The sequence below is a fragment of the Kineosporia babensis genome, from assembly GCF_021129305.1.
Classification (GTDB): Bacteria; Actinomycetota; Actinomycetes; order Actinomycetales; family Kineosporiaceae; genus Kineosporia; species Kineosporia babensis.
The window spans coordinates 344358-401184 of record NZ_JAJOMB010000005.1 but is presented as its reverse complement, the minus strand read 5'-3'; the positions used below and the strand labels follow the sequence as shown (position 1 = coordinate 401184).

The 56827-nt window shown below is 69.2% G+C and carries 55 protein-coding genes and 1 pseudogene (2 of these 56 only partly in view); 35 read left to right on the top strand and 21 right to left on the bottom strand.

Features of this window, described 5'->3' with window-relative positions; all coding sequences use genetic code 11:
• The 8 genes from LR394_RS12815 to LR394_RS12775 all read left to right on the top strand — a co-directional run.
• On the top strand, nt 1-765 hold the 3' portion of the coding sequence (locus LR394_RS12815) for an ABC transporter substrate-binding protein (protein WP_231441325.1). The gene continues 498 nt to the left of window position 1, outside the view; the window shows 765 of its 1263 coding nt (coding positions 499-1263); the start codon falls outside the window, past its left edge; it ends in the stop codon at nt 763-765.
• Nucleotides 766-771: 6 nt separating this feature from the next.
• Nucleotides 772-1608 carry a carbohydrate ABC transporter permease gene (locus LR394_RS12810; RefSeq protein WP_231441324.1) on the top strand — a complete coding sequence of 279 codons (837 nt, stop codon included), beginning with the start codon at nt 772-774 and terminating at the stop codon, nt 1606-1608.
• Nucleotides 1609-1633: 25 nt separating this feature from the next.
• On the top strand, nt 1634-2977 hold the full coding sequence (locus LR394_RS12805) for an MBL fold metallo-hydrolase (protein ID WP_231441322.1): 1344 nt from the start codon (nt 1634-1636) through the stop codon (nt 2975-2977).
• Nucleotides 2978-2981: 4 nt separating this feature from the next.
• On the top strand, nt 2982-3836 hold the full coding sequence (locus LR394_RS41525; RefSeq protein ID WP_331283060.1) for a MurR/RpiR family transcriptional regulator: 855 nt from the start codon (nt 2982-2984) through the stop codon (nt 3834-3836).
• Nucleotides 3837-3974: 138 nt separating this feature from the next.
• Nucleotides 3975-4670 carry a nucleotidyltransferase domain-containing protein gene (locus LR394_RS12790; RefSeq protein WP_231441320.1) on the top strand — a complete coding sequence of 232 codons (696 nt, stop codon included), beginning with the start codon at nt 3975-3977 and terminating at the stop codon, nt 4668-4670.
• Nucleotides 4671-4818: 148 nt separating this feature from the next.
• On the top strand, nt 4819-5163 hold the full coding sequence (locus LR394_RS12785) for a BP74-related protein (protein WP_231441318.1): 345 nt from the start codon (nt 4819-4821) through the stop codon (nt 5161-5163).
• A 51-nt stretch (nt 5164-5214) separates the two neighbouring features.
• Nucleotides 5215-5763 (top strand): GNAT family N-acetyltransferase, encoded by a 549-nt coding sequence (locus LR394_RS12780; protein ID WP_231441315.1) that lies wholly within the window; start codon nt 5215-5217, stop codon nt 5761-5763.
• A 72-nt stretch (nt 5764-5835) separates the two neighbouring features.
• Entirely contained in the window at nt 5836-6318 is a 483-nt protein-coding gene (locus LR394_RS12775; protein ID WP_231441313.1) for a hypothetical protein, read from the top strand.
• Nucleotides 6319-6370: 52 nt separating this feature from the next.
• Here LR394_RS12775 and LR394_RS12770 read toward each other — a convergent pair whose 3' ends face one another.
• Both LR394_RS12770 and LR394_RS12765 read right to left on the bottom strand, forming a co-directional pair.
• Nucleotides 6371-7408, bottom strand: coding sequence for a DUF1996 domain-containing protein (locus LR394_RS12770; RefSeq protein WP_231441311.1), 1038 nt, complete (start codon nt 7406-7408; stop codon nt 6371-6373).
• 90 nt (nt 7409-7498) lie between these two features.
• The gene (locus tag LR394_RS12765) at nt 7499-8548 is read right to left on the bottom strand and encodes an ROK family protein (RefSeq protein ID WP_231441309.1); all 1050 of its coding nucleotides are present in this window, start codon (nt 8546-8548) and stop codon (nt 7499-7501) included.
• Nucleotides 8549-8677: 129 nt separating this feature from the next.
• On the opposite strand from LR394_RS12765, the gene LR394_RS12760 reads away from it, so the two are divergent.
• Nucleotides 8678-9775 (top strand): patatin family protein, encoded by a 1098-nt coding sequence (locus tag LR394_RS12760; RefSeq protein WP_231441307.1) that lies wholly within the window; start codon nt 8678-8680, stop codon nt 9773-9775.
• Here LR394_RS12760 and LR394_RS12755 read toward each other — a convergent pair.
• Nucleotides 9718-10461, bottom strand: a complete 744-nt coding sequence (locus tag LR394_RS12755) for a hypothetical protein (protein ID WP_231441305.1) — start codon at nt 10459-10461, stop codon at nt 9718-9720. The genes LR394_RS12760 and LR394_RS12755 overlap by 58 nt on opposite strands.
• Nucleotides 10462-10547: 86 nt before the next feature.
• Between LR394_RS12755 and LR394_RS12750 the strand changes: the two genes are divergently transcribed.
• Complete coding sequence (locus LR394_RS12750) at nt 10548-10997, top strand: MarR family winged helix-turn-helix transcriptional regulator (protein WP_231441303.1); 450 nt, start codon at nt 10548-10550, stop codon at nt 10995-10997.
• On the opposite strand, the gene LR394_RS12745 is transcribed toward LR394_RS12750, so the two are convergent.
• The 3 genes from LR394_RS12745 to LR394_RS12735 form a co-directional block, all read right to left on the bottom strand.
• Nucleotides 10998-11822 carry a methyltransferase domain-containing protein gene (locus tag LR394_RS12745; RefSeq protein ID WP_407937026.1) on the bottom strand — a complete coding sequence of 275 codons (825 nt, stop codon included), beginning with the start codon at nt 11820-11822 and terminating at the stop codon, nt 10998-11000.
• Between the two features lie 89 nt (nt 11823-11911).
• A complete protein-coding gene (locus tag LR394_RS12740; RefSeq protein ID WP_231441299.1) occupies nt 11912-12859 on the bottom strand; it encodes a hypothetical protein in 948 nt (315 codons plus the stop codon).
• 99 nt (nt 12860-12958) lie between these two features.
• Nucleotides 12959-13159, bottom strand: coding sequence for a hypothetical protein (locus LR394_RS12735; RefSeq protein WP_231441297.1), 201 nt, complete (start codon nt 13157-13159; stop codon nt 12959-12961).
• 115 nt (nt 13160-13274) lie between these two features.
• Here LR394_RS12735 and LR394_RS12730 point away from each other — a divergent pair, with 115 nt between their 5' ends.
• A complete protein-coding gene (locus LR394_RS12730) occupies nt 13275-13442 on the top strand; it encodes a hypothetical protein (protein WP_231441295.1) in 168 nt (55 codons plus the stop codon).
• The gene (locus LR394_RS12725) at nt 13439-14152 is read left to right on the top strand and encodes a phosphoribosyltransferase (RefSeq protein WP_231441293.1); all 714 of its coding nucleotides are present in this window, start codon (nt 13439-13441) and stop codon (nt 14150-14152) included. Before LR394_RS12730 ends, LR394_RS12725 begins: the two co-directional genes overlap by 4 nt.
• On the opposite strand, the gene LR394_RS12720 is transcribed toward LR394_RS12725, so the two are convergent.
• Nucleotides 14149-15810 (bottom strand): hypothetical protein, encoded by a 1662-nt coding sequence (locus LR394_RS12720; protein ID WP_231441291.1) that lies wholly within the window; start codon nt 15808-15810, stop codon nt 14149-14151. The two genes, LR394_RS12725 and LR394_RS12720, sit on opposite strands and share 4 nt — an antisense overlap.
• Nucleotides 15811-15821: 11 nt before the next feature.
• Nucleotides 15822-17201 (bottom strand): ATP-binding protein, encoded by a 1380-nt coding sequence (locus tag LR394_RS12715; RefSeq protein ID WP_231441289.1) that lies wholly within the window; start codon nt 17199-17201, stop codon nt 15822-15824.
• A 266-nt stretch (nt 17202-17467) separates the two neighbouring features.
• On the opposite strand from LR394_RS12715, the gene LR394_RS12710 reads away from it, so the two are divergent.
• Nucleotides 17468-18973 carry a mannitol dehydrogenase family protein gene (locus tag LR394_RS12710; protein ID WP_231441287.1) on the top strand — a complete coding sequence of 502 codons (1506 nt, stop codon included), beginning with the start codon at nt 17468-17470 and terminating at the stop codon, nt 18971-18973.
• A gap of 70 nt (nt 18974-19043) precedes the next feature.
• On the opposite strand, the gene xylB is transcribed toward LR394_RS12710, so the two are convergent.
• Nucleotides 19044-20450 carry a xylulokinase gene (xylB, locus tag LR394_RS12705; RefSeq protein WP_231441286.1) on the bottom strand — a complete coding sequence of 469 codons (1407 nt, stop codon included), beginning with the start codon at nt 20448-20450 and terminating at the stop codon, nt 19044-19046.
• Nucleotides 20451-20633: 183 nt separating this feature from the next.
• On the opposite strand from xylB, the gene LR394_RS12700 reads away from it, so the two are divergent.
• The 3 genes from LR394_RS12700 (at nt 20634) to LR394_RS12690 (ending at nt 24042) form a co-directional block, all read left to right on the top strand.
• Entirely contained in the window at nt 20634-21230 is a 597-nt protein-coding gene (locus LR394_RS12700; RefSeq protein WP_231441284.1) for a hypothetical protein, read from the top strand.
• Between the two features lie 430 nt (nt 21231-21660).
• Nucleotides 21661-22641 (top strand): dihydrodipicolinate synthase family protein, encoded by a 981-nt coding sequence (locus tag LR394_RS12695; RefSeq protein WP_231441283.1) that lies wholly within the window; start codon nt 21661-21663, stop codon nt 22639-22641.
• Between the two features lie 285 nt (nt 22642-22926).
• Nucleotides 22927-24042 (top strand): acyltransferase family protein, encoded by a 1116-nt coding sequence (locus tag LR394_RS12690; protein WP_231441281.1) that lies wholly within the window; start codon nt 22927-22929, stop codon nt 24040-24042.
• Nucleotides 24043-24046: 4 nt separating this feature from the next.
• Here LR394_RS12690 and LR394_RS12685 read toward each other — a convergent pair whose 3' ends face one another.
• Both LR394_RS12685 and LR394_RS12680 read right to left on the bottom strand, forming a co-directional pair.
• Entirely contained in the window at nt 24047-24964 is a 918-nt protein-coding gene (locus LR394_RS12685) for a threonine/serine dehydratase (protein ID WP_231441279.1), read from the bottom strand.
• A gap of 4 nt (nt 24965-24968) precedes the next feature.
• Nucleotides 24969-25589, bottom strand: coding sequence for a TetR/AcrR family transcriptional regulator (locus LR394_RS12680; RefSeq protein WP_231441276.1), 621 nt, complete (start codon nt 25587-25589; stop codon nt 24969-24971).
• Between the two features lie 129 nt (nt 25590-25718).
• Here LR394_RS12680 and LR394_RS12675 point away from each other — a divergent pair, with 129 nt between their 5' ends.
• Complete coding sequence (locus tag LR394_RS12675) at nt 25719-27230, top strand: MFS transporter (protein ID WP_231441274.1); 1512 nt, start codon at nt 25719-25721, stop codon at nt 27228-27230.
• Between the two features lie 71 nt (nt 27231-27301).
• On the opposite strand, the gene LR394_RS12670 is transcribed toward LR394_RS12675, so the two are convergent.
• The 4 genes from LR394_RS12670 to LR394_RS12655 are packed head-to-tail and all read right to left on the bottom strand — an operon-like array spanning nt 27302 to nt 30352.
• Nucleotides 27302-27985, bottom strand: coding sequence for a type II toxin-antitoxin system PemK/MazF family toxin (locus LR394_RS12670; protein WP_231441272.1), 684 nt, complete (start codon nt 27983-27985; stop codon nt 27302-27304).
• Between the two features lie 44 nt (nt 27986-28029).
• Nucleotides 28030-29076 (bottom strand): ABC transporter permease, encoded by a 1047-nt coding sequence (locus LR394_RS12665; RefSeq protein WP_231441270.1) that lies wholly within the window; start codon nt 29074-29076, stop codon nt 28030-28032.
• Complete coding sequence (locus tag LR394_RS12660; protein ID WP_231441268.1) at nt 29073-29963, bottom strand: ABC transporter ATP-binding protein; 891 nt, start codon at nt 29961-29963, stop codon at nt 29073-29075. The genes LR394_RS12665 and LR394_RS12660 overlap by 4 nt, the downstream gene beginning before the upstream one ends.
• Nucleotides 29960-30352 (bottom strand): GntR family transcriptional regulator, encoded by a 393-nt coding sequence (locus tag LR394_RS12655; protein ID WP_231441266.1) that lies wholly within the window; start codon nt 30350-30352, stop codon nt 29960-29962. The genes LR394_RS12660 and LR394_RS12655 overlap by 4 nt, the downstream gene beginning before the upstream one ends.
• A 152-nt stretch (nt 30353-30504) precedes the next feature.
• Between LR394_RS12655 and LR394_RS12650 the strand changes: the two genes are divergently transcribed.
• The 8 genes from LR394_RS12650 (at nt 30505) to LR394_RS12615 (ending at nt 39641) form a co-directional block, all read left to right on the top strand.
• Nucleotides 30505-31035, top strand: a complete 531-nt coding sequence (locus tag LR394_RS12650; RefSeq protein WP_231441264.1) for a GNAT family N-acetyltransferase — start codon at nt 30505-30507, stop codon at nt 31033-31035.
• Between the two features lie 111 nt (nt 31036-31146).
• Nucleotides 31147-31896, top strand: a complete 750-nt coding sequence (locus LR394_RS12645; RefSeq protein ID WP_231441262.1) for a DedA family protein — start codon at nt 31147-31149, stop codon at nt 31894-31896.
• Nucleotides 31897-32151: 255 nt separating this feature from the next.
• Nucleotides 32152-33462 carry an MATE family efflux transporter gene (locus tag LR394_RS12640; RefSeq protein ID WP_231441260.1) on the top strand — a complete coding sequence of 437 codons (1311 nt, stop codon included), beginning with the start codon at nt 32152-32154 and terminating at the stop codon, nt 33460-33462.
• Between the two features lie 216 nt (nt 33463-33678).
• A complete protein-coding gene (locus tag LR394_RS12635) occupies nt 33679-35094 on the top strand; it encodes a SulP family inorganic anion transporter (RefSeq protein ID WP_407937042.1) in 1416 nt (471 codons plus the stop codon).
• A gap of 77 nt (nt 35095-35171) precedes the next feature.
• Complete coding sequence (locus tag LR394_RS12630; protein WP_231441257.1) at nt 35172-35993, top strand: SDR family oxidoreductase; 822 nt, start codon at nt 35172-35174, stop codon at nt 35991-35993.
• A gap of 132 nt (nt 35994-36125) precedes the next feature.
• Nucleotides 36126-37565, top strand: coding sequence for a glycoside hydrolase family 15 protein (locus tag LR394_RS12625; RefSeq protein ID WP_231441255.1), 1440 nt, complete (start codon nt 36126-36128; stop codon nt 37563-37565).
• Nucleotides 37566-37742: 177 nt separating this feature from the next.
• Nucleotides 37743-38729 carry a glycoside hydrolase family 26 protein gene (locus LR394_RS12620; protein ID WP_231441253.1) on the top strand — a complete coding sequence of 329 codons (987 nt, stop codon included), beginning with the start codon at nt 37743-37745 and terminating at the stop codon, nt 38727-38729.
• Nucleotides 38730-38909: 180 nt separating this feature from the next.
• A complete protein-coding gene (locus LR394_RS12615; protein WP_231441251.1) occupies nt 38910-39641 on the top strand; it encodes a SprT-like domain-containing protein in 732 nt (243 codons plus the stop codon).
• An 18-nt stretch (nt 39642-39659) separates the two neighbouring features.
• Here the strand turns inward: LR394_RS12615 and LR394_RS12610 are convergent, their stop codons facing one another.
• Together LR394_RS12610 and yaaA are read right to left on the bottom strand one after the other, a co-directional pair.
• On the bottom strand, nt 39660-41966 hold the full coding sequence (locus LR394_RS12610) for a putative bifunctional diguanylate cyclase/phosphodiesterase (RefSeq protein WP_231441250.1): 2307 nt from the start codon (nt 41964-41966) through the stop codon (nt 39660-39662).
• Nucleotides 41967-42070: 104 nt separating this feature from the next.
• Entirely contained in the window at nt 42071-42283 is a 213-nt protein-coding gene (gene yaaA, locus LR394_RS12605; RefSeq protein WP_231441248.1) for a S4 domain-containing protein YaaA, read from the bottom strand.
• Between the two features lie 9 nt (nt 42284-42292).
• On the opposite strand from yaaA, the pseudogene LR394_RS43625 reads away from it, so the two are divergent.
• The 3 genes and pseudogenes from LR394_RS43625 to def form a co-directional block, all read left to right on the top strand.
• Nucleotides 42293-42682 (top strand): annotated as a pseudogene (locus LR394_RS43625) (DNA polymerase ligase N-terminal domain-containing protein); the annotation flags it as partial.
• 39 nt (nt 42683-42721) lie between these two features.
• Nucleotides 42722-42931, top strand: coding sequence for a hypervirulence associated TUDOR domain-containing protein (locus tag LR394_RS43620; protein ID WP_407937041.1), 210 nt, complete (start codon nt 42722-42724; stop codon nt 42929-42931).
• A gap of 13 nt (nt 42932-42944) precedes the next feature.
• Nucleotides 42945-43454, top strand: coding sequence for a peptide deformylase (gene def, locus LR394_RS12595; protein WP_231441244.1), 510 nt, complete (start codon nt 42945-42947; stop codon nt 43452-43454).
• A 247-nt stretch (nt 43455-43701) separates the two neighbouring features.
• Here the strand turns inward: def and LR394_RS12590 are convergent, their stop codons facing one another.
• Both LR394_RS12590 and LR394_RS12585 read right to left on the bottom strand, forming a co-directional pair.
• Entirely contained in the window at nt 43702-43911 is a 210-nt protein-coding gene (locus LR394_RS12590; RefSeq protein ID WP_231441242.1) for a DUF397 domain-containing protein, read from the bottom strand.
• Nucleotides 43862-44818 (bottom strand): helix-turn-helix domain-containing protein, encoded by a 957-nt coding sequence (locus LR394_RS12585; RefSeq protein WP_231441240.1) that lies wholly within the window; start codon nt 44816-44818, stop codon nt 43862-43864. The genes LR394_RS12590 and LR394_RS12585 overlap by 50 nt, the downstream gene beginning before the upstream one ends.
• Nucleotides 44819-45122: 304 nt before the next feature.
• Between LR394_RS12585 and LR394_RS12580 the strand changes: the two genes are divergently transcribed.
• On the top strand, nt 45123-45557 hold the full coding sequence (locus LR394_RS12580) for a hypothetical protein (protein ID WP_231441238.1): 435 nt from the start codon (nt 45123-45125) through the stop codon (nt 45555-45557).
• A 570-nt stretch (nt 45558-46127) separates the two neighbouring features.
• Here the strand turns inward: LR394_RS12580 and LR394_RS12575 are convergent.
• Complete coding sequence (locus LR394_RS12575; protein WP_231441236.1) at nt 46128-48269, bottom strand: RecQ family ATP-dependent DNA helicase; 2142 nt, start codon at nt 48267-48269, stop codon at nt 46128-46130.
• 126 nt (nt 48270-48395) lie between these two features.
• On the opposite strand from LR394_RS12575, the gene LR394_RS42900 reads away from it, so the two are divergent.
• The 5 genes from LR394_RS42900 (at nt 48396) to holA (ending at nt 55909) form a co-directional block, all read left to right on the top strand.
• Nucleotides 48396-49538, top strand: a complete 1143-nt coding sequence (locus tag LR394_RS42900; protein ID WP_231441234.1) for a GGDEF domain-containing protein — start codon at nt 48396-48398, stop codon at nt 49536-49538.
• A gap of 61 nt (nt 49539-49599) precedes the next feature.
• Nucleotides 49600-50496: a DegV family protein gene (locus LR394_RS12565; RefSeq protein ID WP_231441232.1), complete on the top strand. Its 897-nt coding sequence runs from the start codon at nt 49600-49602 to the stop codon at nt 50494-50496.
• A gap of 97 nt (nt 50497-50593) precedes the next feature.
• Complete coding sequence (locus tag LR394_RS12560; RefSeq protein WP_231441230.1) at nt 50594-51463, top strand: ComEA family DNA-binding protein; 870 nt, start codon at nt 50594-50596, stop codon at nt 51461-51463.
• 635 nt (nt 51464-52098) lie between these two features.
• On the top strand, nt 52099-54279 hold the full coding sequence (locus LR394_RS12555) for a ComEC/Rec2 family competence protein (RefSeq protein WP_231441228.1): 2181 nt from the start codon (nt 52099-52101) through the stop codon (nt 54277-54279).
• A 568-nt stretch (nt 54280-54847) separates the two neighbouring features.
• Complete coding sequence (gene holA, locus LR394_RS12550; RefSeq protein ID WP_231441226.1) at nt 54848-55909, top strand: DNA polymerase III subunit delta; 1062 nt, start codon at nt 54848-54850, stop codon at nt 55907-55909.
• A 180-nt stretch (nt 55910-56089) separates the two neighbouring features.
• On the opposite strand, the gene rpsT is transcribed toward holA, so the two are convergent.
• A complete protein-coding gene (gene rpsT / locus LR394_RS12545) occupies nt 56090-56356 on the bottom strand; it encodes a 30S ribosomal protein S20 (RefSeq protein WP_231441224.1) in 267 nt (88 codons plus the stop codon).
• 216 nt (nt 56357-56572) lie between these two features.
• On the opposite strand from rpsT, the gene lepA reads away from it, so the two are divergent.
• Nucleotides 56573-56827 carry the 5' portion of a translation elongation factor 4 gene (gene lepA / locus LR394_RS12540; protein ID WP_231441222.1) on the top strand. 1590 nt of this gene lie beyond the right edge of the window, so the window shows 255 of its 1845 coding nt (coding positions 1-255); the start codon lies at nt 56573-56575; its stop codon lies beyond the right edge, outside the window.

Genomic DNA, 56827 nt, shown 5'->3' with positions numbered 1-56827 from the left:
ACCTGGGACGACCTCGAGTCCACCCTGGTCGACGTGTCCAAGGACGGGGTGGTCGGGCTTTCGACGGACGTCGGCGGAGCGACCGGGATCGCCGGCGGCAGCGAGATGGTCGGCATCATCGCCAACTCCAACGGCGGCAGCCTGTTCGACGCCGAGGGCAAGCCCACCTTCGACGACCCGAAGGTCGTGGAGGCGCTGAACTCGTTCGTCGAGCTGCAGGAGAAGGGCGCGCTGGCGGTCGGCAAGAACTACCCCGGGCAGCAGGCTCTGGGCGCGGAGAAGGGCGCTTTCGACCTGAGCACCGTGGCCGCGCTGGAGTACAACCTGGCCGCGATCGACGGCAAGTTCGAGATGGGCGTGGCGCCGCTGCCGGAAGGCACCGAGGGCGCGTCGAACCTGATCTCCGGCACCAACATCGCGATGTTCGCCGACACCACCGAGGCCGAGCAGGACGCGGCCTGGCAGTACCTGGAGTTCCTGGCCTCGCCGGAGGAGATGGCCGAATGGGCCTCCGCCACCGGCTACCTGCCGATCTCGTCCGAGGCCACCGAGCAGCCGGCCTACCAAGAGTTCGTGAAGGAGAACGCCTGGGCCACCGACGTGGTCGCGCAGCTGGACACCGCCACCCGGCCGACCCCGCGGGAGTGGACGCAGGACTCGCTGAACATCTTCGCGACCGCTGTGTCGAACGCGCTCTCCGGCTCGGCGAACGCGGCGGACGCCCTGGCCGAGGCCCAGAAGAACGCCACTGCGCTGGTCAAGTAGGTGACGGTGTCCTGGCGGACCAGGCGGCTGGCCGGCCGCCTGGTTCACTCCGCCCTGATCCTCGCTCTGGCCACGGTGTTCCTGTTCCCGCTGCTGTGGGTGCTGAACACCAGCCTGGCGCACGAGGGTGACGTGTATCAGGTTCCGCCGTCGTTCATCCCGGGCTGGGACTGGGAGAACTACACCCGGGCCTGGGAAGCCGCGCCCTGGCCGCGCTACTTCGGCAACACCTTCTTCATCGCCGGCTGTGTGTCGGCGCTGAGCATGCTCACCTCGCTGATGGCCGGATTCGCCTTCGCCGTGATGCGTTTCCGGGGCAAGGCCCCGGCCTTCGGCTTGGTGCTGTCGGTGCTGATGATCCCGCAGACGGTGCTGCTGATCCCGAACTTCCTGCTGGCCAGCAACCTCGGTCTGCTCGACACCTACACCATCCAGATCCTGCCCTGGATCGCCACCGCCTTCGGGATCTACCTGGTGCGGCAGGCCTTCGAGAAGGTGCCGGGTGAGCTGTTCGAGGCCGCCGAGATCGACGGGGCCGGGCCGGTGCGGATGCTCTTCTCGATCGGTGCGCCGCTGGTCGTGCCGAGCCTGGCGATCGTCGGCCTGAACTCGTTCCTGGGTTCGTGGAACTCGCTGATCTGGCCGTACATCTTCACGTCTTCGGACGAAAAGCGGCCGATCGAGGTGGGTCTGCAGCTGTTCTACGGTGCCGAGGGCACCGACTGGACCGGGCTGAGCGCGGCCGTGGTCTTCACCACCGTCCCGCTGATCCTGATCTACCTTTTCGCCCAGCGCTATTTCATCAGCGACGACTTCGGCGTGCACGGCGCCGTTCGGGGCTAGACCTACTTTCAGACTAAGGACGTTCGTGAGCACTTTCGCTGAAACCAGAGTTGAGATCCTGGGTGGGATCGGGATGATCGGCGGCAGCGTCATCCTGGTCAGCACCCCCAAGGCCCGCGTTCTGCTGGACTTCGGGATGCGCGGCCTGAACCAGGGGCTGCTGCGTTCCCCCAGCGGCCCGCGGCCGGGTTACGAGCTCGTCGATCTGCTGCGCGCCCAGGAACTTCCGGACGCGCCGGGGATCTACGACCCCGCCCAGCTGACCCTCGACCCCACCCTGGCGGCGGCTCGGGCGGCAGCCGCGGACCCCCGTCCCACTGCTGTTTTCCTCAGCCACGCGCACATCGACCACGAGGGCGCACTCGGGTTCCTCGACCCGTCCATTGCTGTGTACGCCTCGGTGGACACGGTGAAGATGCTCGACGCGCTGAACGACACCGGTCAGCCGCGTCCGGGCCGTACCCTGCGCCCGATTCCGGTGGCCGAGGGTGAGCGGATCCAGCTCGAGGACATCACGGTCGAGGTCGTCCTGGTCGAGCACGACGTGCCGGGCGCCAGCGGCATCATCGTCACCACCCCCGAGGGCACGCTGGTCTACACCGGCGACATCAACTTCCACCGCAACGAGGGCCGGCGCTCGCACGCCTTCGCCGAGCGGATCCGCGGCGTGGAGATGCTGGTCACCGAGACCACGATGCTCTCGCACGGCAAGGGCAACGACCGTCCGGTACGCAGCGAGGCGGAGATCGACGAGATCTTCACGGCCACCCTGCAGCGGGTGCCCGGTCTGGTGCTGCTGTCGGCCTACTCCCGCGACGTCGAGCGGGCCGTGCGGCTGATCGAGCTGGCCCGCCGCAACGGTCGCGAAGTGATCTGGCCCAGCCGCGATGCCGCGCTGCTGCACGCAATGGGGGCCACGAACGTCTCCAGTTGGGCTCCTGGACGTCCCGAGCAGGACCCGCGCCCGCTGCCCGAGAGCGTGAACCGGGTGAGCATGGAGCAGGTGGTGGCCGAACCCGGTCGTTACGTCGTGCAACCGGACGGCCATGACGCCCCGGCCCTGGCCGATCTGCCGGTGGTGGCCGCCAGCACGGTCTGGGTGCACTCACAGGGTGAGCCGCTCGGCCCGTTCATGCCCAACTGGCACGTGTTCCAGGACTGGCTGGGCAAGCTCGGCATCGACGTGGTCGCGGCCGGCTCGAGCGGTCACGCCACCCGCGCTGACCTGCTGAAGTTCATCGAGTTCGTGGCTCCCGGTTGTGTGGTGCCGATCCACGGCACGCGGCCCGAGGACGTCGAGGTCTCGGTGGCCCGGCTGCTGCCCGAGTACGGCGCGGTCTACCGGCTCGACGGCAGTGTGGTTGAGTAGGCCTGTGTCAGCCGACATTCCGGACGCGCCGACCACCGTGCGGGCGGCCTCGTTGCGTAACACACTGCAGCCGACCGAGCGCCGGGTGGCCGACTTCATCGTCGCCGAACCCGAGACGGTGGTGGAGCTGACCGCGCAGCAACTGGCCGACCGGACGGGGGTGGCCCGCTCGTCGGTGGTGCGCGCCTGCCAGTCGCTGGGCTATCGCGGCTACCCCCAGCTGCGGGTGGCCCTGGCGGCGGAACTGGGTGCGCAGAAACCGGTCGAGCACGGAGACGGCGCGTTGGGGCGCCTGCGTACGGCGATCGACCGCACGGCGCAGGCGCTGCAGACCACCACCAGTCTGCTGGACGCGGTGGAGCTGGATCTGGCGGTGCAGGACATTGCTGCGGCGCGGCGGGTGCTGGCGGTGGCCAACGGGCTCTCGGCCACGGTGGCCACGGATCTGGCCATGCGGCTGACCTCGGTGGGGCGGCCGGCTGAGGTGGTGGCCGACGCGCTGTCACAGCAGATCGCCGCCCGCCAGCTCGGCCCGGAAGACGTCTGCGTGGTGCTCAGTGGTACCGGGGTGAACGAGTCGAGCCTGCGAACCGCCTCTGCCGCAGCGCATGCCGGGGCCAAGGTGATCGCCCTGACCTCGTTCCAGGACTCACCTCTGACCCGGCTGGCCACTCGGGTGCTGGTGATCGCCCCGGCCAGCTTCCGCAGCGAGCTGGAGAACTACTCCCGGGTGGCGCATGCGGCCTTCGTCGAGGCGCTGGTGCACGAGGTGAGCGATGCCCTGGGCGAGCGCTCGCAGGCGGCTCGGGGGCTGGTTCTGGAGATCCTGTCCGATCACCTCGGCGAAGGCCCCTCGTAAAGCTGGACTTGGGGACAACGTCGCCGTGGCAGTGGGAGAGGCGGTGTTGTGCTTCATGCTTTGTTTACGCACTGAGGCTTTCGGTGGCCCGGCGGGAAAAGTGATGTGGTCAAAGCGGGCATCTGACAGGGTGGCGGCATGGTCATCGACGACGTTGCGGAGAGGCTGGCAGGGCTACCCGGAGTGGAGGGTGTGACGCTGGGTGGCTCCCGGGCGCAGGGCACGGCTCGTCCGGATAGCGACTGGGATCTGGGTCTGTACTACCGCGATGGTTTCTCCCCGCAGCATCTGCGCGATCTGGGCTGGGAGGGAACGGTTTCCGAGATCGGCGACTGGGGCGGCGGGGTCTTCAACGGTGGAGCCTGGCTGAAGATCGGGGGTGTGCCGGTGGATGTGCACTTCCGGGATCTGGGCTCGGTGGAGAGCGAGATCGCGCGGGCCGAGAAGGGAGAGTTCGGGATCGAGCCGTTGATGTTCCATCTGGCCGGTATCCCGACCTACCTGGTGGTGGCCGAACTGGCGATCAACCAGCAGTTGCGCGGCAGGGTTCCGATGATCGGTGAGTATCCGCCGGCTCTGCGGAAGGCGGCGGCCGAGCAGTGGAAGGGCCGGGCCGAGTTGCATTTGGGGTACGCCGAGGGGCGGTCAGGTCTGCAGGCCCGGGGATTGGTGGCGGTGGCGGCCCACGAGTTCGCCCATGCGGTGATGGCCTCCCGCGGGCGATGGGCCACGAACGAGAAGCGGCTTCTGGAACAGGCCGGGCTGTCGGACCTGAACACCGCCAGTGAACCGGCCCTGATGCTGCGGGACATCGTTAGCAGCACGCCGGTGTGACCGGAGCGGCCCGGCCCGGCGCGTTGGTATTTGATCAAGAAACAAACGAGTACCCGAGTTTCGCTCCCCCTCTTCGGCGCATGGTCCCGGCCGGGCGCCCTGCCTAGAGTTCTGGGCGTTTGGGAAGGCACTACCTGAGGGGGATTCCATGGCATTTTTCGCGTTCAAGCAGGCTAGCGGCGGGGACCGCGAGTTCGTCTTCGAGCTCAAGGACGAGGGGCGGATCGCCAAGGCCCGCAAGATCCTCTCCGGCGAGGAGACGAGCGAGGTCCATGTGATGGGCCGGTTCCGTAAGGAGTCGAAGGAGTACAACCCCGGCTTCAGCTACCACCTCGACCCCGACACGGTCTATTTCTTCTCGTACGCCATCGAGGTGTGCGATGCCAACATGAACTACTTGGAGGAGCACCTCGACGAGGCCGGTGGCGCCTTCCTGCCCGGCGCCTACTGGTGCCCGTGGGACTCGAGGCTCAGCCGGGAGATCGAAGCCTGATCGCTTTCGGTGCCGGGGTAATTCGATTGCCCCGGCACCGACAATGGGTGGATGACGTTCGCCTGGCGTCGGCTCACCGAGGCCGACTTCCCGATGATCCGCGGCTGGCTGGAAGAGCCGCTGGTCAAGCGCTGGTGGAACCACGAGACCACGCCCGAGGCGGTGCAGAACGACTTCGGCGCCTCGGCCCGCGGCGAGGAGCCCGGCCAGGACTGGCTGGCGCTGTTCGAGGGCGAGCCGTTCGGGCTGGTGCAGCGCTCGGTCTACGCCGACTACGCCGAATATCTGGAGCCGCTTTCCCGGCTGACCGAAATGCCTGCGGGGGCGATCAGTCTCGACTATCTGGTGGCCTCACCCGAACATCGCGGTAAAGGCCTGGGTGTCCTGATGATTCAGTCGATGCTGGCCAAGACCTGGATCGATGCGCCGGCTGCGCCCTGCGTAGTGATTCCTATTGCTGCGGGCAACCAGAGGTCCTGGCGGGCCTTGGAGAAGGCCGGCTTCCGGCGGGTGGCCGAGGGCGATCTGGAGCCGGACAACCCGATCGATCCGCCGCTGCACTTCGTGTACCGGATCGACCGGCCGCGGCTTTCGTTCTGACCTGCTCGAAAAGTTTGTTTTAATGTGCTTTTCGCAGGGTGAACCAGGAACGACGGATGAGGAACGGTTGCAGTGAGCCGACGAGGTAAGTTCAGGCCTCCATCGGACAAGCTGTCCGACGCAGAGCTGGGGCAGCTCATCGCCGGTGTCCACGATCTGAGCGGCGAGGAGGTCTGGAGCCGGATTCTCTCGGTGCCCGCCGACCACTGGGATGGCGGCGCGAACTGGGAGTTCAAGAGCGAGCACGAGGCCGAGTTCGATGCCTTTCTGCAGAAGGCGTTCTCGGCGATCCCGGTACCGCCGCCGATGGCCTACATCGACTCGCTGGCCTGGAACTACATGTTCGCCATGCTCGGGTCGCCGGACTCCGAGCACAAGGGCCTGCGGGCCTACGAGGCGGCGTACCGGAAGATGATCGAGGCGATCACGGTCTCGATCGAGCAGAACCTGGTCTTCATGGCCGAGGATCCCTGCTGCGAGGTCCGGCCGGAGCAGATCCGGGCCGAGCTCGAGCGGTTCCGGAGCGAGACGAAACCGCCGCAGTTCTTCAGGTGACCGAACGAGAACGGGACCCGGGCGCGCTGCCCGGGTCCAGCGTCCGTTGCTCTTAGAACTTGCCGTTGCTCTGGCAGGTGACCAGCTGGCGCACGCAGCTTTTCACCCGGTCGGCCATGGTTTTCGTGTCCCAGGCGATGAAGACGTCACCGTGCATGGAGGACGCCATCCCGGACGAGAGCGTGTAGCCCTCCTTGACGCCGTGGGTCGGGTAGTAGATCGACTTGGTGATCGCGGGGATGCGCACCGGGTGGCTCTTCGGGCAGTCGCCCATCGAACCGTAGGCCACGTGCGACTTGTGGTCCGGGCTGTCCAGGTGCTTGCCGTCCCAGCAGTCGGGGTAGCGCATCATGAAGTGCACGGTGCCGCCGTCGCCGCAGACCGGCCAGTTGCCGTCCTTGCTACGGCTTTTGCCCTCGACCGGGCCGCCGGAGCAGTAGAACGCGTCGCGGGAGCCGGCCGGGGTCTTCTTCTGCTTCGACGCGTCGCCCCAGATCATCCGCATGCCGTTGGGCATCGGCATGGTCTTCTTCTTGTTCTTGTCGTCGAGCAGGCTGCCGTAGTAGACGATGAACTCGCTCGGCTGGACCGCCTTGCCGGTCTTGTTGTTGGTCAGGGTGGGCACCCAGTACGAGGAGAAGTCCTTCTTGGGGACGCAGCTGGTCGCCTTGAACTCCATCAGGCTCGCGGTGGTGGTGGCGTGGTTCGTCTTCTTGTTGCCCATGAACGAGTGCATGTGCGACTTGCCCTTTTGGCCGGGGAAGACGATCGGGTCGTTCTTGCCCGAGTGGCTGTACTTGCAGGTGGCGTTGAACTCGGGGTTGCGTTTCGCGGTGGCCGGCACCTTGCGCGCCTTGACCTTCTTGAACTCGGCCTTCTGGGCGTTCCAGGCCTTCTTGTCCACCTTGATCCACTTGCCCTTGGGCGCGGCGGCGTGGTGCACCGTCTTGCTGTCCGCCGCAGCCGACAGCTCAGCCGCGTTACCGGGCCCGATCCGCAGCGCCACCGCCCCGACCGTTGCAATGACCAGCGCGACCAGCGCCGCGATGAGTGCGCGCGCGGGGCGCAGCCGCCTGCGTCGTTCTGCCACGAGCCTGTACTCCTGTCCTGACCGGATGCTGAGGACAGGAGTTTCGTGCTGGTTGGCGGCTTGGCCGTAGTCCTAAAGTCCCAGCGGTGTTCAGCCCTCGGCCACCACGGAGTCGAAGGCGGCGACTGCGGCCCCCCGGGCCCCGGCCATGTCGAGGTCCGGCACCAGGGCGAACGAGGCCGCGGCGACCTGCTCCTGCCGCAGCTGGGTGTAGTCGCGGACCATGTTCAGGAACCACTGGCGGAAGCTCGGGGCGGCCTCGACCACACCGCCGCCGATGAAGTAGACGTCCGGGTCGGTGAAGTTGGCGGCGATCGTGAAGAGCTTGCCGATCGCCTTGGCCTGCTGCCCGAACACGGCCAGGGCCAGCGGGTCCTCCCGCTCGGCGTACCCGCGCAACTGCTTGGCCGCGCTGGGGATGCTCTCGCCGGCCAGCGGGTGGTCGGGGAACCGGGGCAGCCAGTACGGCAGCAGGTTGTTCTTGATCCCGGTGAGTGAGGCGATGCTCTCCACGTCGCCCAGGAAACCGCAGTTGCAGCGCGGCACCGGCTGACCCGGCTCGATCACGTCCTGCAGCGGGATCTGCACGTGGCCGAGCTCGCCGGCCATCCCGGCGGCGCCCTTGATCACCCGGCCGTCGTGCACCACGCCGCCGCCGAACCCGGTGCCGACGATGCCCGCGACCGACGACTTCTGCATCGCCTGCTCGGGCCCGAAGTAGCGGTGATGGGCGTAGAGCGAGGCGGCGTTGGCGTCGTTGTTGTAGACGACGGGCAGGCCCAGCCGGCGTTCCAGGGCGGCCCGGATGTCGAAGCCGTGCCAGCTCACCGCCGAGAAGTTGGTGGCCCCCTTGGACGAGATCACGCCGGTGGCGCTGGCCGGGCCGGGCGTGTCCAGCCCGATCGCCTTGACCAGGGTCAGGGGCGTGTTCGTGATCCGGATGATGTTCTCGAACGAGTCCGCCAGTGCTTCGACGGCCAGCTCGGGCCCGTCGAGCACGCGGCTCGGGATCTCGACCAGCTGATCGACCAGGAACTGCCCGGTCGCGTCCAGCACAGTCGCGTTGTCGGTGGTGCCCCCGTTGTCGAGACCGACGACGACCCATGAGGCCGGTGTGCGGATCCCCTCCGTCTGCGTCACCCCTCGAGCTTAGGGTCCGGGCTGCGCGGACGGCCCGGTCAGCGGTTCACGCGTGTTCCCGACGCGGTGCTCCGCCGGGGCGCGTCTTGCCCGGGTTTAGGGTGACCAAGATCCTTGTCCGTGCCCCTGATGAGCCTCTGGAGGCCCGCCCTGAAACTCGGCGAACACCTGGCACATCTTACCCGTTCGGCCGAATCCGCGCAGAAGCCGGCCCTGGTGGTCCAAGGAGGTGGGATGCGTGGCGTGTACTCGATCGGGGCCCTGGCGGCGCTGGAGGACGCGGGGCTACGGGAAGCCTTCTCGGTGGTGGTGGGCAGCAGCGCGGGAGCGATCAACGGTGCCTACTTCCTGGCCGGGCAGGCGAACGAGGGCCTGCGGATCTACGTGGAGGAGCTGAGCCACCGGGCCTTCATCAACCCGCGCCGGCTGTGGCGGGTGGTCGATGTGGACCATCTGATCGACGGCGTGCTGAAGGGCGCGCGCCCGCTGGACGTGGCCGCCCTGCACGCCGCGCCGATCCCGCTGCTGACCGTGCTCACCGACGCCGCGACCGGCGCAGCCTGCACGGTTTCCAGCCGGGATTCGCAGTACGACCTGTACGAGGTGCTGCGGGCGACGGCGGCCCTGCCCGCGCTGTACAACAAGCGGATCCGGCTGGGCGGCGATCTGGGCGAGCGCCGCTTCATCGACGGCGGCATCGTCGCCCCGGTGCCGGTGGAGCAGGCCCTGGCGCTGGACGGGGTGAGCGAGGCCGTGGTGGTGATGACCCGGTCGTTCGACTTCAAGCAGGACGACCTGAGCACCCCGATGCGGATGCTCGGCCGGATGCTGGCGCGGGGCCAGAAACCGTTCGTCAAGGACAACATCTCCCGCCCGAGCGAGCCCTACGCCGAGCTGCTGGCCCGGCTGAAGGTGGAGAACTCGCTGGAGCGGCGCTCGACCTGGACGATGGCACCGAGCAGCATCGTCACCGACCGCACGACGATCGACGCCAGCGTGCTGGAGGCCACGGCCGAACGGGGCCGTCAGGACCTTTTGGCCCTGCTCGAGCAGGAGTACCGGCCGATCTCCGCCGAGGCGGGTTCTGGGCGACAGGCCGTCCAGGTCTCGACTGGGCCACCGAGCTCCTCAGCGGTCCAAGCTTCGCCGCAGCCGATCTCTTCGTCGGTTCAGGTCTCGGCTTCCGACGTCTCCCTGCCCTCGTCGACCACCCCGCTCACCGAATAGTCCGGCAGCACCGGCCGTTCGAACGTTTCCCAGGCCGTGCCTTCCGGAACCTCGGCCTCGGCCCGGATGCGCCCGGCGGCGACCTCGGTGGCGCCGACCCGGACGTGCCAGGCCCCGTCCGGCGACGCGCCGACCACCACGAACACCCAGGACGGGGTACGGCCGGTGGCCTGATCGACCTGCAACGCCCGCTGCCAGTCGTAGTTCTTGTGCCGGCGCAGCTCCAGGCGCAGCTGCTCGGCCCGCCGGGAACGCGACCAGTCCACCGTCTTCTCGGTGAGCACCAGCATTCTCGCGGCCTGGGCGACGATCGCGCCCTTGGTGCGCTCGTGCTCGTTGGCGATCTCCTGCCAGGTGTTCTGGCCCCGCAGTTCGGCGACCAGGCGCTCGACCTCCCGCACGCCCCAGCGCTCGCCGTTGCGGGGCGGGCGCATCAGCCGTTCCTCCAGGGTCTTGCGCCAGTCGTGCCCGTGGCGAAGCTGCACCCGCAGCCAGCCGATGACCTCACCCGTGCCCAGGCCCAGATCGGCCGGCGCCATCTTCACCGCCTGACTGCGAATGGCCCCAGCGCTGCGCCCGGTTCGCGCGGCGATCTCGCCGATGCTGAGGCCCTGCATGAGCCGCGCGGCCAGCAGTTCGTTCTCTTCGGCCGTCCAGGCCGGTGCGGAATCGTCTGTTTCCCCCATAACGGCACGATAGCCGCCCGGACCGGTCGCCGACGGACGCCTGTGGATAGTGCTTCGCGGTACGAACCAACAGCTACGCTCGTCGGATGGAGGCATCGGCCGGCCTGGTTGCGGCACTGGTGCGCGGCTCGTTCCTGATCGAGCGTACGTACGCGGAAACCGCCAGGGCGCAAGGGATAACACCGCAGCAGGGAGTTCTGATCTGTGCTCTCATGCCCGGGGCGCTGGGCATGGGTGAACTCAGTGAGGTCCTGGGGTTGGCCAAGTCCAGCCTGACCGGTCTGGTCAGCCGCACCGAGGCGAACGGCCTGGTGATTCGCTCGGCCGACCCGGACGACACCAGGGCCGTGAACGTGGCGCTGACGTCGACCGGGGCGGCCGTGGCCGAGGAGTTCCACACCGCTGTGAGCAGCCGGATATCGGCTCTGGTGCAGGAACTTTCCATCGCGGAGCGCGATGCTCTGGGCGTGTTGCTGCACCGGATGCTCGGGCACAACGCGGTGCCGGTGGTGTTCACGGACCAGCGCCGCTGGTGATCAGACGTGGATCAGGACCTCGCCGTGCAGGATGCTGATCCAGCCGTCCGGATGCGCGGCCCATTCGCTCCAGGCCGACGAGATCGACTTGAGGTCGTCCTCGGTAGCCAGCCCGCTCGTCAATAGTTGTTGCGTGATAGCCGAATTGACGATCCGGTCGGCCCACATGCCACCCCAGCCCGCACGGGCGTCGGGGTCTGCGTGGCACCAGGTGGCCGAGGACACGGTGACGTTCTCTGCCCCGGCCGCCCGCGCCCAGGCCAGCAGACGCCGTCCGGCATCGGGTTCGCCGCCGTTCGCCCGGGCGGCCGCGTAGTACAGCTCCAGCCAGTGGTCCAGCGCGGGCAGTTGCGGGTACCAGACGAATCCGCCGTAGTCGGAGTCGCGCACGGCCACCACGCCGCCCGGACGGCAGACCCGGATCATCTCACGCAGCGCCTGCACCGGGTCGGCCACGTGCTGCAGCACCTGGTGCGCGTGCACCACGTCGAAAGAGTCCGTCTCGAACTGCAGTTCATGGACGTCGGCCACGACCGGATCGACGTTCGGCACACCCCGACGCTCGGCCTCGGCTCGGGTGATCGCTGCTGCATCCGGGTTGATCTCCGTGGCTGTAACCCGCCCCGGTGCAACCAGTTCAGCAAGGTCGACGGTGATCGTGCCCGGCCCACTGCCCACGTCGAGCACCTGGTGCCCGGGCTTCAGATGAGGCAGCAGGTAGGCGGCGGAATTCTGCGCGGTGCGGCTGCGATGCGATCGCAGCACGCTCTCGGCGTGGCCGTGCGTGTACTTGGGCATGCCTAGGACGGTACGCCTGCTTCTCATTATTTGAGAGTGGCGTCTTGAATAATGAGACTCCGTGAAGATCGGGGCAACAAAATCTGCGGGGGGCAAACTTTGTTGCCCCGATCTGGTCAGCGCTCCGTGCAGCCGGGACCACATGGGCGAGGACGCCCGTTCCAGCCGCGCGCGGTGAGCACCGTCGAGACCTGGGCCGCGACGGAGCACGGCCGGCCGCTGACATCGCGCCAGCCGTAACGCAGCACGGCTTCGCCCTCGACCACAGCCACGTTGTCTCTCCGTAGATCGCGAAATGCCTCCTGGGGTGGGTGCGCGGTCCGGCCATCGAGCTCCACCACCAGTAGGAATTCCTCGTAACGGATATCGCGGTAGCGGCGACGGCCGTCCGTATCTTTCCTGGGCAGGTTTCGTTGACCGCGGGGCAGGCCGTGCGCGCGCTCAACGACATGCGCGTAACGCCGTTCCAGCATGGAATGCACACCGTCGGCGGCATCGGTGAGCACCTCGGTGAGCAGGGTGCGCCAGCGATGCCGGGTTCTGGTGGCAAGGCAGGCGCGGACCCGGTCGGCGGTGGTCAGTCGTTGCTGGAGGATTCTGAGCACCACGTCGCAGACGGCGTCGGGAGTGGTCTTTCGTTCGGCGGCGTCTATCAGCGCATGCTCAATCTGCAGGCGAGGTGGACCTTTCCGGGCATCGCGACGAGGGTCCAGATTACGGACGCGATGAATGACGACGCCAGGTGGTGCGCGGACCCGGCGCGGCCAGGGTACGCAGATCTCGATCGGGCTCGGGCACTCAGTAAGTGCTCCATGTAGCCATAAAGCGGTGCTGTCTCCGGCAAGAGCTCCGGCACCTGAATACAGCACGGCGGCCCAGACTCGGGGCAACGGTGTGATCGGCCCTGAATGGGTGAGATAGGCACCAGGCAGGAGGGTTTGCCAGCGGGCGTTGTCGAGATTGGTGCGGGTCTGCTGCGGAGTGAGGCCCATTTCCAGGAGTTGCCAGCGGGACAGGACTCCGGCCTGATCGTCGGCGACGCGATGCCAGGCCTCTCTTCGCATCCCACCAGGATGGCGGCTTTTCGACTGGTCGGAGTCCCCCTGTGGATAAGCCGGATCGGGGCAAGAAAGTTTGTCCCCGGCAAACTTTCTTGCCCCGATCTAGTGATCGCCCTGGCGGGAGAGATGCAGCCGCATCCGCACGGCCTGCTCGATCTGGTTGGCGGAGTCGCCGGGTGCCTGCCGAGCCTCGCTGTGCACTGCTTCGTCCAGGGTGGAGCGCTGGGCCTGCGGAAAGTCGATCAGCAGCTCGGCGATGACGTCGTCCAGTTCCTGCTCGGTGAGTGGCTCGGTGAGGGACATGCCTGCAACGGTCCCGCCGCCCCGGCCTGATCACAAGTCGCCCGACGGGTGGATGCGCTCGTGCGGGATCGGTGGCAAGCTGGACCGGAACCCGACGTGGAGGAGGGTTTTTCCGATGGGTCGCTACGGGAACGAGGTGGCCGGCCCGGCCACCCCACTCAAAAACGCCGACGATCCGGGCATTCTGCCGGCCCGGATCGGCAACATCGACGAGTCGCACGCCCTCCGGCCTCGACTCGGCATCGTCACTGGCCTCGCTCCGACGACGCTCGTAGCCGGATGATCGTCTTCGCCGATCGGGACGAGGCCGGCCACGAGCTGGGCAAGTACCTGATCGGCAGGCTCGGTTTCCTGGTGCCGGATGCGCCCGGCGAGCCGGAAGGCGGAAAGTTCGGCCGGAGAACGGAACGTACACACGGAACTCATCGGCCGCTGGTGCTGGCCCTGCCCCGAGGTGGGGTGCCGGTGGCCACGCACGTGGCCGCGGCGCTGGACGGTGAACTCGATCTGGTGGTCGCGCGCAAGATCGCGGCGCCGTCACGGCCGGAGTACGGCATCGGGGCGCTGGCCGAGGACGGGCCGCCGGTCTTCGACGGTAAAGCCTTGCAGTACCTGGGTTTATCGGAGGACGATCTCTCCGGGGCGGTGGAACGCGAGCGCGCCGAGGTGAGGCGTCGGGTTGAACGGTATCGCCACGGCCGGGATGCTGCGCCGGCGCAGGGCCGGATGGTGATCGTGGTGGACGACGGTCTCGCGACCGGGGTCACCGCCAAGGCAACCTTGCGGTGGCTGCACGACCACCAGCCGGCCTATCTGGTGATGGCGGCGCCGGTTTGCTCATCTCAGGCACGGCTTTCACTGACCGGGGACGTGGACGCGATGGTCTGTCTGCAGGAGCCGGAGGCTTTTGCGGCAGTCGGGGACTGGTACCAGGACTTCCGGCAGTTGTCCGACGAGGATGTCGACGAGGCGCTGCGGCGATTCCTGGGTTAGGGCGTACCGGTCGGACCGGGGGAGGACTCCAGTTCGTCGACCAGGTCGCGCAGCCGCTTCTGCTGTTCGCGCGTCTCCTCGTCGATCAGTGAGGGGAACGAGAACGAGACGGTCGGCACGGGTGGGATGGTGATCTCCAGGCGGGGTGCGGCCGGGTCATCCGAACGGGCCGAACCGGGGTTGTTCGCCGGAATGAACGCCACGGCCGATACCGCGATCACGGCGCCGATGAGCATGGCCTTACGGCTCGGCCGGTGCCGGCCGCCGGTGATCTTGTCGCTGTTGACGATCACCCGGCGCACCTCGCGCGGGGTGGTGAACCAGATCGCCAGGCCGACCAGGTTGCCGATCAGGATGGCCACGGCCAGCGCCCAGCCCCAGACGTGCCGTTCCACCGGGGCCCAGGCCGAGAACACCAGCACCAGAATCGGGAACGAGACCACCCCGGCGGTGATCGCGGTGCCCCGCCGGTGTGCGCTGACCTGGTCCATCATCCGCCGGCCGTACTTGCCGACATCGGCCGTGGCGGCCCGGTTCAGCGTGCGCACCCAGCGCAGCGAGTACGGGTGGGCCGAGCGCTGGGCCCGCGACAGGCCGGCCAGGGCGTCGGCATCGTCCGGCGAGACCGTCAGCAGGCGCTGCCAGGCCTCGGCCTCTTCCTGGTAGTGGCGTTTCGCCCGGGCCAGCCGGGCCGACAGCTTGCCCTCGTCGATCTCGTCGTAGGTGCGCGAGCGCAGCAGATTCAGCGCGTCCTCGGCCAGCACCAGCTGCGAGCGGTTGAGGTAGGCGGTGACCAGGGCCCATTCGGCCACCTGGTTCTCGATGGTCTCGCGCAGCGCCGCCTTGGCCACCCGGGCCGCCTCGGACGGGTTGATCGTGGTCAGCACCACCGCTCGCCAGGCCAGCACCGCGCCGGTGGGCGGTGCCTGGGCCAGCGCGGCCAGGGCCTGCAGCGGCAGACCTTGCTTGAGCAGGCAGCGCGCGGTCACGATCAGCACGGCCGGTTCCCCGGTGACCAGGAACGAGCCGACCATGGCCAGCCCGGCCTCGGCCTGACCGGCGTCCAGCAGCACCCGGGCCCGCGCTACCGCCTCGTCGGGGCCGCGGGCGCCTACGGCAGACGGGTTGTTCTTCACCGCAGTACGCAGACTCTCGTGCAGGCCCACCAGATCCGGTTCCGGCACCCCGGACGCCACCGGGATCAAGGCCTGCGAACCGGCGATGAGCTGCTGACGGCCGTTCGGATCGCGGGTCAGCAGCAGGTGCGGGTCGACCCCGATGTGGCGCAGCGAGCGCAGCCGTTTCAGGGCGTCGAGCCCGGCCGCGGTGACCTGGGTGCCGCGCAGATCCAGCCAGCGCAGATCCTTGCAGCGCCGGGCGATGAGCTGGATGTCCTGATCGGTGGCGGGCAGCCCGACCAGCGACAGGCCGCGCAGGTGCATCGGGATGTCGCCGAGGCGGCGCAGCACCTCGGGCGAGGCGTCCAGGGCCAGCGCCAGGCGCCGGGTGTCGAGCGGGCCCTGGGCGTCGTACCAGCGTTCCCAGCCGTTGCGCCCGGCCAGCAGATAGGTGCCGAGATAGGTGCCGTCGTGCCAGGAATCCATTGCCCAGGTGGGCCGGGGAGCCATGATCGGCCCCGGCAGGCCGGTACTCGCCATCGTTGCCGGACTCAGCCGATCTTGTGGGTGCGCAGGTAGGCCCGCAGCTCGTCGAAGTCCTCGCCGGTGCCCGCGTGCGCCAGATAGGTGGCGGCGGTGGAGAGCCAGGCCCGGGTCGAGGGCGGGGTGTCGCGCAGCGCGGCCTGGAAGTCGGCGTTGGTGACCGGGCTGACCATGCCGACCTGCATGGATCGCTCCAGAGCCCGTTCGGTGGCGGCCTCGACCAGGCGCACGAGGTCGGCGCCGGAGAACATCTCGGTCCCGCGCACCAGGGGCGCCAGATCGATGTCGGGGGCGATCGGCCGGCCGGCGAACTGCAGCCGCAGCAATGCCTCCCGGGCCGGCGCGTCCGGCGGGAGGACCAGCACCGTACGGTCGAACCGGCCCGGCCGGCGCAGCGCCTCGTCCACGTCCCACGGGGCGTTGGTGGCGGCCAGCACGTAGACCCCGTCGTTGCTGGCCATCCCGTCCAGCTCGACCAGCAGTTGGTTGACCACGGCCCGGGCCTGGTCGGTGTTACGGCGGGAGCGGCGGCCCCCGATCGCGTCCAGCTCGTCCAGGAAGATCACGCCCGGCGTCTCCAGGCGGGCCTCGATGAACAACCGGGCGATGTTCTGCTCGCTCTGGCCGAAATAGCTGCCGTAGACGTCGGCGGGCGTGGCGGAGAAGAATTTCGCTCCCAGCTCGCCGCTGAGCGCCCGGGCGATGAACGTCTTACCCGTACCGGGCGGACCCCACAGCATCAGGCCGCCCCGCAACTGCTTGCCGAACGCCTCGCGCAGCTGCGGGTTCTGCATGGGCCCGAGCAACGAGCGCTGCAGGCGCTGCTTCACGTCGTGCATGCCGGCGACATCGGCGAGCGTGACCACGTTCGGGTCGCTGGAGTCCCAGCCGCCGGGCTGGGAGACCGGCTCGAGGACCGGGGCGGGTGGCTGGTGACCACTACCCTCGGCGACCCCGTTTACGGACGGCGCGTCGGGCGTCCCCGGTTCTGCAGAACCCCACGCATTGGTTCCCTGGGAGGGAGATGGCGAGGCGGACGTCTCTGGTTGGGCTGTTTGATTTGAGGACGTCTGCGGAGACGCCGGCGCGGACGTCCCCGATTGGTTCTCTCCCGGAGACAGCAGAGCCGCGTGGATGGCGCGGTACCCCTCGGCCAGCTGCTCGTTCCCCTGCGCCGAAGCTGCCGCCGCCGCTACCGACAGCGCCGTGGTGTCGTGCGGAGCTGCCGCGAGCGCCGTGGTGGCGTGCTTCAGTGCCTGATCAGCCTCCCCGGCGCTCAGGTACAACCCGGCCAGGTGCACCCGCAGCGGAACACTCGTCGGGTCGGTAGGCGCCATGTTCTGCGCCGCGCTCTCCAGAGCCTGGAACACCGACCGGTCCACCGTCATCCGCCCGAAACCCTCTCATCCGCACACTTCGCCGTGCTCGCCGCTCTTGCCTGCGTTGCACAGTACCGACGAGTCTGAAGAACCGGGAGCATTCCTGGCGAGCCGACCGGCGAGGAGGACATCGGCAGGTCAGTACCGGCTCCTCACCCCGCGACCCAAGGTTGTCGGCGGTGACTGAGCGCATCAGGGTGACCGTTTGCGCCGAAACCCTGACCGCTTGGCGTGCGGACTGGGGCCACGGGCCCCGAAGTCCTATCGTGATCAGCGTGGAATCTGTGAAAGCGACGCCGCTGAGCCAGAAGACGCTTGCCGACCTCGACCCGAGGGTGGCCAGGCCGAAGTACGACAGATCCGAAGTGAGCGTCGGCATCGTCCATTTCGGGGTGGGTGGCTTCCATCGCGCCCATCAGGCGATGTACCTGGACGAACTGATGAACCGGGGCGAAGCCCGGGAATGGGGCGTGTGCGGGGTCGGGGTGATGCCCTCGGACAAGGCCATGCAGGATGCCCTGAGCAAGCAGGACCACCTGTACACCCTGCTGGTCAAGGACGGTTCGGGCGGCCTGGACGCCCGGGTGATCGGCTCGATCAAGGACTATCTCTACGCCCCGGAGAACCAGCAGCGGGTCCTCGAGGTGATGACGGCCCCCACCACCCGGATCGTCTCCCTGACGGTCACCGAGGGCGGGTACAACATCGACAACGCCACGGGCGCCTTCGACGTGGACAACCCGGTGATCAAGGCCGAGGTGGCCGGTTACGCCAAGGGCGAGCCGCCGGTGACGATGTACGGCTACGTCGCCACTGCCCTGCAGCTGCGCCGTGAGCGCGGCCTGGCGCCGTTCACGGTGATGTCCTGCGACAACATCCAGTCCAACGGCGACGTGGCGCGCTCCTCGATCGCCTCCTTCGCCGGGCTGTACGACCCGGAGCTGGCCCAGTACATCCGCACCGAGGTGCCCTTCCCGAACGCCATGGTCGACCGGATCACCCCGGTCACCACGCCGGACGTGCTGGAGGCGGTGGCCGGGTTCGGGATCGACGACGCCTGGCCGGTGGCCTGTGAGCCGTTCACCCAGTGGGTGCTGCAGGACTCCTTCGGGTCCGGGCGGCCGGCCTTCGAGGAGGTCGGCGTGCAGATGGTGGCCGACGTCGAGCCGTACGAGCTGATGAAGCTGCGGCTGCTGAACGCCGGGCACCAGGCGATCGCCTACGCCGGTCATCTGGTCGGCTACACCTATGCCCACGAGACCGCCCAGGACGAGCTGTTCGTGCAGTTCCTGCGGGACTACTGGGACGAGGCCCGGCCCACGCTGGCACCGGTCGAGGGCATCGACGTGGACCAGTACTGCGACACCCTGATCGAGCGGTTCGCCAACCCTCAGGTGCGCGACACGCTGGCCCGGCTGGCCTCCTACGGCTCGGACCGGATCCCGAAGTTCGTGGTGCCGGTGATCCGCGCCAACCTGGCCAACGACGTGGTCAGCACCCGGGCGATCGCGATCGCGGTGACCTGGGCGCGCTACGCCGAGGCGATCGACGAGCAGGGCGGCCCGATCACGGTGGTCGACGTGGAGCTGGAGGACGTGCTCGCCCGCGGGGCCCAGCAGTCGGCAGACCCGCTGGCCCTGGCCCGTTCAACTCGCTGGTTCGGTTCGCTGGCGGACGACCCGCGGTTCGCCGCGGTGTACACCGAGCAGCTGGCGCTGATCCACGAGATCGGTGCGCGGGAGTTCCTGACCCGGCTGAACGCTTCGCCGAAGTCCTTGTGAAACCAGCCAGAGGACGCTGGCGGCCCCCTTGGGTGCCACCAGCGTCCTCTGGTCGGTTCGGGGCTCTACCTCAGCGGTTCGCGGTGAACTCGCGGACCTCGGCGTACTGCTCACGCACCTGCGGGGTCAGCTTGTCCACGGCCAGGGTCTTCGGCGCCCCGGAGGCGGACCACTGCGGCTGCTCCGGCTGCTCGGACAGCACCCAGGCGGCCTGACGCGCGGCCCCGTCGGCCACGTACTCGCCGGGGGTGGGCACCAGAACGTCCAGGCCGAGAATGCCGGGGGCCAGCTGCTGCACCGCCTCGGACTGCGCGGCGCCCCCGATTAGGAACGCCCGCTGGACCGGGACACCCGCCGCCCGGACCGCGTCGATGCCGTCGGCCAGGGAGCACAGCAGCGCCTCCACCGCAGCCCGGGCGATGTGCGCCGGCGTGGTGTTGGACAGGCGCATACCGTGCAGGGCCGCGGTCGAGCGGGGGCGGTTGGGGGTGCGCTCGCCCTCGAAATACGGCACCAGCACCAGGCCTTCGGCGCCGGAGGGAGCCTGCAGCGCGAGCTTGGCCAGGCCTTCGTGGTCGACGCCGAGCAGATTGGCGGCCCAGTCGAGCACCCGCGCGGCATTGAGGGTGCAGGCCAGCGGCAGGTAGCGGCCGGTGGCGTCGGCGAAGCCGGTGACCAGACCGGAGCCGTCGGCAGTGGGGGCGTCGGCGATGGCCGAGACCACACCGGACGTGCCGATCGAGACCGCCACGTCGCCCGGCTGCAGCGCCAGGGCCAGCGCAGCGGCGGCGTTGTCGCCGGCGCCGGGGCCCAGCACGCCCTGGAAGAGCCCGGTGTTGCCCGTTCCGGCCCGTTCCCGTGGTCCGAGCACCCGCGGCAGCACCGCCCCGTGGCCCAGCGCTCGCTCCAGCAGATCCTGCCGGTAGCCCTCGGAACCGGGGGACCAGTAGCCGGTGCCGGACGCGTCCGAGCGGTCGGTGACCAGGTGCTCGAAGTTCGTTCCGCCGGCCAGTTGCCAGGTCAGCCAGTCGTGGGGGAGGGCCACGGCGTGGGTGCGGGCCGCGTTCTCCGGCTCGGCATCGCGCAGCCAGCGCAGCTTGGTCACGGTCAGCGAGGCCACCGGGACCGAGCCGATCGCGTCGGCCCACTCCTGCTCGCTGAGCTCGGCGATCAGGTCGGTGGCGGCCTGGGCGGAACGGGTGTCGTTCCACAGCAGGGCCTCGCGCACCACCTCACCCGCCTGGTCCAGGGCGATCATGCCGTGCTGCTGGCCGCCCACTGCCAGGGCAGCGACGTCTTCCAGGCCACCGGCCTCGGCTGCCGCCGTCCGGAAGGCCTCCCACCACTTGCTCGGGTGCACCGAAGTGCCGTCGGGGTGCGGTGCCCGGCCGGAGCGCACCAGCGCCCCGGAATCGGCATCGCGGATCACGATCTTGCAGGACTGGGTGGAGGAATCCACACCGGCGACGAGGGTCATCATGCTCCTGAACGATCAGCCTGGTCGGTCGACACTGGCCGCCTGATCACGGTCGGGTTCAGGATACTGGCCGGTCCGGTGGGGCTTCGGGTCCGTATGCCGGTGCGAGTTCTGGTGCGGCGATGAGTTCCGGGTGACGCCTGCGTCCTTACTGGTGAGGGATGCGAAGGGCAGGGGGACGTCGTGCACGCACTGGACGAAGTCACCGTCGTGGTCACCGGGGCGGCCGGGGGATTCGGGCGGGCCGTCGCCGAGGCGATGACCGAGGCCGGAGCTCGCGTGGTCGGGGCGACCGGGCTGCCGGAGCTGGACGGGTTGCTGGTGCAGCACGCCCCGCAGTTGCTCGTGATCACCCCTGGCCCGGGCGCCCGGCAGCTGGACCCGCGCGAGGTAGCCGACTGGACCGGTGCGGTGCGGCGCCAGGCCTGTCCTGCTCTGGTGATCGCAGTTTCTGGTGAAGCCTACGGCGCCGAGGCCGGCCGACGGCCCGAGATGCAGTTCCGGTTCGTCAGTGTGGTGGTGCCGCCGCGCGGCGGAGGGCTTCTGGTGCGAAAGTTCGAGCAGGTCAATGCCCGGCGCCCGCCGACGGGGTGGCTGCGGGGCGACGAGCCGGCCCTGCTGGCGCTGCTGCGCCCGGCCCTGGCCGAGCTGGAACTCGGGGCCGCGCTGGTGGATCTGGCGGTGCGGGGCCTGCAGCCGGGTGAACCGCTGGCACCCTCGTACGAACTCACGGTGCAGGGCCTCGTCCCCTTCACCCCAACAGGCTCGCCCCAGCAGTGAATCCGGGCACCATGAGTATCAGCCGGCCTGTGTGAGGCATCTCTACCAGCAGCCAAACGTGTCGGATGAAGCTGGATTCGGGCTGGTGAGCCGATGAAACGCGGACTTGAGTCAACGGATTTCCGGCGAAAACCCTGACCGGCCGGGCGGGTTCATAATCAGTGCCCGTCGGTGACGGCGCCGGGTGCCCAAAGGGTTAACATGGAGCATCGTGGGCGGAAAGTTCTGCACGGCCCGACGATGTTCCGTTGGTCCCGGCGGCCCCCACAGACGGTGGCCCGGGCGCCGCGTATTGCAGTGGCGTGAAATCACTGATGATGTGCTGGGTCTTCCGTGCCCGCCTGCCGATAGGTGGAGGTGAACCGCCTCGGCGTGCGGTGAGCAACACGGTCATTGGACAGGCGACAACCGAAGATCGGGACTGACCATCATGGTGGCGGACAGTACAGACACATCAGCCCTATTCAGTGCGATCGGTGGGGTCATCCCGCCGATCTGCACCCCCCTGACGCCCGACCGGCGCCTCGACCTCGACTCGCTGCGCAACCTGCGCAGCCATCTCGTCGAGCAGGGGGCGAGCGGGATCTTCGCCCTCGGCACGATGGGCGAGGGGCACTACCTCACCCCCGGCCAGTCGGTGCAGGTGGTCGAGACGCTGGCCGCCGAGAAGCGTGACGAGCCACTGCTTGTCGGGATCGTCGAGCCGAGTACCCCACGGGTTCTGGAGGGGATCGACCGCCTCGTCTCCGACCGGGTCGACGGGATCGTGGTCACCGGCCCGTTCTACGCCAACGTCAGCGAGCCGGAGATCCTGCGGCACTTCGAGCTGATCGCAAAGCATTCTCCGGTACCGGTTCTCGCGTACAACATGCCCAGCAACACCGGCTACGCCCTCACCGCCTACAACATGATCGAGCTGCTGGCCGAGGACCTGATCGTCGGCATCAAGGACAGCTCGCTCGACCTGACCAACCTGCGCCGGGTCACCGTCGAGGTGCCCAACGTGGACAAGAAGCTGATCTTCACCGGGTCGGACACCCTGCTCGACTGTGCCCTCGACATCGGCGCGAACGGCGCGGTTACCGGTCTGTCCAACATCGCCGCCGACCACTTCGCCGGGGCGATGGCCGCCCACGCCGCCGGCCGCCGGGCCGAACTGTCCCGGATTCTGCGCATCCTCAACATTCTGGTGCAGGTCTACGTGCCCACCGAGGTCGAGCGCGGCCCGAACAGCACGGCGATCGGGGCGCTGAAGTCGGTGCTGATGCAGCAGGGCATCATCGCCTCGGACGCGCTGAGTGAGCCGATGACACCGGTCACCGAGGGCCGGCGAGAACATGTGCGCTCGGTGCTGGAGGAGGCCCGGCAACTGGCCGAGATCGTCGAGCCGCCCTCGGGCCTGACCGTCTGACGGTGGGACGAGGGCGGTCGCCGGCCGCCCTCGTCCTCTGCTTCGGTTGGATGCTCGTTATCGGGCGCTCTTTGTTCACGCGCCGATGAAGCGGGCGGTCGTTCTCGGTGCGGCCTCACTGCTGGTGCGCTGCGCTGGGCTTGGGCCGTTCGGGTCACGGCCGTCCGGGCCAACCATTCCGTTACGTCAGCCGTCCGGGCCAAACGCTGATCCGCCCCAGGGCAACCCGGAGTGTCTCAGGTTCTCTCAGCTAACTCTCCCCTTACGTAAGGTTAGATTTCTGGGGTGCTTGGACAGCTGACACCGGTCCGCCACCACACCGCCCGGAGTCCCACCCTCGCGACCGAGTTCGATCCCCGGAACAACGCCCTCAACATCATGAGGCTGCTGCTGGCGGCCCTGGTGGTGGTCGTGCACGCGATGTTTCTGGGCTTCGGCAGCCAGCCTCACCTCGGGGCGACCGAGGTCGGAGCCCTGGCGGTGGACGCGTTCTTCGTGCTCAGCGGATTCCTGGTGGTGCGCAGCTACCTACGGCTGGACTCGCTGCCTCGTTACGTCTGGCACCGGGCGCTGCGGATCATGCCCGGGTTCTGGGTGTGTCTGGTGCTCACCGCGTTCGTGGTGGCGCCCGTACTCGCGGTGATCATGGGCCGGCCGAGCGACTCGGTGTTCACCGGGCCGGACAGCGCCCAGGGGTATCTGGCCTCGAATGCTGCCCTGTTCATCGGCCAGTTCGGCATCGACGGCCTGCCCGGCACCGGCGGCAACTCCGACGTGATCAACGGATCGCTGTGGACGCTGTTCTACGAGGCGACTTGCTACGGGCTGGCCGCGCTTCTGGGGATCACGGGCGTGCTGAGGTGGTGGCCGTGGATGGTGCCGGTGCTGATCGGCCTGCTCTGGGTGGCGACCGTGGCCGCGGCCGCGGGGGTCGACGTGGGCTCGACCTACATGCTGCGCTTCGGCCTGGTGTTCCTGCTCGGCACGGCGGCGTTGCTGTATGCCGATCAGGTGCCGATCAACGGTGGGCTGGCGCTGGGCAGCCTGGCCGTGGCGATCACCTCGATGCTGCTCTTCGAGGATTACCGGGTGGTCGGGGCGCCCGCCTTCGCCTACCTGTGCGTGTACCTGATGGTGCGGATGCCGGTTTTCTGGGAGCCGAAGTGGGACCTGTCCTATGGCCTGTACGTGTGGCACTGGCCGATCGCGCAGGTTCTGGTGGCGTTGGAGATTCCCGAGTTCACCCACTTCCCGTTCGTGGTGCTCACCCTGGCCCTGGCCGCCGGGGCGGCCGCCCTGTCCTGGCACTTCATCGAGGAGCCGGCGATGAGTTTCAAGCACGCGGCCTGGGTGACCGGGTGGGCGCCGGCGCCGTCGAAGCGCCGGCACCTGGCCCGATAGGGCTTCAGGCCAGGGTCTGGGGATCGGTGTTGGCGCCGCAGATGATCACGGCGACCTTCTCGCCCTCGGCCGGGGTGTAGGCGCCGGAGGCGATGGCCGCGTAGGCGGCGGCCGCGCCGTGCTCGGCCGGGATGCGGTAGTCGCGCCACAACCGGCTGCGGGCCTCGACGATCGCCTCGTCGCTGACCAGAACCGAAATGGGAGACGTTTGCTGCGCCAGCTCCCAGGCGATGTCACCGGTGCGGCGGGCACCCAGCGAGTCGGCCGCCACACCGGAGACCGCGATGTCGACCGGGCCACCGGCGGCCAGCGCCGAGTGCAGGGTGGGGCAGTTCTCCGGCTCGACCGCCACGACCTTGGCCCGGTGGTGGGCGGACGCGGCGATACCGGCGAAGAGCCCACCGCCACCGACCGCGACCACGATCGTGTCCACGTCGGGGGCGTCCTGCAGGATCTCCTCGGCCAGGGTGCCCGCTCCGGCCACGATCTCGGGCTGGTCGTAGGCGTGGCAGAACAGGGCGCCGGTACTGGCCGCGTGCTCGGCCGCCGCGGCGTAGGCCTCGGCGTACTCGGTGCCCACCTGCACCACCTCGGCGCCGTAGGCCTTCAGCCGGGCCACCTTCACGGCCGGGGCGTTCAGCGGTACGAACACGCTGGCGCGCACGCCCAGCACAGCCGCGGCGTGGGCGTTGGCCAGGCCCGCGTTGCCGCCGGAGGCGGTCACGATGCCGGTCTGCGGATCGAGTTCACCGCGTTCCTGCGCGGCCAGTTGCCGGTTGAAGGCCCCGCGGGTCTTGAAAACGCCGGTGCTCTGCAGGAACTCGCACTTGAACTGCAGGCCGTCGGCGGCCAGCAGGGGAGTGTGCCGGATGTAGGGGGCGATCCGGGTGGCGGCCGCCCGGACGTCGTCGCGCGTTATCACCGGTTCACTCTACGTCGGTGCTGACCGAGGGCCAGGACCAGTCAGCCGGCTGCTGCACGTCGGCGAACGGGGTGCTGGCGTACGTCATGGCCAGCAGCAGCTCGCGCATGTAGGCCAGCTCCTGATGCTGGTGGCCGCCCTCGTACAGCCCGGCGATGCTGGCCCCGTCGGTGGCCCGCTGGATGACCAGGATGCGCTGCAGGTCCAGGCCGTCGGCGGCGAAGAACTCCTCCCAGCGCTGCTTGTCCCGCCGCATCAGCTCGGACACTCCGGGCACGTTGACCACGGCGGCGGTCATGGCCACGTGCTCGGCGGGGGAGGTCTCGTCGCGGATCGCGTCGAACGAGGCCCGGACGTAGCCACGCAGCAGCCGGCCCTCCGCCCGGTCGGCCGGGTCGACGGCGGCGTGGACCATGGCCGCGAACTGCTCCAGCATGTCCTCGGCCAGGGCCAGGATCAGCTCGTCCCGGGAGCGGAAGTGGTGCAGCAGGCCGCCCTTCGACACCCCGGCTGCCCGGGCGATCGTGTCGATGCTGACTCCGGCGCCCTTCTCGGCGACCACCCGGGTGGCCGCGTCCAGCACCGTGCGTCGCGTCCTGGCCGGATCGCGCTCGCGAACTGCCAACTGTGTTCCTCCCGGTTCTGCGGGTACCCGCCCTTGGCGCATTGTGCTCCGGGTGCCCCCGCGCACTCTCACTCTAATAGCCGACCGAATGGTTTGCTGAACGGACCACATGGTCGGTAAGGTGTCGGCATGAGTGCTTCAGTCATGCCGGCGGCGGATCAGCCGGCCAAGCTGGCCGGCCCGCGGGAGTGGGCTGCGCTGGTGCCCCTGACGCTGGCGGTGACCCTGCTCGCGGTGGACGGCACCGTCCTGGCGCTTGCGGTTCCCTCGCTCACCGCCGACCTGGGCGCCACCGGCAACCAGTTGCTGTGGATCGGTGACATCTACTCGTTCGCCCTGGCCGGCCTGCTGATCAGCATGGGCACCCTGGCCGACCGGATCGGCCGCAAGCGGTTGCTGGTGATCGGCGGTATCGGTTTCGGCCTGGCCTCGCTGCTGGCGGCGTTCGCCCCCGGGCCCGGCTGGCTGATCGCGGCCCGAGCCCTGCTCGGCGTGGCCGGTGCCACGCTGATGCCCTCCACCCTGTCGATCGTGCGCAACCTGTTCCCGGACGACCGGCAGCGCACCCGCGCGGTGGCGATCTGGTCGACCGGTGGCGCCGGTGGCGCGGCGCTCGGCCCGATCGTCGGCGGCGGGCTGCTCGAGCACTTCTGGTGGGGCTCGGTCTTCGTGATCAACCTGCCGATCATGGCGCTGATGGTGGTCTCGGTGCTCTGGCTGGTGCCGGAGTCGCGCAACCCCCGGCCGGGCCGGTTCGACCTGCTCAGCGCGGTGCTGTCGGTGGTCGCGATCGTGCCGCTGGTCTGGGCGGTCAAGCACACTGCGCACGAGGGGCTGGACGGGTTCGGCCTGGGCGCGGCGCTGGCCGGGCTGGCCTTCGGCTGGATCTTCGTGAACCGGCAGCGCACCCTGAGCGATCCGCTGGTAGACGTCACGCTGTTCCGCCGTCCGGCCTTCGCCGGGACCGTGCTGGCCTCGTTCATCGCGATCTTCGCCTTCAGCGGGCTGCTCTACTTCTTCTCGCAGTACCTGCAGCTGGTGAAGGGGTACTCGCCGCTGCAGGCCGGGCTGCGGGAGCTGCCGCTGACCATCGCCTCGATCGCGGTGGTGGTCGTGGCGGTGCCGCTGATCAACCGGTTCGGGGTGGGCCGCACGCTCGGATCATCCTTGCTGGTGGGCGCTTTGGGGTTCGGGGTGCTGGCCTGGTTCGAGACCGCCGAGGGGTACAGCGGTCTGGCGCTCGGGCTGGTGGTGATCGGCCTGGGCGTGGGCATCGTGTTCACCGCGGCCACCGATGCGGTGCTCAGCTCGGTGCCCAGCGAGCGCGCCGGGGCGGCCTCGGCAATCTCCGAGATGGCTTACGAGCTGGGGGTTGCTGTCGGTATCGCGGTGCTGGGAAGCCTGCACGGTGTGCTGTACCGCAACCACTTGCCAGACCTGTCTGCCTTGTCCGGTTCGGTGCGGGAGACGGTGTCCGACTCGCTGGCCCGGGCGTCCCAGGTGCTGCCCGAGGGCGAGATCATCACCGCGGCAAGGCATTCCTTCGCCGAGGCGATGCAGGCCACCTCGTGGATCGCGGCGGCCCTGCTGGTGGCGGCCGGCCTGCTGGCCCTGAAGGTGGTGCCATCGCAACGGCGTTGAGAGTTCGTTGCTGAGCGCCGGGCTCGTGGCTGCGAGGTGGCGGGGAACGTGTTGCTCCCCGCCACCAGCAGTCACCAGCCCTTGGCCTCGCGCACGGCTGCGGCGACCTGGTTGTAGACCGGCTCGGACAGGGCTGCACCCTCACGCCGGACCGCACCGGGCTCGAGCTGCAGCACCCGGTCCAGCCGTACTTCGCTCGGACGGTTCTGCCGGTCCCAGGCTCCGGTCCCGATGTCCATCCACAAACGTCCGTAGCGGGCTTCGTGGGCGGCGTCGCGGTCGTGGTCCTTGCTGGTCAGCATCAGGCCCAGGACCTTGTCGCGGTGCAGGGCGATCACCAGCACCGGGCGGTCCTTGCCCTGGCTGTGGTCCTCCTCGAACGGCACCCAGGCCCAGACCACCTCGCCTGGGTCGGGGTCGCCGTCGGGGGTCGGGGCGTAGCCGAGCTTCGCCTTGCCGGTGAAGTCGCCTGCGTAGTCGTGCTGCTCCTGGGTTGCGGCCCTGGGGGCGGGGTTGGACGCGGCCTTGGGCCGGGGGCCGGGCTTCGGCCGAGGGGTGGCTTCGCTCCGAGGTGGCCGGCTGTTGTCTGCCGCTCGGTTGTCGACCGTCTTGGTCCTGGCCGTCCTGGTCCCGGTTGCCTTGCTCCGGGTCGACGGTCGGTTCTGCGGTGACTGCTTGGTGCGGGCGGGCTGCTGGGCCGGGTCTTGTCCCAGACCCAGCAACCGGGCCAGCGCACTCCAGAATCCGTTTCCCATGGTCGGGCACCCTACTTCGAAGTAGAAGAGCTGCCCGTAAGTGGCTACGGGTCCTGCCGGATCCGCCAGAAGGCGAAGCCGCTGAGCAGGAGCGCGCCACCGGCGAGCAGTCCGGCCTCACGCCACTGCAGCGCCCAGAATCGGCTCTCCGGGTGGTAGATGATGTGCTGCTGGTAGCCCTCGGCGCTCAACCGGTCGATGCAGGCCTGTTTCGCCCTCTGGACCGAAGACGCCGGGTCCGGGTTCAGCCCCGGTTCGGGCATACAGCCGCTGACATAGCTCGGCAGCGAGGCCGGGATCAAGCCGTTCCTGTCCACGGTCTCGTCGTCCAGGATCCAGTCCGCCGGCCCGGCCCCGGAGATGTGGAAGGTCTCAAGGGTGACCTCACCGGCGCCGTCCGGGCGGCCCTCCAGACCGCGCAGGTTCTCCAGCGTGATCGGCACGACGGCGTCGACCGGGGCGGCCAGGTGCGCCCGGACGAACATCGGCACGCACACCTGGAGCACCACCAGCAGGGCCATGGTCACGCCGAGCGCGACCAGCGTGCGCCGGGCCAGCATCCCCACCACCACGCCGAGGGCGAAGGCGAACAGCGCCCAGCCGATCGGGGCCACACCCCGCACCCCGAACAGGAACGGGCTCATCCGGTAGAACGAGAACACGCCGGTCGGGCCCTCGATCGGCATGGCCTTGTCCATCGGGCCCGCCCACCAGGTGATCGCCAGGGTGAGCAAACCGCTGACGGCCAGCACGGCGGTCGCGCCGATCCCCAGCCGGAAGGCCAGCCAGCGGGTCCGGCTGACGCCCTGGGTCCAGGCCAGGCGATGGGTGCCGGACTCGATCTCGCGGGCCACCAGGGGAGCACCCCAGAACCCGCCGATCAGTGCGGGCAGGCCGTAGGTGAGCAGGATCGTGGCCACGTAGAGGAAGCTGTTGGCCACCCCGTCGGAGGCCTGCTGCAGGAACTTCTCGGTCTTGGCCAGCTCGGCCAGGTGCGGGCCGGTCAGCGCCAGCCCGGCGGCGACCACCGCCAGGGTGACCAGGCCGATGCTCAGTTGCAGCCGGGTCTGCCGGTAGCTGAGCCAGATCATCGCTGGACCTCCAGGGCCGGGCGCGTCGGGGCGGAGCGCCGGTTGGCGTCCAGGTAGGCCAGCACCAGGTCCTCCAGCGTGAGCTTGGAGACCGTCCAGGCCGGGTCGAGGATCGGCTGGTCGGTGCGGACGATCAGGGTGCTCTGCCGGTCGGTGTGGCTCTGCCCGATCACCTCCTGGTCGCCGGGCAGCCGGCTGGCCTCGCGGCGCGGGCCGACCAGCCGGTGATGGGTGGCCAGCAGGTCCTCGATCTCTCCGGCCACCCGGATCCGGGAGCCGACCATCACGATCAGGTAGTCGCAGACCCGCTCCACGTCGGAGACCAGGTGCGAGCTCAGCACCACGCTGAGCTCGTGCTCCACCACCGAGCTCATCAGGCCCTGCAGGAAGTCGCGCCGGGCCAGCGGGTCGAGACTGGCCACCGGCTCGTCGAGGATCAGCAGCTCGGGCCGCTTGGCCACGCCCAGGCAGAGCGCCAGCTGGGCGCGCTGGCCGCCGGAGAGCTGGCCGGCCTTCTGGGCCGGGTCCAGGCCGAGCTCGGCGATCCGGGCCTCGGCCAGGGCCTGGTCCCAGCCGGGGTTCAGCCGGGCGCCCAGCCGTAGGTGCTCGGCCACCGTGAAACCGGCGTAGGTGGGGGTGTCCTGGGCGACGAACCCGACCTTGGCCAGCTGCTGCGCCCCGGAGGCGGGCTCACCGCCGAGCACCTCGATCGTGCCCGCCGTCGGCCGGATCAGGCCCGCCGCCAGGTTCAGCAGGGTGCTCTTGCCCGCCCCGTTCGGGCCGACCAGCCCGACCACGTGCCCGGCCGGTACCTCCAGGTCGCACTCCGACAGGGCCCACCGGCGCCGGTACCGCTTGCCCAGGCCCCGGGTCTGCAGCGCGTTCATGCCACCCCCTCGTCCGCCGCCGTGCGAAAGCTGGCCAGGAACAACGCCTCGATGCTCTCGTCGTCCAGACCGGCGCTGCGGGCCCGACCGAGCCAGCCCTCCAGCTCCTGCCGCAACGGGCGGATCACGGCAATCCCCGGGCCTTGGAGTGCACCGGTGACGAACGTGCCCACTCCCGGGCGGGGCGCCACCAGGCCGTCGCGCTCCAGCTCTCGATAGGCCTTGAGCACGGTGTTCGGGTTGATCGCGAGGGCCGCCACCACGTCCTTGACCGTGGGCAGCTGATCACCGTTCTGCAGAAGACCGAGCCGCAGGGCGTGCCGTACCTGCTGGACGATCTGCAGGTAGGGCGACACCCCCGACCGGCCGTCCAGGTGGAACTCGATCATCGATTCCTCCATTGAACTAGGTAACTAGTACTTTAGATAAAGGGTGGAGCGGACGTCTCGCGTAGCTGCGGATTCGTCCGTACCGGTGGTCCGGTCTGCGGTTTGCGGCCCGGTGCGGGATGGTGAGTTACGGACGTCTGGGGGAGGCGTAGGTGGGAACACAGCTTTCGTGGCCGGTGGCGACGTACCTCAAGACCACGCGCCTGGACCTCGAGCCGATCCGGGTCGAGCACGCCGAAGAGGCGTACCCGTGGCTCTCGGACCGTCGCATCCACGCGTTCACTGGTGGTGAGCCGGACACCCTGGAGCAGTTGCAGGCCAAGTTCCGCAGGCGGGCCGAGGGGCACTCCCCGGACGGCCTGCAGGGCTGGCTGAACTGGATGATCCGGCACCGCACCGGGCGTCTGGTGGGCACCGTGCAGGCCACCGTCACGCTCGGGACCGGACAGCGCAAGCAGGCCCAGCTGGCCTGGGTGCTCGCCTTCGACGCGCAGGGCCACGGGTTCGCCCGGGAGGCGGCCGGGGAGATGGTGGGCTGGCTGAGCAGCCAGGAGGTGCGTCGGTTCACCGCCTCCATCCATCCCCGGCACAAGGCCTCGAAGGCCGTGGCCCGGGCGGTCGGCCTGCACCCGAGCATCCAGGTCGTCCAGGGTGAGATCGAGTGGACGAACGACGCCTACTGATCGGTCAGGGGAGCGTCGCGCCGGGTGACCGGCAGACGTCCGGCGAGTGACACCTGGCACGTATTCCCCAGGATTGGGAACCTTTTCACCCCCCGTGGTAGTCGTTTCCGTGTGACCCTCGCTCTGCTACCGACGACAACCCTGCCGCCGGCGCTTCTGGCGTCCGCCACCGAACCCGTCCAGACCGAAGGCGACGTCGGTGGGATGACCGGCTTCACCCTCGACCTGATCGCCAACATGGGCGAGATCGGCGTCGGCGCGCTCAGCTTCCTCGAGGTGGTGTTCCCGCCCATCCCGAGTGAGATCGTCCTGCCCCTGGCCGGTTACCAGGTGCAGGTGGGCGGCCTGAACATGTACGGCGTGTTCATCCTGGCCACCCTCGGCTCGGTGCTCGGCTCGATCGTGCTCTACTACCTCGGCGCGATCATCGGCCTGGAACGCGCGGCCTGGATCGCCTCCAAGATCCCGCTGATGGACGCCTCCGACGTGCACAACTCGGCGGAGTGGTTCAACAAGTACGACTCGGTGGCGGTGTTCACCGGCCGCTTCGTGCCCGGCATCCGCAGCCTGATCTCGCTGCCCGCGGGGGCGGCCGGGATGCCGCTGTGGAAGTTCAGCGCCTGGACCCTGCTGGGCACCGGCATCTGGAACGCCCTGCTGATCGGCGGTGGCATGGCCCTGGGCACGCAGTACGAGAAGGTCGAGGAGTACGCGCACTACCTCGACTACATCCTCTACGCCGCCGTCATCGCGGTGCTCGCCTTCGGGATCGGCCGCCGGATCGTGCAGTACCGCAACACGCCCTCCCGGCACGGCACGGCCCCGCGCTCGCGGCGCGACAGCGAGCACACCGGCGTGTGATCACGCTGCACTCCTGCTGAACCCGTGGCTGGGGTCCGAGTGACCCTGGTTGCCGGTGAGAAGCCCCGTCCGGACGGTCACCAGACCCGTCCCGGCGGGGCTTTCGTGCTGTTCGCAGGCCTTTGCCCCAAGGCGCACCGGCTCGTCGTCCGCCGGATGGGTGAGCTTGCCCCGCCATAGCGTGATGTCAGCTCGCTCTCAGCGCGGAGCACCTAGTCTCTCGCCGCGTAAGGGTTTCCGAATCGTGGAGTGATGGTGACGCAGCTCGTGGGGGCCGGTGCGGGCGTGATGTCCGAAACGGCGCAGCCCGGGCAGGCGGTGGATCCGATGCGCGCCCGCGCCTGGTGGAAGGTCGCCGACCAGATTCTCTCCGGCCTGAGCGTGGTCGGGCTGTCGTTCGTGGTGGCCCGCAGCGTCGGGGTGAGCCACTTCGGCGTGTTCGGCGTGGCCCTGCTGGCCTCCGGGTTCGTGCTCGGCCTGTCCCGGGCGATGGTCAGTGACGTCTTCCTGATCCAGTTCAGCGACGTGGTGCCCCGGGTGCGCCGGCAGGCGGCCAAGGAGGCGACCGGCGCCGCGGTCCTGCTCGGCCTGGTCACCGGTCTGCTGTGCTGCCTGGCCGCGGCCCTGCTGCCCGGGCGGGACCTGGGGATGGCACTGTTCGCGATCGGTCTGGCGCTGCCCGGTCTGCTGGTGCAGGACGCCTTGCGCTTCGTCTTCATCGCAGCCGGACGCCCGGCGCCCGCCTTCGCGCTCGGCCTCAGCGGCGCCGGAGCCCAGTTCGGCGTGGTCGGCCTGCTGGTCGCCGCCGACCACGACTCGATGTTCCCGATCACCCTCGGCTGGGGCGCGGTCGCCCTGCTCACCGCGGGCCTGGGCTGTCTGCTCGCCAGGCTGCTGCCCTCGCTGCGCCAGGCCCGGCTGTGGTTCGCGCTGAACCGGCACCTGACCGTCCGGGGGAGCCTGGAGTACGTGCTCAGCCTGGGTGCCCTCTACCTGGCCTACTGCCTGATCGGGGCCGTGGTCGGGCTGGCCGCGATCGGCTCGTTGTGGGCCGCGCAGATGTTCCTGGTGCCGGCCTACGTGGCGATCACCGCCACCGGTTCGCTGCTGGCCTCGCGGTTCGACACCTGGGTGCAGCAGGGCCGCCCGCTGCGCCGCCCGGCCCTGCTGACCGGGCTCGTCCTGGCCGTGATGGCGGCGTTGTGGGGAGCGGCGATCACGGTGGTGCCCGACGCCGTCGGGATCCATCTCACCGGCCCGACCTGGCAGGGGGCCCGCGCCGTGCTGGAACCAGCCGTCGTCGGGGTGGTGATGCTCGGGCTGGCCAGTGGGCCGGGCCTGGCACTGCGGGCGGCTGGGCACGGGACGCTGCTGCGGCAGGTCGCCCTGCTGCAGGCCATGCTCCTGCTCGGTCTGGGTCTGCTGGGGGCGGACCTGCACGGCGTCCGGGGAGCAGCGATGGGCCTGGTGGCTGCCCACGCCATCGGTGCGCTCACGCTGTGGGCGCTGTTCCTGCGCGAATCCGGCCGCCGGCGGGACGTTCCCGTGGCGTCCGTCCAGCCCTGAAGGAATGTGACTCACGTCTCTGGCCGGCGGCTTCCGGTTTGAGATCGGGCAACTGTGCCGCAACGTTAGAGTCTCGTTCGGTTCTGAACTTCTGAAAGGTGGCCCATGAGTGCGGTTGTGACCGATCCGCCGGTTTCGGGATCGGGAGCCGGATTCGGCCGGGCGCCCTTGCGCCGGCCGCAGTGGCTGCGTTCCTGGACCGTGCTGCGGGTGGAGATGCTGGCCGGTCTGGTCACCGCCTTCGCCCTGATCCCCGAGGTGATCTCGTTCTCGATCGTGGCCGGGCTGGACCCCCGGGTCGGCCTGTTCACCTCGTTCGTGATGGCGGTGGTGATCGCCTTCACCGGCGGGCGCCCGGCGATGGTGACCGCGGCGGCGGGCTCGACCGCGCTGGTGATCGCGCCGCTGGCCAAGGAGTACGGCCTGGACCACGTGGTCGCGGCGGTGCTGCTGGGCGGGACGATCCAGCTGGTGCTGGCCCTGCTGGGGGTGGCCCGGCTGATGCGGTTCATCCCGCGCAGCGTGATGATCGGCTTCGTCAACGCCCTGGCCATCCTGATCTTCAGCGCCCAGCTGCCGCACCTGTTCGACGTGCCGGTCGCGGTCTACCCGCTGCTGGTGGGCTCGATCGTGGTGATCGTGTTCGCCCCGCGCTTCGTCAAGGCGGTTCCGGCGCCGCTGATCTCGATCGTGGTGGTGACCGCGCTGGCGATCGGCCTGGGCCTGAACGTGCCGACCGTGGGGGACGAGGGGGCGCTGCCCGATGGCCTGCCGCTGCCCGGGATCCCGGACATCCCGTGGACCCTGCAGACGCTCACCACCATCCTGCCCTTCGCGCTCGGCCTGGCCCTGGTCGGCCTGCTGGAGACGCTGCTGACGGCCAAGCTGGTCGACGACATCACCGACACCGGCTCGGACAAGACCCGGGAGTCGGCCGGTCTGGGAGTGGCCAACCTGGCGGCCGGATTCTTCGGCGGGATGGGCGGTTGCGCGATGATCGGCCAGACCATGATCAACGTGCAGAACGGCGGCCGGCACCGGCTGAGCACCTTCATGGCCGGCGCCTGGTTGCTGATCCTGGTGCTGCTGCTCGGCCCGGTGGTGGCCGACATGCCGATGGTCGCGCTGGTGGCGGTGATGGTGGTGGTCGCGGCCACCACCTTCGACTGGCACAGCGTGGCACCGGCCACGCTGCGCCGGATGCCGCGCAGCGAGACCCTGGTCATGGTGGTCACCGTGGCCGTCACGGTGGCCACCGACAACCTGGCCTACGGTGTGATCATCGGGGTGATCACCGCCAGCGTGCTGTTCGCCCGCCGGGTTGCCCACCTGGTCAGCGTGACCGCTCAGGACGACCCGGACGCCCCCGAGGGCCCGGTGAAGAAGTACCAGGTGCACGGTCAGCTGTTCTTCGCCTCCAGCAACGACCTGGTGCACCAGTTCGACTACGCCGGGGATCCCGAGCGCGTGGTGATCGACCTGACCACGGCCCACATCTGGGACGCCTCGTCGGTGGCGGCGATGGACGCGATCACCACCAAGTACGCCGGGCGCGGCAAGCAGGTCACGATCGTCGGGATGAACCCGACCAGTGAGGCGATGCACGGTCGGCTGGCGGGCAAGCTCGGCTGATCGTTCCCGGCGCCGGTGGGGGCGGATCAGGCAGAATCCTGCCTGATCCGCCCCTACGTCTTCGGGAGGCCTCGAACATGATGGAGCACAACGATTTCCGGCCCCGCGCCGCGATCGTGACCGGCGCTCAGTCGGGCATCGGCAAGGCCACCGCGCTGGCTCTGGCCGCGGCGGGCCTGGATGTCGGGCTGACCTGGTTCGACGACGAGGCCGCGGCCCGCACGGTCGCCGCCTCGATCGAGGAGCAGGGACACCGGGCGCCGCTGGCCCGGCTGGACACCGGGGACCCGGGCTCGTGCGCCGGGGTGATCGAGGCACTGATCGGTGAGCTCGGTGGGGTCCAGGTGTTCGTGAACAACGCCGGAACGGGACAGACCACGCCGTTCCTGGAGATGGATCTGGACGACTGGCGGCGCGTGGTGGCGGTGGATCTGGACGGGGCGTTCGTCTGTCTGCAGACCGCAGCCCGGGCGATGGTGACGGCCGGGCGGGGTGGCCGGCTGATCGCGGTGACCAGCGTGCACCAGCATCAGCCGCGGGTCGGGGCGGCGGCGTACGACGCGGCCAAGGCCGGACTGGGAGCGCTGATCCAGACCGCCGCGCTGGAACTCGGTGAACACGGCATCACGGCCAACAGCGTTGCCCCGGGCGAGATCGCGACGGCGATGAACAAGGCCGAGGGCGTGGACCCGCACACGCAGCGCCGCCCCGGGGTTCCGCTGGGCCGTCCGGGCGATCCGCGGGAGGTGGCCGCAGTGATCGCCTTCCTGGCCTCGCCCGCAGCCAGCTACGTCACCGGGGCGTCCTGGCCGGTGGACGGCGGGATGCTCAACATGGGCCCGCAGGGCGGCTCGCACCTGACTTCGGACCAGTGGCGCAGGGTAGAGGGCGCCGGTTGAAAAGTGCCGAAAGTCACAAATCGTCAGGTCAGCTGAGTTCGGGAGGCAGCGGTCGGGGCCCGGCCGTTGCTCTTGGGTTACTGATCAGTCCCCGAACAAGTGCGAAGAACATCTGTAGTGCACAGTTGACACGTGAGTGTGCCGCTTCTGGCTTCCGAGTGTCCGGCCGACATGGATGTCGCGCAGCCCTCCGAGGAAGCGCGCCCAGTCCGCCGGCGTCGCCGCGACCGGCCGCTGCGGCTGCTCGCCGTGACTTCGGTGCTGCTGGTGATCAGCGGCCTGGTGGTCTGGCACGAGCAGCGGCAGGAGCACTCCGAGAACGCCGTACTGCGGCTGATGAGCCAGGTCGTGGCGATCGCGCCGGACGGCGAGCGGATCCTGATCCCGCCGGAGACCGATCCGGCGCAGGTGCAGTTCCATCCGGGAACCCGGGTGCTGACCGCGGATTCCGCGGCCGTCCTGACTCGCACCACGGTCTCGGTGGACGACGTCGCCCGGTCCGAGGAGCTGGCCGCCCAGCAGCGAGAATGGCTGGAGTCCGGGGTGATCCCGGGCCAGGGCGGCCCCTATGAGGACATGGTCCGCACCGCACTGCTCGACATTCACACCCACCTGCTGGACAACGGGGCGATGCTGGCCGGCTGGGCCGGTCCCTGGCGTTACGTCTGGCCGCGCGACGCATCGTTCGCGGCGGTCGCGCTGGCCGGCACCGGTCATCCGGACGACGCCCTGCGGATCCTGGAGTTCCTGCAACGGCAACAACCTGAGGACGGGGTGTTCGAGGCCCGCTATCGACCGGACGAGGGCGGGGTACCCGACGATCGCGGCAAGCAGAACGACGGCGTCGGCTGGGTGCTGTGGGCGGCGGTGGAACTGCTCGACACGCTTCCCGAGGCGGAGGCCGAACAGGTGCTGACCCGGCTGCGGCCGACGATCGACGCATCTACCGATGCGCTGCTGCGGCTCACCGACGGGCCGGACGCGTTACCGCCGCACTCGCAGGACTACTGGGAAGTGTCCATGTACCGGCTGAGTCTGGGCACGGCCGCGCCGATCGCGCTGGGGCTGCGTTCGGCCGCGGAGCTTCAGGAACGGCTGGGAGCGCGCACCACCGCCCGATCCGCCGCGGTGCGGGCCAAGAAGCTCGAGCAGAGCATCGACGTCCGGTACGGCGCCTACGGGTACCCGCGGGAACTCGGCGGGCATCAGCGTGACGCGTCGGTCGCTTTCCTGCTTCCGCCGTTCACGGCCAAGGCGCGCAAGCCGGTCGTCCAGGCCTGGGAGCGGGCGGCGCTGGGGATGAGCCGCATCTCCGGAGGGCTGGCCCCTGGCGTGGGGTGGCGAAACGACGGGGTCAGCTGGTCGCCCCAGACGTCGTTGTTCGCCCTGACTGCCGCTGCGATCGGCGACACAGAACGGGCGACGGCCTGGATGAGCTGGCTGAGCGATCACCGCACCGCGTTCGGGTCGATCCCGGAAAAGGTGCTCAGCAACGGTGAACCGGCCTTTCCGGCCCCACTCACCTGGTCGGACGCGCTCGTGGTGCTGGCCGCCGCCGAGCTGCCGAACTGAACATCTGCTTTTGACCAGGAGGAACTCGGCCGACTGGGGGACACGCGAGCCTCAGTAGTCACGCAGCGGAGTGCTACGTTCACGTCAAGTAGCCAATCGGGTTCTGTGTGCCTCGGGGATGTCGTGAAAACCAGACGCTGGGTTCGGTCCGGACTTGTCACTTCGATCGGTCTGGGGATGGCCGCCGCCCTGGCCGTCACCACCCTGACCGCGGGGACAGCCCCGCCGGCCACCGCCGCGACGCCGCCCAAGCTGCCACGCAAGCTCTCGGGCATGGCCTGGGCCAGCGGCGCGTACATGCCCGAGTACGTTCCCTCGGCGCAGGCCGACTTCGGCAAGCAACGCGGGGCCCGCTCGGACGTGGCCGTGACGTACTCCGGCCGGGCCAACTGGGGCGAGATCTCCAGCCCGACCTGGCTGTGGCACACCTGGAAGGACGCCCGGCAGACCCTGGTGATCAGCAGTGCACCGTTCCCGGAGGTCGGGGGCTACTCGCTGGCCGCCTGCGCCCGGGGCAAGTACAACAAGTACTGGCGCACGTTCGGCGAGAACGCCGCCCGTTCCGGCATGGCCAACCGCACCGTCGTGCGCCTGGCCTGGGAGTTCAACGGCACCTGGGTGGCCTGGGCGGCCTACAACCCGGTGCACTTCGTGAAGTGCTGGCGGCACGTGGTCGGCTCGGCCGAGTCGAAGGCCCCCGGGCTGCGCTGGGACTGGTCGGTGAACCGGGGGATCGGCGATGCCCTGAGCGACGCCACCCGGGCCTGGCCGGGTAAGAAGTACGTGGACTACGTGGGCATCGACAGTTACGACGGCTACCCGGCGGTGACCACCAAGGCCGGCTGGGACAAGCAGCTGAACGGCAACCAGGGGTTGCGCTACTGGGCCCGGTTCGCCAAGCGCAAGGGCAAGCGGCTGAGCATGGCCGAGTGGGGGCTGTACCCCGGGTACGCCTGGAAGGGCAACGGCGGTGGGGACAACGCCAACTACATGAAGAAGATGTTCGGCTTCTTCCGGGAGAACCGGGCGAACCTCGCGTACGAGGCGTACTTCAACTCCCCGGACCCGGCCCACGCCGGTGCACTCAGCCTGAACCCGAAGGCCCGCGCGGAGTACCGCAAACAGGTCCGCTCCGCGATCCGGCTGGCCCAGGTGAAGAAGTGATCCTGCAGCTTTCGCAGCGTATTGTGCGCTCGATTGCCTCCAGTTGAAAAGTCGTGGCAGACAGTGATGTTCGCCGCTGGAAGAACTTTTCCACAGAATCGCCTGGCGCGGCCCAAGTTGTCGGTGGGTACGCCTAGTCTCATCTCCACCTGAGAGGAACGTCGGTAGGGAGCGGCAAGGGTGGAGCTCATCCAGGCGCGGGCACTCGCGGTCGGGCTCATGCGGCATCACGGGCTTTCCGACTGGCGCCTTGTCTTCGACAACGCCAAGACCAGGGCCGGCATCTGCCGGGCCGAACCCCGGGAGATCGGGCTGAGCCGGGTCCTGGCCCAGTTGCACAGCAGGGCCGAGGTCACCGAGACGGTGTTGCACGAGATCGCGCACGCACAGGTCGGCCCGCACCACGGGCACGACGAGGTATGGCAGGCCCGGGCCCGGGCGATCGGCTGCTCGGGCACCCGGTGCCTGCCGGTCGACGCGCCCCGCCCACCCGGGCCGTGGAAGGGCACCTGCGCCCGTGGGCACTCGATCACCCGGCACCGCCAGCCGGTCCGGGTGCAGTCCTGTGGGGAATGCTCACGCACCTTCGATCCGGACGCGTTGCTGGACTGGACGCGCAACGGCGAGGTGGTGCCGATGCACCCCAGCTACGTGGCCGAGCGGCGCTGGATCGCGGCCCGGGTCCGGGCCCGGCCCGAGCCGGCGGTGGCGGCCCGCGGGGCGATTCCCGAACCGGCCGTCACCGGGCGCGACGCTGCCCTGTTCCCGATCGGTACCCGGGTCCGGCTGATCTGCCCGGGCAAGTACTCGGGGGCGCTCGGCAAGGTGGTCAAGATCGGCCGCACCCGGTACCACGTCCAGGTCCGGCGGCAGCTGCTCACCGTGCCGTTCGCCCAGGTGGAACGCTACTGAGCGGCCTGCGTAGGCCGGTCAGGAGAAGGGCGCCACGGCCCGGTAGGAGACGAGATCGGCGGAGCCGCCCAGCTCGTTCGTCGGACGGGTGAGCAGGTCGTGCACGCCGTTCTCGTCCACCGGCCGGGACCAGTAGTAGCCCTGGCCGATCGGGCACCGCACCTGGCGCAGCCAGGCCGCCTGCTCGGCCACCTCCACCCCCTCGGCCACGGTCGAGAGGTTCATCGTGTGGCTCATCGAGATGATCGCCTCGGTCACGCTGGCGCCCTGGGCGTCCGAGGCCACCCGGTCGATGAACGACTTGTCCACCTTCAGCACGTCGATCGGCAGCTCGGTCAGGTAGGCCAGCGAGCTGTACCCGGTGCCGAAGTCGTCGATCGCCACCCGGATCCCCCGGTCCCGCAGCTGCGAAAGCCGCGGGACGACGTCCTCAAGATCCTGCAGCACCACGCTCTCGGTGATCTCCAGGGTCAGCCGGTCGGCGCTCAGGCCGGACTCCGACAGCGCCCGGTTCACCTGTTCCACGAAATCGGTGCGCACCAGCTGCTGGGCCGAGATGTTGACCGACATGGTCGGGCGCCGCCAGTCGTTCTGCAGCACCGCGGCGAACCGGCAGGCCTGGAACAGCACCCAGGTGTTCAGCTGCACCACCAGCCCGGTCTCCTCGGCCATCGGCACGAACGAAGCGGGGGAGAGCAGCCCGCGCACCGGGTGCTGCCAGCGCACCAGGGCCTCGAAACCGGTGATCCGCCCGGTCTCCAGCTCGACCGTGGGCTGGTAGTGCAGCACCAGTTCGTTCTGGAAGATCGCCCGCTGCAGATCGGCCCGCAGCTCCAGCCGGTCCAGCGCCTCGGCGTGCAGCCGGGAGTCGTACGCGGCCACCGTCGAGGGGCCGCGATCCTTGGCCGAGTACATCGCCACGTCGGCGTTACGCAGCGCCTCTTCGCTGCTGATCTCGCCGGGGACCGCCTCGGCCAGCCCGATGCTCGCGGTCACCGGCATCCGGGTGCCGTCCAGCACGATCGGCTCGGCCACCAGCCGGAGGAGCCGGTCGGCCAGGTCCTCGGCGTCGCGCAGGCTCGCGCCCTCCATCAGCACCGCGAACTCGTCGCCGCCCAGCCGGGCCGCGGTGTCACCGGCCCGGGTCGCGGTCCGGATCCGGCGGCCGACCGCCTCCAGCACCCGGTCGCCGGTGCCGTGGCCGAGCCGGTCGTTGATCTGCTTGAAGTCGTCCAGGTCGACGAACAGCACCACCAGCGGCTGGGCGGTGCCGGCCCGCCGGGCCAGGGCGTGCGAGAGCCGGTCGGCGAACAGCTGACGGTTCGCCAGGCCGGTCAGCGAATCGTGAAAAGCCTGGTGGGTGAGCCGTTCCTCGAGGGCCTGGCGCTCGGTGACGTCACGGAAAGTCAGGACGAATCCGCCCACCACGTGCTCGTGCAGCAGGTTGGCCAGCATGCCCTCGACCACCAGCATCCGGCCGTCGGCGTGGCGCATCCAGAGCTTGACCGCCGCGTCCGCCCCGGGCTTGAGCGTGACCAGCAGATGCACCAGCCGGTTCACGTCCTCGGGCTGCAGCAGGGCGGACAGCCGGGTGCCGGTGAGCTCGGCCGCGCTCACCCCGAGCACGGCCCGGGCCGACGGGCTGACGAAGCTGGTCCGGGTGTCCAGGTCGAACACGGTGACCACGTCGGTGCCGTTCTGCACCAGCGCGAGCAACCGCTGTTCACTGGCGCTCAAGGCCTCCTGCGCGGTGACCGCCTGCTGCAGGGCGCGGTGGCGTTGCACCAGCCGGCGGAACCAGATGAACCAGCCGATCGAGACCACCACCAGCAGGCCCGCGTAGATCAGCTGGGCCTGGCGGTCGAGCCGGCGGTGGCGGTCGGCGAGTTCGGAGCCGAGGGCCCGGGCCTGCCCGGAGAGTGCGGCCAGCCGCTCGGTGTCACCCGGGGCAGCCGCCAGGTCGTTGATCGCCTGACGGGTGCCGGCCAGGTCGTCCTGACCCAGCCCGGCGTCGGCGAGCTGGTCGAGCGAGCGCTTGGTCTGCGGCACGAGCTGGGTGATCACCAGATCGGCCTGGGCCCCGGCCCGGTCCGCGTCGGCCGAGCGGCTGAGGGCGCTGATCGTGCCGGCCACCTGCTGTTCGAGGGCGGCCTGGCGGACCTGCTGGCGCTGCACCGGCTCGTCGCGCTTGTACACCCCCACCAGCAGGGCGAACTCGGCCAGCACCAGAGCCACGGTGAAGACGAAGGTGACGGTGATCCGCAGCGGCGAGATGCTGGGCGCGGTTTCGGTCGGCTGGCTGTGCTGCGGTTCGTCCTGGGTCACACCTGAGCTCCCTCCCCGTCGAGCAGGGATCGGCTCTCCGGGGTGGGACCTTGAGCCTGGACCGGCCCTCCTCAGGCGCGCTGCAGGCGTTGCTCAGGTGCTGCTCAGGCCTGGACGACCTGCCAGCTGACCGAAGCGGTGGTGACCACGTCACCCGGGCGGAGCTTGCGGCCCCGGCGGGTCTCGGGCTCACCGTTCACGTCGACGTCGCCGGAGGCGATCATGAGCTTGGCGTCACCGCCGGTCCCGATCGCCCCGGCCAGCTTGAGGAACGAACCGAGCTGGATGTACTCGTCACTGATCTCGACTTCAACCACGGGCCCATGATGCAGGCACAGTGGGGGACGCCCCAAAATCGGAGGGTGGAGACTCCGGTGCGGCGAGCGTCCTTTGTTCTGCATGACCATCGAGTGCCCCGGCCGCACTTCGATCTGCGGCTGGAACAGGACGGCGTGCTGAAGTCGTGGGCGGTGCCGCGTGGGCTGCCGGACTCGCCGACCCGTAACCGGCTGGCGGTGCAGGTGCCGGACCACGACCTGGACCACCTCACCTACACGGACGAGAACAAGTTCATCGCTGACATCGGCTGGTGGGAGGAAGAGGACCGTACCGACCGACGGTTCGTCTTCGTGCTGCACGGCCGGGAGAGCTCGCTCCGGTATGCCCTGATCCGCACGGACACCGACTGGCTGCTGCACCGGACCAAGGAACAGCCGCGAGTCGCGGGTGCCCCGGGCCCGGGCCAGGCTGCGCAGATGCCGCAGCTCAAGGTGGGGGACAAGGTCTCCTGGAACACGCCCCAGGGAACCACGCACGGAGTGGTGAAAGAGATCAGGAAGAAAGACTTTCAGCTGGCCGGGCAGAAGTTCACGGCGAGCCCGGACGAGCCGACGTACGTGGTCGAGAGCGAGAAGAGCGGTCACCGGGCGGCGCATCAGGAACAGGCTCTGACCCGGCATTCCTGAGTATCTTGGTCCGGTGGCGAAACGGAAGACGAAGCGCTCACCGAAGCCGGCCCCGATCCGTCAGTACGGTGACCCGGTTCTGCGAACGAAAGCCGACCCGGTGACGATGTTCGACGATGCCCTCGCGCAGACGGTCGAACTGATGTTCGCGTCGATGTACGAGGCTCGTGGGGTAGGGCTGGCGGCCAACCAGATCGGGCTCAGCCACTCGCTCTTCGTGATGGACTGCGAAGGTGTGGTCGCCGTGGTCGCCAACCCCCGCGTCACTGATCTGTCCGAGGAGACGGCGATCGGGCCGGAGGGATGCCTTTCCGTCTCCGGACACAACTATCCGACGTCGCGGGCGGTGCGGGCCACCGTGGTGGGGCAGGATCAGACCGGGGCACCGATCGAGATCACGGGTGAAGGCGAAGTGGCGCGCTGCCTACAGCACGAGACGGATCACCTGAACGGCAAGGTTTACCTGGATCGGCTTTCCGGTGAGGTACGGCGGCAGGCCCGCCAGGAGGTCGAGACCGTCTGATCAGGTCGAGAGCCTCTGATCGGAAAGATCTTCACCGGCCGATCTCAAAACCGGTGGGTAGAAGAAAATCCCGGTTGCTCGTGGGGTTGTCGAATAGATGGTTCGTTTCATAGGGATGAAAATTCTGGTCACTCGGCCAGTAATTCTTTTCGGAATTCGGCTGGCGGCGGAGGCCGGCGAGTTCCGCGCGGGTTTCGCCGGCCTCCGGATCAGATCGGGCTCCTCATGGTCGAAGAGTTCAGGACGGTCAGATGTCGAACTCGCCGTCCTGGGCCCCGCCCACGAACGCCTGCCACTCGGCGCGAGTGAAGGCGAACGGTGCGACATCTGGGTTCTTGCTGTCGCGCAGGAGAACTTGACCCGTGCTGGGCAGCAGGTTCGTGGCTACCTCGACACACGCGCCGCCGTTACCGCTGCGGCTGCTCTTGAACCATTCGGGAGTGATGTTCTCCGTCACTGTGCAATCCTTCCAGGAAGGTGGTGATGACCGAGCGACTGGCGCCTGGGTCGAGCGCATTGAGCAGAACATCTGACCAGACCAGTCGGTAACTGTGGACCTCCGCCGGTTTGGTGAGATACATGGCGCCAGTCAGCGAGTCAGAATACGCCATTGGTGGTTCCAGAGGCTCGTCCGTGATCGGGTCGCGAGGGAAATGCAGAAGAATGAACGAGCCGCTTGCCATGCCGCCATGCATTCCTGCCGACAAGGGAACGATGCGTAGTTCGACGTTCGCCCTTTGTGTGACGTCGAGAAGATGCTGGAACTGCTCGCGGGCCAGGGCCCGGCCCATCCGGCTGAGCCGGTACAGCGCGGCCTCGCAGATCGCCACCTCCAGGCGGGGTGCCATCGGCCGGGTCAGCAGGCTCTGGCGCTCCAGCCGGGCCTGGACCCGGCGGACCGCCTCGCCCTCGTCGAGGAAGCCGGGCGGGACCTGCATGACCCGCTCGGCATAGCTCTGGGTCTGCAGCAGGCCGGGGATGAGTTCCTGCTCGTAGTACTGGATGACGGCCGCCGAGTCCTCCAGGGAGACGTACATGGCGAACCAGGGCGGCAGCGAGGTCTCGGTGTAGTCGTGCCACCAGGACTTGCGCGGGCCGAGCCGGGTCTCTGCGGTGAGCGCCATCAGTACCTCGCGGTCGGTGGCGCAGGCGCCGTACTGATCGAGCATGTGGCGGACCTGGACGTCGCGGAACTTCACGCCGTCGTTGCCGTTCTCCATCCGGATCAGCGTGGACTTGCTCAGCTCGACCCGCTCGGCGGCCTGGTCCTGGGTGAGACCGGCCTGGATGCGCAGCCGCTCGAAGTGTCGCCCGATGTGGCGACGCAGCAGGGCTATTCCGATGGCTCCGGCCGGTTCAGCCATGGTGCTAGACCTTTCCATCTGATTTTTCTTGTCAGGCAATTGAACACTATCTACTGGCGGGTTCGTTGTTCTGGCCGGAATTTGCTCAAACTTTTTCAGCAAACCGCTTCTGATAGTTGTCAATTCGCCGCAGGAGGAGTTAGATGCACGTCATCTCGAGAACCGGGAGCTGAACCGACGTGCGGCACCGTGAGAGAGGCCTAGTGTGGTGGAAGATGCAGAGGCGCATGTTCCTGAAGTGAAGGCTGGTTCGGGATCGTCTTCCGGGGCGCGAGAATTCGCTTCTGCCCCACCTGGTCCTGCCGTGCCTGTTCCTGATCGGCCGGTTGGCGGGGTCGAAGGTATTCCGCAGCAGGTCGCGCGGGGTGCCGGGTGGGGTCTGCGTTCGCCCGGTCTCGTCCCGCGCATCCTGGATCCGTGGCCCGGCGGGGAAACGGTCGAGTGGGTCGGCCGCTTCCGGATCGATCTGCTCAACGGCCGGGGCTGGCCGGCGCCGCCTGCGGAGATCGAGGTGCGGCGCGAAACCGTGCATCTGAAGCATGAACTGGTCGAGGTGGCGGTGATGCCGCGCCGGTCGTTCGCGGTCTGGCTGGCTGAGGCGGCCGAGGTTGCCGTGCGGCCGCTGGCGGCGGGAAGCGTGGTCTGGGCGCTGGACCTGGGGGCGCTGCTGCTGACGGTGGGTTGCGCGCGTTACCGATTGACGGATGAGTCCCGGCGGCAGGTTGTGCTGTTGGTCTGAGTCTCGGACCGGGCGGGCCGGAAACGGTGAATCGGCTTGGTGCGATGGCCCAGTGGATCGACTTGCCTGGGGTCGATCAACTGGAGTGAATCAGCAGGGCGGGTTGGGTGCCCGATGCGGCGGATTCTTGGTCGATGGTGGTGCGTTGCCTTTCGCGACATGGTCTGATTTCTTTTTCTTGGCAGGAGCTTTCGTGTGATGGGAGGGTGGTCCGGATGCTGCTGGGAGTCTGGCCCGCTCTGTAGGATCGGGGCACCGGCTGCTCGGCCACTGTCGGGCTGGTTCCGGCCTGGCTCACGGCATCGACGTTGAAGGACGGCTCCTGTGGCTGGTGACTGTCATGGGCGTCGCCGCACCGAAACGTCCTCTGCTGTTGAATCTTTACTGCTGTTGCACCGCTTTACCGCCACGTGGAACGGCGGCCCCTGATCGGCTCGGTCCTCGCCGACGCGCTTCCCTCCGCGCGTTCGTCCCCTCCCCGGGGGTGGCGAGGACCGAGCCTTCCTTCGTTCGGCGGACCGTTGGCCTTCGGACGGAGCCGAGCGTCTTATCTCCTCATTTCATGGCGGGTTAGTTCGTGGCGAGCACCAGGGGGTAGACCGCGCTGGCCCCGGCCTGACGCAGTTGCCGGGCCGCCACTGTCAGCGTCCACCCGGTGATCGTGCGGTCGTCGATCAGCAGCACCGGTGCGCCATCAATCGCCGGCCCACCGGGTTCGGGGGTGAAGGTGTAGCGGCCGGCCACGGCCCGTACCCGCTGGGCCGAGTTGGCCGCGCCCTCGTTCGGCGGCACCGACCGGTCCGGCACGAGCCGGGCCGAGACCGGCAGCCGCAGATACTTGGAAAGGCCCTCGGCCAGGTGACGCACCAGGTGCGGCCGGGAGAGCGACTCGATCACCACGATGCTCTGCGGCTGCTCGGGGATCTCCCAGTGCTCGAGCACCGCCACGATCGCGTGCCGTAGCGGAACCGGAACTTCGCCGTCGGGTGAGTCCGGATGGAAGAGCTCCCGCAGTTGCGCACCCCAGCCCAGGTCGGTGACACCGGCGATGGCCCGCCCCGGCCCGGCCTGCTCACCCGGAGGAATCCGGCCCTTCAGCGCGACCCCCACCTCGGACAGGCCGTTGGGCCACTGCTTACGGGGGTCCACCGGCACGCCGGGCCGGTCCAGCACCTGGCCGGCCGACTGCACATCGGCCTCGGCCACCTGAAGGTCGAGTTGGACCCCGCCGCACCGGTCGCAGCGGCCGCAGGGCGCCGCCGCGTCGTCGTCGAGGGTGCGCCGCAGGAACTGCATGCGGCAGTGCGGCGTGTGCACGTAGTCGAGCATCGACTGCTCTTCGGTGCGGCGGGCGGCCCGCACCCGTTCGTAGCGGTCCTCGTCGTACTGCCAGGGCCGGCCGGTGCTGACCCAGCCGCCGCGCACCCGCTGCACGGCGCCGTCCACGTCCAGCACCTTCAGCATCATCTCCAGCCGGGTGCGGTTCAGGTCGACCCGGGTCTCCAGCAGCTGGGTGGACATCGCGCCCTCCCGGTCGGCCAGCGCCTCCAGCGTGGCGCGCACCTGGTGCTCGGCCGGGAAGGCCAGGCCGGCGAAGTAGTTCCACACCTCGCGGTCCTCCCGGCCGGGCAGCAGCACCACGGTGGCCTGGGACAGGCCACGCCCGGCCCGGCCGACCTGCTGGTAGTAGGCGATCGGGGAGGGCGGCGCGCCCAGGTGGATGACGAAGCCGAGGTCCGGCTTGTCGAAGCCCATGCCCAGGGCCGAGGTGGCGACCAGCGCCTTGACCCGGTTGCCCAGCAGGTCGGACTCGGCCGCCCGGCGCTGCGTCTCCTCGGTCTGGCCGGAGTAGGCGGCGACCTCGTAACCGGCCTGCCGCAGATGCTCGCTGACCTGGTCGGTGGCGGCCACGGTGAGGCAGTAGATGATCCCCGACCCGGGCAGCGTCCGCAGGTTCTGGGCGAGCCAGGCCAGGCGCTGCGCCGGGTTCGCCAGCTCGACCACGGCCAGGTGCAGCGAGGCCCGGTCCAGCGTGCCGCGCAGCACCAGCACGTCGTCCAGAGTCGAGGTTCCGGTGACCGACAACTGCTCGGCGACGTCGGACGTCACCCGTTGGTTCGCGGTTGCCGTCGTGGCCAGGACCGGGATGCCGGCGGGCAGTTCGGCCAGCAGCGTGCGGATCCGCCGGTAGTCCGGCCGGAAGTCGTGCCCCCAGTCGGAGACGCAGTGCGCCTCGTCGATCACCACCAGGCCGGTCGCCGCGGTCAGCCGGGGCAGCGCCCGTTCACGGAAGTCGGGATTGTTCAGCCGCTCCGGCGACACCAGCAGCACGTCGACCTCGCCGGCCTCGATCGAGCGGTAGACCTCGGCCCACTCGTCCAGGTTGGAGGAGTTGACCGTGACCGCCCGGATCCCGGCCCGCTCGGCGGCGGCTATCTGGTTACGCATCAGCGCCAGCAACGGGGAGATGATGATGGTCGGCCCGGCCCCGGCCGCCCGCAGCAGAGCGGTGGCCACGAAGTACACCGCGGACTTGCCCCAGCCGGTGCGCTGCACCACCAGGGCCCGCCGGTGATCGACCACCAGCGCCTCGATCGCCGACCACTGGTCTTCGTGCAGTGTGGCCTGCGGGGAGCCGACCAGCCCGCGCAGTGCCTCTTCGGCGCGGGCGCGGACCTCGTGGTTGCGGGTGGCGGTGGGTGTTGTCGTCACGGCATCGAGACTCCCACGCACCCCCGACAGTTCTGAACCGCCGGACCCGCGCCTGTGGACAAAGGAGCGTTCGTACGGGCCGGGAGACGTCTCAAGCGGACACCGTCGCCGACCGATCTTTTCCTGGTGAGTCCTGCCTACCTCGCGCCCAAAGCCGGCGACGCCACCAGCCTCGGCCTGCCTCGTCTGTGCCTCGGCTTCGCGGTCATCCACGCCGTCAGCGCCGTGCTCGGCCTGTTCATGGATGTCGGCGGCTACCGCGGGGCCCTGATCGCCGTCGACGGCGTCTGCGCGGTGCTCTTCGTGCTGATCGGCTTCCTCGCCTCGACCCGTCGGCTGCCCGGCTGGCGCCGGGAGACCGCGGCGGCCGTGGTGCCGATCATCGCGGCCAGCGCGGCCTGTGCCCGGGCCGGGCTGATCGACCAGTACTGGCCGGCCGCCGAGCTGATCCTCGCCGCCGCGGCGGCCTGCGTGGTCACCGCGCGGAACTGGTTCTGGGCGGTTCTGGCGGCCTGCGGTGCGCTCTGGGCGGGTTGCGTGGTCACCGCGGTCGGCCGGGGCAACTTCACCGTCGACGAGGCCGCCCGCTGGGGAAACATGCTGCTGCTGGTGGCCGCGGCGGGAGTGCTCGCCGCCGCCGTCCGCCGGGCCCGCACCAGCGCCGCGATGGCCCTGGTGGACGCGCATCGTCAGGTCATGGAGCAGTCGGTCAAGGACCCGCTGACCGGGGTGGCCAACCGCAAGGGCCTGGAACTGGTGGCCCGCCCGATGATCGACCTGGCCCGGCGGCAGGGACACGCGGTGCACGCGCTGGTCGTGGACGTGGACACGCTGCGCGGGATCAACGAGGAACACGGCATCCGGGACGGCGACAAGGTGCTGGTGGCGGTGGCGGAGGCGCTCGGGGCGGCCACCCGGGCCACCGACATCGTGGCTCGCTGGGCCGGGGACGAGTTCGTCATGATCGGCCCGGGCACGGGTACGTCGCCGCTGGAGATGGAGCGGCGGATCCGGTCCCACCTGGGGGAGAAGGTCGATCTGCCGCGTGACATCTGGCAGGGCCGGGTCAGTGCCGGGATCGCGACGCTGGTGCCCTGGGACGCCGACGACCTCGAAGGACTGCTGGAACGCGCCATCCAGGACCTGTCGCTGCGCCGTTCGCTGAAGCGCCGGGCCGCGGCCCGGATGAAGGAAGAGGACGAGACACCGGCCAGCGTCCCCTCCCCGGAGGTGCGCGAGAGCGCCGGCAAACCGGAACCGGAAGCCTGATCACCAGAAGATCGCCGGGCGGCCTGCCGGTTCGCCGGCATCCGCGCTAGCCTCGGCAACCATGGCCGGTTCCGTTGCCGTTGTCACCGATTCCACTGCCTACCTGCCGGCTGCGATGGCGGCCGAGCTCGGTGTCACGGTGGTTCCTTTGCAGGTAGTCGTGGGCGGAGTCGCCCGTCCGGAGGACATCGGCTCGGGCACCGAGATCACCTTCGGCGCGGACGAAGTGGTGGCGGCCCTGCGTGCAGACAAACCGGTCACCACCTCCCGACCGTCTCCGCAGGTGTTCATCGACACGTATCGGCGGCTCCAGGCCCGTGGTCACCGGGCGGTGGTGTCGGTGCACATCTCCGGGGACATGTCGGGCACGGTGGCGGCGGCCCGGCTCGCAGCTTCGGAGGTCGCCGCTGAGGGGCTGACGGTCGAGGTGGTCGACTCGCGGTCGCTGGGGATGGGGCTCGGCTTCGGGGTCCAGGCGGCGGCGCAGGCGGCCGCGGCCGGAGCCGAGGTGGAGGACGTCGCCCGGCTCGCCTCTCGGCGCTCGCTGAACAGTTCTATCTACATCTACGCCGACACGCTGGAGTTCCTGCGCCGTGGTGGGCGGATCGGGGCAGCCACGGCCTGGCTGGGCTCCGCGCTCACCATCAAACCGGTGCTCGCCCTGGCCGACGGACGACTCGAGCCGCTGGAGCGGGTTCGTACCACGCAGCGTGCTCTGACCAGGCTGTTCGAGCTCACGGTGGCCGAGGTGACCGGGCCCGACGAAACCGGTGACGGGGTGGGAACCTCGGTCGCCATTCATCACCTGCGCGCCCCCGAACGCGCCGGTGAACTGGCCGGTCTCCTGCATGAACGGCTGCCCGGGCTGGGTGAGGTCCCGGTGGCCGAAGTCGGGCCGGTGATCGGCGCTCATGTCGGACCGGGGGCAGTGGGCGTGGTCGTCGCCCGCGACGTCTGAGATCTCCCGCGCCCGACTGACGTACACGAGGGCTGGTTTATCCACAGTTCCTTTTTCTGGCTGGGTTTCGGGTGGCCGGGCTGTCTAACGTCGGTTCATGCGATCCGAGCGTGAGAGTGACGAACCCGCAGGAGTTCTCGATGCTCCGGGGGAGCCCGAGGAGTTCGCGACCTGGCCGCGCGACTGGTCGAGCGGGGGTAGCAGGGACGATGAGCAGGCCCTGCGTGAGCTTCGGGAAGGGTTGATCCGGGGCCGGGTTCCGGGCGGAGCCCGCTGGGAGGTGCCGGTTCGGGCTGCGGTCGCGGCGGGGGTCGCGGCTCTGGCCGTGGTGGCCGTTGTGGTCGTGCTGGCGTTACGCCCCAGCGATGACGGCACTGCGATCGGTGAAACTTCGTCGCTGGTAAGTACTTCAGAGGCGGTCCCGGAGGATTCGCCAACGCCGGTTCCCCAGGCGACGCCGCAGGCCGGATCCTCGTCGGCGCAGCCTGCTGTTGCGGACGGCGCTGCACAGGCCCGGGTGCATGTGGTCGGTCAGGTGCGCAGCCCAGGGGTGGTAGCGCTGGGGTTGGACGCCCGGGTGCAGGACGCGATCGAGGCGGCCGGGGGAGCGACTCCGAAGGCTGATCTGGCACGGATCAATCTGGCCCGCAAAGTGGTTGACGGTGAGCGAATTCTGGTTCCCAAGCCGGGGCAGAAGATTCCCGACGAAGTTGCGGTGGGGCCCGATCCGGGGACCGGTTCGGCCGGCGGTGGTGCCTCGGGCGCCGGATCCGGGGCGCCGGTGGATCTGAACACGGCCACGGTTGCTCAGCTGGACGAATTGCCTGGTGTGGGGCCGGTGCTGGCTGGGCGGATCGTCGAGTGGCGTGAGAGCAACGGCAGATTCACCACGGTCGACGATCTCAACGAGGTGTCCGGCATCGGTGACACGACCATGGAGAAGCTGCGACCACTGGTCCGGGTGTGATCCGCAGAGGGGGTGATGTGGTGAGGGCCGGAGAGCGGTCGGAACGACGGGCTGGGCCGGGTTTGCGGGGTTGGCGCAGGTCGCGGGGTGAATCCGGCAGAGCAGGACCTTTGGACGGGTCACAGGAGCAGGGTTTCTGGGCTGACGTACGGCGGTGGTCGGGTGGGAACGGCAAACCTCCTCAGCGGCGGCGGGTTCCGCGGCCTCACCCGGATCTCCGTCTGATTCCCGGTGCGGTCGCGGCCTGGTCAGCCACCTGGGGTGTGCTGCTGCTCCCGGCTCGGACGGTACTGCTGATCGCTGCGGTGCTGGGATTCCTCCTGCTCGCCGGATTGGCGCTTGCAGTTCGGATGTCGCAGCTACCGAGGCTGTCCCGGGCGACAGGATCTCCGCGGTCAGTTCGCCCTTCCAGTTCGTTCGCATTGCCGGAAGCCATGCCGCTCCAGCCTGATGCCCTGGACCTTCGTGCGGGTCGGCGGCGAGGGCGCCGGGTGGCGAACAGTTCGTCCGGCGGTGCTTCAACTCGCTCCAAGGCGAAGCGATCTGGCGGCGTTGTTCAACCGACGGAAGGATTCGGCCGTCGTGGGGCGGGACGGTTCCGGGCTCGAACGCCACCTCAGGCCTGGGGTGTGGGGGTGTTGCTGGTTCTTGCGCTGATCGTTCCGGTGCTGACAGTTGCCGGGTTGCGTCTGCTGCACCGCGAGCGTGATCCGCTCACCACAGCTGCTGAGGCCGGGGCGTCGGTGCGATTCACCGGTCGCATTTCCGGAGATCCGCGTGAGCTGGCCAGTAGTTCCTTCGGCGGTGATCCGCTGTACGTGGTCCGGGTCAAGATGGAACAGCTCGAGGTCCGGCAGAATGTGCTGGACAGCGATGCGCTCCTGGTGGTCTTCGCTTCGGGAGCCTGGGGCGAAGTTGTTGCGGGTCAGCGAGTCACAGCGTTGGCCAGGCTGGAACCGGGTGGCTCCGGGCAACCCGAGGCCGCGATCGCCTTCCCGAGAGGCAAGCCGGTCGTCACCGATCCAGGTTCCTGGCCCTGGCGATTTGCCGAGCATCTGCGCCAAGGGCTGCGGGAAGCCTGTTCTGGGCTGCCCGCCGATGCGCGGGGCCTGCTGCCTGCGCTCGTGGTCGGCGACACCTCCAACCTCGATCCGGAGCTGAAGACCGACCTGCAGGATGCCGGACTGACTCACCTCACGGCCGTAAGTGGCAGCAACGTCAGTATTCTCGCGGTGATCTCGTTCCTGCTCATCGGTGTCGTCAGCAAGAACCGGTACTTGCAGGCCGGAGGCACGGTGCTGGTCATCGCGGGCTTCGTGATCCTCGCCCGGCCCGAGCCGAGTGTGCTGCGGGCCGCCGTGATGGGGGTGCTGGGCCTGGTCGCGGCGTTGCTGGCGCGGCGTGGGGCCGGGGTGCCGATGCTGGCCGCCACCGTGATCGTCCTGCTCGGCGTCGATCCCTGGCTGGCCCGCAGTTTCGGCTTCGCGCTCTCGGTGCTGGCCACTTCTGGCCTTCTGCTGCTGGTTCCGGTCTGGCTGCATCGGCTTCGGCGCTGGCCGCCCGGGCTGGTGGTCGCGCTCGCGGTGCCGGTAGCCGCGCAGGTCACCACCGCGCCGGTGACGATCCTGCTCGATCCGGTGGTCAGCCTGGTCTCGGTACCGGCCAACCTGCTGGCCGACGCCGCGGTGGCACCGGCCACGGTGGCGGGCGTGGCAGCAGCCGCCCTTTCACTGATCTGGCCGGACGGGGCTGCCGCGGTGGCCTGGATCGGAGGCCTGGCCACACAGTGGATCGCCCTGGTGGCTCACCGCGCGGCCGATGTTCCTGCGGGCTCGTTGCCCTGGCCCGGCGGTCTGTTCGGATCAGTGCTGCTGGCCGCGCTGACCCTGCTGTGCTTGAGCCTGCTCATGCGACGGGCCTGGCGCACGGCCGCGCTTCTTCCCCCGGTGGTGGCGGTCTGCCTGATCCTGCCGCGCTGGGTACCGGTGTTCATCGGTGGGGGTGCACCGGACGACTGGCTGGTGGTGCAGTGCGACGTCGGTCAGGGCTCGGCCACCGCCATTCGCAGCGGCCCGGACCGCGCCGTTCTCGTCGACGCCGGTCCGGATCCGGCGCTGGCTGATCGATGCCTGCGCCGACTCGGCGTGCGACACCTCGACATGGTCCTGATCACCCATTTCCATGCCGATCACGCGGCCGGTCTGGAAGGCGCGCTCGGCGGGCGAGGGAGCCCGGTGGTCTTCGTCAGCCCGGTGCCGTTGCCCGACCCGCAGGCCGACGAAGTGACCAGCCTGGCGCAACGAGGACGGGTGATCCCGGTGTCCAGCGAGCTCAGCGGTACCGCGGGTGCTGTTGAATGGCAGGTGAATTGGCGTCTGGTACCGCCTTCGGCCTCCGCGGTTCGGCAAGGGCTTGCGGCCGGCGCCGATCCGGAGGGCGAGGAGATCAACAACGCCAGCGTGGTGCTGTTCGCCCAGGTGCGGGGCGTGCGGATCGCTGCGCTCGGAGATGTCGAGCCCGAGGCCCAACGCGCTCTGCTGCGTACCCTCGGCGCGGTGCCGGGCACGGCCTATCCGGTGGATGTCGTTGTGCTTTCGCACCACGGCTCGGCCAATCAGGAGGAGAAGCTGTACCGATTCCTGCAGCCCAAGGTCGCACTGATCGGGGTGGGGGCGGACAACGACTACGGTCATCCGGCGCCTGGAGCTTTGGACATGCTGAAACGTTTGGGGGCCAAGACTTTCCGTACTGATATCCAGGGCCAGATCGCGATCACCGGCGGGCCGGATGAACTGCGGGCGGTGACTGCCCGGTGATCGTGGTGCCGACAGCGGAAGTGGGTGTTAGGGCCGGTCGTGAAGACGAAAGGTGCTGGCGTTGCACTGTCTTCTCGATGTCGCGAGTTGGGGGATGTCGAGGGTGGTACAGGCGCGGGAACGAGGGTGAGGCGGGGCCGGCAGGCGGCCGGGCTGCCTCGGGCAAGAACACGCGAGACGGGATGGTGGGGCGGGGTGGCGTGTGGTGCCGGGGTGAGGTGACACGGGAACGAGGGTGGTGCCGGACGAGGGCGAAGTGGTTCGGGAACGAGCGTGGTGCCGGGCGAGAGGTGGTGCGGGGACAAGGGCGGTGCCAGGGCGAGGTGGTGCGGGGGCGAGGTGGCGCGGGAACAAGGGCGGTGTCAGGGCGAGGTGGTGCGGGGGCGAGGTGGTGCGGGGGTGAGGTGGTGAGGTGGTGCTGGGGGTGAGGTGGTGCTGGGGATGAGGCAGCGTGGGATGGCTGGTGCGGGGCGGTTGGCGCGGGCCAGGACCAGGACATGAGCGGCGTTATGTGCACTTGGTCCTTGATCCCGATCCGGACCGAAACCGGGCGACTAAGGTTGGGGCCGTGGCAGCAGCAGGAACAGGTCGATCGCGCAGCACGTCGAAATCGGCGTCCAAGTCCGCGTCCAAGTCGACCAGCAAGGCGAAGAACCCGATCGTCACCCCTGACGAGGTCAAGCCTGCTCCGGTGCTGCTGGTCGTCGGGGCCGAGGGCGTGCTGGCCGACCGGGCCGTCGGCAACGTGCTGGCCGCTGCCCGGGCCGCCGATCCGGAGACCGAGGTGGAGCGGATGGAGGCGGCCGGGTACTTGTCCGGCAAGCTCTCCGTGGCCACCAGTCCGTCGTTGTTCGGTGGCGGCAAGGTGGTCGTGCTGGAGAACGTCGAGCAGGCCAACGAGGCGCTGGTCAGCGACGTCACGACCTATCTGAAGGACCCGGCGCAGGAGGCCTGCGTCATCATCCGGCACTCCGGGGCGTTGCGGGCGCGTCCGTTGCTGGAGGCGGCCCGGGCGATCAACGCGCCCGAGGTGCAGTGCCAGCCGATCACCCGGGACGACGAGAAGGTCGAGTTCGCGAACAACGAGTTCCGGCGCGGCGGGCGCAAGATCTCGGCGGCGGCGGTGCGGGCTCTGGTCGACGCGGTGGGCAACGACCTGCGGGAGTTGTGGGCGGCCTGCTCCCAGCTGATGGCCGACGAGGAGAAGGACCGGATCGACGTCGACTCGGTCGAGCGGTACTTCGGCGGCCGGGTCGAGGTCACTGGTTTCAAGGTGGCCGATGCGGCGGTGGCCGGCCACGCGGAGGAGGCGCTGGTGCTGCTGCGTCATGCGTTGGCGACCGGGGCGGACCCGGTGCCGCTGGTGGCGGCCGTGGCGATGAAGGTGCGAGGGCTGGCGAAGGTGTCCGCGGCGGGGCGGGGGGCCTCAGCATCGATGGCCAAGTCGCTGGGGATGGCGCCCTGGCAGATCGACCGGGCCCGGCGTGAGCTCAACGGCTGGAACGAGGAAGGGCTGGCGCGGGCGGTGATGGCGCTTGCGGAGGCGGACGCGGCGGTCAAGGGTGGCGGCCGCGATCCGGTCTACGCGGTGGAGCGGCTCGTGCTGACCGTCGCGCAGAGCCGTCGCTAACTGGTCAACCGGGCGAGATCGGGGCAAGAAAGTCTGCTGGGGACAAACTTTGTTGCCCCGGTCCGGGCGGACCAGGGCGTTGTGAGCGGTGGGCGCCCACAACGTCCTCCATCAAAGCCAAAAACAACGAAACCCCGGCCCTCCCACGAAAGGAGGAACCGGGGAACCGTCAGGAAGAACTCAGGCGCTCAGCTTGGCGACGGCCTGGGCCAGCGCCGACTTGCGGTTGGCGGCCTGGTTCTTGTGGATGACACCCTTGCTCGCGGCCTTGTCCAGCTGCTTGGAAGCAACGGCCAGGGCGGCGGAGGCGGCCGCAGCGTCACCGGAGGCCACGGCCTCACGGGTCTTGCGGACGACGGTACGCAGCTGCGAGTTCACAGCCTTGTTGCGCAGACGGCGCTTCTCGTTGGTGAGGTTGCGCTTCATCTGGGACTTGATGTTTGCCACTGGATCTTCTCTCGCGATCGTCTAAGTCTGGTCAACGGTCTGTAGGCACACCGGCAGCACCCAAGGGGCTGGGCGCAGACCTATCAGGCTACCAGCCGGGGGCAGCGGCCCTGACCAAAGCAATGGATGCGGGGAACCGGCCCGGGACGTGGGACGATGGAGAGTCCGAGCAGTTCCGTCGAGCCACACGAACGAGGTAGCGCAGCAGTGTCTCCGATGGCCCACACGGCGCCCGAGCCGTCCGCCACCGCTCCGGAACTGATCCGGAACTTCAGCATCATCGCCCACATCGACCACGGTAAGTCGACCCTGGCCGACCGGATGCTGCAGCTCACCGGCGTCGTCGAGGCCCGGCAGATGCGCGCGCAGTACCTCGACCGGATGGACATCGAGCGTGAGCGCGGCATCACGATCAAGTCCCAGGCCGTGCGGATGCCCTGGGAAGAGGACGGCGTCGCCTACGCCCTCAAC

What these genes read in the sequence shown, in the direction of transcription:
- LR394_RS12755 (WP_231441305.1), bottom strand. Translation starts at nt 10,461, where the DNA reads ATGGGGGAAACAGACGATTCCGCACCGGCCTGGACGGCCGAAGAGAAC.
- LR394_RS12560 (WP_231441230.1), top strand. Translation starts at nt 50,594, where the DNA reads ATGCGATCCGAGCGTGAGAGTGACGAACCCGCAGGAGTTCTCGATGCT.
- LR394_RS12785 (WP_231441318.1), top strand. Translation starts at nt 4,819, where the DNA reads ATGGCATTTTTCGCGTTCAAGCAGGCTAGCGGCGGGGACCGCGAGTTC.
- LR394_RS12730 (WP_231441295.1), top strand. Translation starts at nt 13,275, where the DNA reads ATGGGTCGCTACGGGAACGAGGTGGCCGGCCCGGCCACCCCACTCAAA.
- LR394_RS12620 (WP_231441253.1), top strand. Translation starts at nt 37,743, where the DNA reads ATGGCCGCCGCCCTGGCCGTCACCACCCTGACCGCGGGGACAGCCCCG.
- LR394_RS12760 (WP_231441307.1), top strand. Translation starts at nt 8,678, where the DNA reads ATGAGCCTCTGGAGGCCCGCCCTGAAACTCGGCGAACACCTGGCACAT.
- LR394_RS12750 (WP_231441303.1), top strand. Translation starts at nt 10,548, where the DNA reads ATGGAGGCATCGGCCGGCCTGGTTGCGGCACTGGTGCGCGGCTCGTTC.
- LR394_RS12655 (WP_231441266.1), bottom strand. Translation starts at nt 30,352, where the DNA reads ATGATCGAGTTCCACCTGGACGGCCGGTCGGGGGTGTCGCCCTACCTG.
- LR394_RS12665 (WP_231441270.1), bottom strand. Translation starts at nt 29,076, where the DNA reads ATGATCTGGCTCAGCTACCGGCAGACCCGGCTGCAACTGAGCATCGGC.
- LR394_RS12745 (WP_407937026.1), bottom strand. Translation starts at nt 11,822, where the DNA reads ATGAGAAGCAGGCGTACCGTCCTAGGCATGCCCAAGTACACGCACGGC.
- LR394_RS12695 (WP_231441283.1), top strand. Translation starts at nt 21,661, where the DNA reads ATGGTGGCGGACAGTACAGACACATCAGCCCTATTCAGTGCGATCGGT.
- LR394_RS12790 (WP_231441320.1), top strand. Translation starts at nt 3,975, where the DNA reads ATGGTCATCGACGACGTTGCGGAGAGGCTGGCAGGGCTACCCGGAGTG.
- LR394_RS12660 (WP_231441268.1), bottom strand. Translation starts at nt 29,963, where the DNA reads ATGAACGCGCTGCAGACCCGGGGCCTGGGCAAGCGGTACCGGCGCCGG.
- LR394_RS12720 (WP_231441291.1), bottom strand. Translation starts at nt 15,810, where the DNA reads ATGGCGAGTACCGGCCTGCCGGGGCCGATCATGGCTCCCCGGCCCACC.
- LR394_RS12670 (WP_231441272.1), bottom strand. Translation starts at nt 27,985, where the DNA reads ATGGGAAACGGATTCTGGAGTGCGCTGGCCCGGTTGCTGGGTCTGGGA.
- LR394_RS12565 (WP_231441232.1), top strand. Translation starts at nt 49,600, where the DNA reads ATGGCCGGTTCCGTTGCCGTTGTCACCGATTCCACTGCCTACCTGCCG.
- LR394_RS12780 (WP_231441315.1), top strand. Translation starts at nt 5,215, where the DNA reads ATGACGTTCGCCTGGCGTCGGCTCACCGAGGCCGACTTCCCGATGATC.
- xylB (WP_231441286.1), bottom strand. Translation starts at nt 20,450, where the DNA reads ATGACCCTCGTCGCCGGTGTGGATTCCTCCACCCAGTCCTGCAAGATC.
- LR394_RS12675 (WP_231441274.1), top strand. Translation starts at nt 25,719, where the DNA reads ATGAGTGCTTCAGTCATGCCGGCGGCGGATCAGCCGGCCAAGCTGGCC.
- LR394_RS12635 (WP_407937042.1), top strand. Translation starts at nt 33,679, where the DNA reads ATGCTGGCCGGTCTGGTCACCGCCTTCGCCCTGATCCCCGAGGTGATC.
- LR394_RS12735 (WP_231441297.1), bottom strand. Translation starts at nt 13,159, where the DNA reads ATGTCCCTCACCGAGCCACTCACCGAGCAGGAACTGGACGACGTCATC.
- LR394_RS12630 (WP_231441257.1), top strand. Translation starts at nt 35,172, where the DNA reads ATGATGGAGCACAACGATTTCCGGCCCCGCGCCGCGATCGTGACCGGC.
- LR394_RS12585 (WP_231441240.1), bottom strand. Translation starts at nt 44,818, where the DNA reads ATGGCTGAACCGGCCGGAGCCATCGGAATAGCCCTGCTGCGTCGCCAC.
- LR394_RS43620 (WP_407937041.1), top strand. Translation starts at nt 42,722, where the DNA reads ATGCCGCAGCTCAAGGTGGGGGACAAGGTCTCCTGGAACACGCCCCAG.
- LR394_RS12725 (WP_231441293.1), top strand. Translation starts at nt 13,439, where the DNA reads ATGATCGTCTTCGCCGATCGGGACGAGGCCGGCCACGAGCTGGGCAAG.
- LR394_RS12715 (WP_231441289.1), bottom strand. Translation starts at nt 17,201, where the DNA reads ATGACGGTGGACCGGTCGGTGTTCCAGGCTCTGGAGAGCGCGGCGCAG.
- LR394_RS12740 (WP_231441299.1), bottom strand. Translation starts at nt 12,859, where the DNA reads ATGCGAAGAGAGGCCTGGCATCGCGTCGCCGACGATCAGGCCGGAGTC.